The sequence below is a fragment of the Enterococcus sp. 9D6_DIV0238 genome, from assembly GCF_002174455.2.
GTDB classification, from domain to species: domain Bacteria; phylum Bacillota; class Bacilli; order Lactobacillales; family Enterococcaceae; genus Enterococcus_L; species Enterococcus_L dunnyi.
In genome coordinates this window covers 519,045-576,715 of record NZ_CP147246.1, presented here as the reverse complement: position 1 = coordinate 576,715, position 57,671 = coordinate 519,045, and the positions used below count along the sequence as shown (strand labels likewise).

The following is a 57,671-nucleotide window of genomic DNA, read 5'->3' as shown; positions in this document are numbered from 1 at the left end:
AAAGCAAAATGAGCAGGGACAAATGATAGATACGTATGATCTACTGCCAATTTTTGAGAAAATTTCTTTGTTACAGGAAAAACAGATAGAACAAGAGCAGGAGCATTCATCTGAAGAATCGATCAAGCAATTGTATCAAGGATTCGAGAAAGAATTTGGTAGACAGCTGTCTCCGATCGAACTAGAGATGATCGGACAGTGGTTGGAAACTGACCATTATCAACCTGAATTGATCAGGCTAGCTTTAAGAGAAGCAGTCTTGAATCAGGCGTATAGTTTAAAATATATCGATCGTATCTTGCTGGCTTGGGAACGTAAAAATATTACGACAAAAGAGCAAGTGGCTGAAGATCAAAAACGACGAAAACAAGCATTGATCCAAAAAGAAATCGAGCAGCAAGGTGCTGCAAATGAGCCTATACCTAAAGTTACCCTTCATAATTGGCTCAATCCGGAAGATAACGAGTAGGAGGTAGATACATGCTTTCCAAAGAGAAGACAATGGAAGCTATCGAAATTATGTATGACATGTTTCCAGAAGCGGAATGCGAGCTTACACATCAAAATCCATTTCAATTGTTGATTGCGGTCATTTTGAGTGCTCAAGCAACAGATGTTTCCGTAAATAAAGCAACACCCGCATTGTTTGCTGCTTATCCAACACCAGAAGCATTAGCTAATGCGCCGATCGAAGGAATCATTGAAAAAATCAAAACGATTGGTTTGTATCGCAACAAAGCGAAAAATATCAAAGCTTGTGCGGCACAATTATTGGAACAGTTTGACGGGAAAGTACCAGAGACCCGAGAAGAATTGATCACATTGCCTGGTGTCGGTCGAAAAACGGCAAACGTTGTTATGGGAGATGCTTTTGGTGAGCCAGCTATCGCTGTGGACACCCATGTTGAAAGAGTGTCGAAACGCTTACGAATTTGTAAATTAGATGCCAGTGTACGAGAAGTAGAAGACACGTTGATGCGTAAGATCCCTAAAGAGCTATGGGTGAAGACACATCATACGATGATTTTTTTCGGACGCTATCATTGCTTGGCACGTAGCCCTAAATGTGAAGTTTGCCCGCTTTTATATCTGTGTCAAGATGGTAAAAGCCGAATGGGCAAGAAATAGTAAAAAATGCGATGCGAAAGTAAATTTTACTTTTGCATCGCATTTTTATTTTGAATAAATCGTAGGAACCAAGCGGAATTGCTTTGTGATTCACAAAAATGATCTTTCTGATAGTTATCCAATACCTATAACGAAATGAAGTAATTTGTCTGAATAAGTCAATTCATCGACATCTGTTCGAATCGTTTCATTCAGCAATTTAAGTTTATCAGTAATGATACCGTCGACCCCATAAAACATCATGCGAGTCATCGTGTCTTCATCATTTGCTGTCCAGGCATAGACCTTTTTCCCATCGTTGTGTGCAGCATTGACAAAATTTCTGTTCAACGTGGTATATTCCATAGTGAAGAAATCAACATTAGCTACTGGTGGACCAACGACATTGAATGGTAAGATATAACCGACATAAAAGTTAGGCTCTTTTTCTTTGAGCTCTGTTGCTGTATTGAAGGTCAATGTTTGAATAATGTGTTCTTCTTTTAAGATGATATTTCGATATTTTTCAATAAAGCGATCGACTAAATCTGGACTATCTTGTTTGGTTGTTTTGATTTCTATAAGAAGTTTTTGATTTAACTGTTTTGCTTTAGCTAAATAATCATCGAAGGAACAAACAGGTGCCTGCATCCCATTTTCTGTAACTGTTAGTTTTTCTAATTCTGCCAAAGTCAGTTCATTTGGGCGTTTATTGACACCGGTCAAATTTTTTAAATTGAAATCATGAAAAACGACAAACTGTTTGTCTTTTGTTTCTTGAACGTCCATTTCTACATAACTTGGCTTTTCTAAGCTAGTCTTCTCAAGAGCTGTCAATGAATTTTGAACACCGTTTCCATCATCTACCCCTCTATGAGAAAGGGTCAACGGTTCTTTTATAGAAGGATTACTTAAATAATTAGTATTATACGTGCCGACACCAATACCGAAGATTGTAGCAATAAATACGAATGAGCCGATTTTTAGAGCTGTCCATTCTCTATGAGAAGGTTTTTTCTGGGTAAAGAACCATTGAGGGATCTCAGGTAAGAATCCTTCGTCATCCATATAATCGATCGTGATATAAAAGACCCCGACGGTAGAAAAAATAATATTCAGCAGTAACACAAACTGCAATAAGGTCATGGCAACGACAGCACTGACTAAAGCATATTCAGGAAATGCTGCTTCAATGATTGCTTGAGCGCTGAGGATCACCGTATAACTTAAAACAAAAAAGACTAAAATACTACCGCCGATGACAATAAATTGACCAAGTATCCGGAAGAAATGATTTTTGGTCGAATGCCAACTTTCTTTGACTGCCTGACGAAACGGTACGTCTCTTAAAATCATTTCAGGAAGTGCGAAGATCAAACGGATCGAAAGATAAAAAAAGAGTAAGTAACCCAAAAGAACGAGCGCGATGATCGTTACACGATTCGCAAAAATGAAATCCATGATAAACGCGGGTATTTTGATTTTTGCCAATAAATCTGAATTGAATCCTAAACCGCTAAGGGGTAAAACCAAGAAAAAATAAAACAAAAAGAATAAGATCGTACTGAAACGAATTTTTTTTAATTGAAGAAAAGTACCTTTTAATAAATTTGAGAGAGAAATCGGTTGCTTTTTCTTAATAAAAAAGATACTTAAAAGTAAAAATGTAAATTCAAAAAAAACTGCGATCACAATCAAAACTAAGATCAACAATAAAGCGATCAACACACCAGGGTGTTTTTCAAAAATGATCGGAATCGTATCATAAGACAAATAATTGATTTGACCTTGCCTTAAAATAAATCGCGTAGAGCTTGCCAGAAAGGGCAGTAAGATAAACAACATGAACCCATGCATCAATAGAACATCGCGGAAATAAGCTGATGTTCCCGAAAAAAAATCAATCATATTTTTGAAACTGTTTTTTAAATATGTCACATTCCATCCATCCTTACAACACTAAAATAAAAGAAGATAGAACACAAGCTGCATTCTATCTTGATCGTTTCTATTATACATTTTTAGAGCTTAAAAGCCCAACAAACCGTTCAAAAAAGTACCGCCGTAAATCAATGCTAAGCTATATAAGAAGATAGAAACTGGTTTAGCTAAAATAATGATCAAAGTAAATTTTCTTAAAGACATTTTTGTCAAACCAGCCATTAAACACAAAGCATCATCGGGAGCGATCGGTAAGAAGATCGCTAAGGCGAATAGCCGCTCAAAACGTTTTTCATTATCCAACCAGCCGATATACTTGTTATATGTTTTATCACTAACTAGACTTAAAATAAATGGCTTGCCATATTGTCTACCAAGAAGAAAAATGATGACAGATCCAATCGCGATCCCCACATAGTTATATATAAAGCCTGCAAATGGGCCGAAGATCAAAACGCCAGCGGCACAACTGATACCACCTGGAATGATCGGGATCACCACTTGGATGATTTGGATCAACATGAAAACGATCGGTCCCAAGATGACTGAGTCACCGACTAAACCTCTCAATGCGTCAACATCTTTAAAAACACCTAGCCGCATGAAATAAATCGTTACAGCAATTGTCGCGATAATTCCAACGATCGAAATGCAATTTATAATTTTCCGTGAAAGTGCGATGCTCAATTCTATCATCTCCTTAAAAGTAACTATCTATAGTATAAAATTCTTATTAGTAATTTACCATTGTTAATTCCAAATTTTTACGAACAAAGTTGTAAGAACCAACTTACTAAACATATTATACAAATAAAAGGTTAAAAAAGACATCCTACTTAAGTCTTAATTAAAAAAATGAATGATTCTGTTTACATCTATGCATGAGAGGATTATAATAAACTTAAGAATTATGGTGTACCTAAAAATATAATAAAAGGAACCTTAGGATAGATAAATGGAAGAAGGATATAAGTATGAAAAAAGAGCACACAGAAGCAGAAAAAATATTGAATTATGCCAATGGTCCCAGTCTAGAAGAAATCAATAATACAGTGGAAGTCCCAAAAGATGCGAGCTTTTGGCGAACTCTTTTAGCATATAGCGGACCTGGTGCTCTCGTTGCAGTCGGATATATGGACCCAGGGAATTGGATCACATCGATCGCAGGTGGTGCTGAATATAAATATGCATTGCTAAGTGTCATTTTGTTATCTAGTTTGATTGCTATGCTTCTTCAAAGTATGGCGGCAAAATTAGGAATCGTAACAGGCCGTGACTTAGCGCAAGCAACACGAGAACACACAAGTAAAAAGACAGGTTTTATTCTATGGATCATTACAGAGCTTGCGATCATGGCGACAGATATTGCTGAGGTCATTGGTGGAGCTGTAGCATTGCAATTATTATTTGGATTTCCACTGCTGATCGGTGTTTTGATCACAACGTTTGATGTATTATTATTACTATTATTGACGAAATTAGGTTTTAGAAAAATCGAAGCGATCGTAGCCTGTTTGATAGCGGTCATTTTCTTTGTTTTTGCGTATGAAGTAGCGTTAGCTGATCCAATGATTGGTGAGGTTTTACGTGGATTTATCCCAGATCCTAAAATCGCAAGTGATAAATCGATGCTTTTTCTAGCACTGGGAATCGTTGGTGCAACGGTGATGCCGCATAATCTGTATTTGCACTCCTCGATCGCTCAAGCGAGAAAATTCGATCGTAATGATGATGCGGAAAAAGCTAAAGCCATTCGTTTCACTATTTGGGATTCGAATATCCAACTAACGGTCGCTTTCATCGTAAATTGTTTATTGTTGATTTTAGGTGGAGCATTATTTTATGGAACAAATAGTGATTTAGGGAAATTCGTTGATCTATTTGATGCATTAAAAAATCCTGATATCGTAGGGAATATTGCCAGCCCGGTATTGAGTATTTTATTTGCGATCGCCTTACTTGCTTCTGGGCAAAATTCGACTATCACAGGTACACTTTCCGGTCAAATCGTGATGGAAGGATTTATTCATTTGAAGATGCCTTTATGGATGCGTCGAGTCGTGACACGATTGCTTGCGATCGTTCCTGTGATCATTTGTGTGATTCTTTATGGAGGGAGAGAGTCAGCGGTTGAAGACTTACTATTATATACACAAGTCTTTTTAAGTATCGCCTTACCAGTATCGATCATTCCATTGACATTGTACACGAGTGATAAAAAAATCATGGGAAAATTTGCTAACCCGATGTGGGTCAAAGTACTTGCGTGGATCATTGCGATTGTATTGACCGCCTTGAACCTATTCTTGATTTATGGAACACTGACTGGTATTAATGCATAGTTAATAAAAAAAGATTGAATGATAGATGTAGATAGAATTCAGTCACTGGAAATGGTAAAATGGAAAAGACAAAAATTTGAAATGAGGGCTTTTCGTGACTGAATATTTAAATGTTGGAAAAATCGTTAATACCCAAGGATTAAAAGGAGAAGTACGAGTGATTTCTCAAACGGATTTTCCAGAGCTTCGCTATAAAAAAGGGACGACGTTAACACTATTTCAAGAGAAGAAAGAACCAATTGAACTAACGATCAACACACACCGTAAACATAAAAATTTTGATATCGTGACCTTTGAAGGACATTCATCTATCAATGATGTAGAGAAGTATCGTGACGGTATCTTGAAAGTATCAAAAGAGCAATTAACAGATTTGCCCCAAGATGAATTTTATTATCATGAAATCATTGGACTGACTGTGATCGATGAGAATGAAAAAGAGCTTGGCAAAATCAAAGAGATTTTATCACCTGGAGCGAATGATGTGTGGGTAGTACAGCGTCCTAAGAAAAAGGATGTATTGATTCCTTATATCGAATCCGTTGTTAAGTCTGTCGATTTAGAGCAAGGTATTGTCCGTGTGGAGATCCCAGAAGGATTGATCGATGATGAAGATTGATGTATTGACACTGTTCCCAAGAATGTTTGAAGGGCCGATGGGTGAGTCGATCATCGGTAAAGCAGTGGAGAAGAACTTACTTGAGATCAACGTCTCTAATTTTCGAGATTATTCAGATAACAAACATCAATCTGTAGATGACTATCCTTATGGCGGTGGAGCGGGAATGCTGTTAAAAGTTCAGCCTATCTATGATAACTTACAGAGCATCGAAGAATTGTCGCCAGAAACGAAAAAACGTGTGATTCTTTTAGATCCTGCTGGAAAGCCGTTCGATCAAAAAATGGCAGAAGAGTTTTCTAAAGAAGAGCATCTCGTCTTTATTTGCGGTCATTATGAAGGGTATGATGAGCGGATTCGATCCTTAGTGACAGATGAAGTTTCTTTAGGTGACTATGTGTTGACAGGGGGCGAGTTAGGGGCGATGGTGATGATCGATGCAACAGTTCGTCTATTGCCGGATGTTTTAGGAAATAAGTTGTCCGCTCAAACAGATTCTCACTCAACTGGGTTATTGGAACATCCTCAATATACTCGTCCAGCGGAATTCAATGGGATGCAAGTGCCGGAAGTATTGACAAACGGCAATCATAAATTGATCGACGAGTGGCAGCAAAAAGAGTCTTTAAGGCGAACGCTAAATCGTAGACCTGATATGCTTGAGAAAGTTGATTTAACACCTCAACAGGAAAAATGGTTGGAAGAACTTCGTAATGAAATAGAGTAGCTTTACAGGAGGTTACAGAAATGGGCGTAACGGCAACAGTCATCGATCAAAAAACATGGCAACGGAAAGAGCATTTTGACTTTTTTTCAAGAGCTGCAGATTCACCTTTGTATGATGTGACGACACAATTGGATGTGACTCATTTTTATGAGTATGTGAAACAAAACGAGCTATCTTTTTACTACAGCATGATTTATGCAACAACGACTATCATGAACCAAATTGAAAATTTCCGTTATAAAATACGAGGCGAAGAAGTTTTTTTGATCGATCGTTTAATTCCAAGTTTTACAGACTTAAAACCTGACAGTGAATTATTTCATATTGTGACTCTTGATCTAGAAGAAGAGCTGCACGCTTTTGTCAATAAAGCAAAAAAAGTCAGTGCAGAACAGCAGTGTTACTTTCCTGATTCAAAGTATCAGCCAGATGAGATGATCCAGTTTTCTTGCCTGCCGTGGTTTTCTTTCACAAATCTAGGTAATGAATTGAGCTTAGATCGGGATGACTCGATCCCTAAAGTGACATGGGGAAAATTCGAAAAGAGGGATGATTGCTTGCTTTTGCCATATTCTGTTCAAGTCAATCATCGTTTAGTCGATGGTCTACATTTAGGCAAACTGATCAATCAACTGCAAGACTTTTTAGATGAGCTTCCCGTAGTTTAAGTAAGATTATCAAGAAAAATCCCTTTACAGCAACATAGATACTGTGTTAAACTATTTCAGTGAGTGTAAAGCGCTCAACTATTACGATATTCCGCTGTGGCAGTGCCATAAGAATGTTTGGAATGAGGAGAAAAAAGAATGAATCCATTAATTCAAGAATTAACACAAGAACAATTACGTACGGATATCCCTGCGTTTCGTCCTGGGGACACTGTTCGCGTTCACGCGAAAGTTGTCGAAGGTACACGCGAACGTATCCAGTTATTTGAAGGAGTTGTTATCGGCCGTCGTGGTACAGGTATCAGCGAAACTTATACAGTACGTAAAATCTCTAATGGTGTTGGTGTGGAACGTACATTCCCATTACACACACCACGTGTTGCCCAAATCGAAGTAGTTCGTTATGGTAAAGTTCGTCGTGCGAAACTTTATTACTTACGTGCATTACACGGAAAAGCAGCTCGTATCAAAGAAATCAGAAGATAAGAAGGCACGGAGCTGTCTTACAATTTTCGAATATGAAAAGCCCTTGTACATCAAGGGCTTTTTTATTTGTTCATTTTTATTCAAGAAGCAAAAAATAGGAGTAATATTCCTTGTAGTTCTGTTTTTTATAGCTTGGATTATCAATATCTAACTAAAAAGTGTCGTTTTTACAGAGGTTTTACCGCAATCAATTCGATATAGCCTCTTGTACCGATCGGCTCAAGTTGTATTCGGGGATTAGCAGTATCCCATAGATACCCTCTTATCGTCGGATCATATTTTTGAATAGCAAGTTGTAATTCTTCGATTGCTTTTCCGTAAGAGTGTTCATCGAATGGTTCACCTTGAAACATCAGATATTGGGCTGGAGGGAGTTCGATCACGTCAAAATCTTCTGGAATAATGCCATCATAGTCTAAAGAGACTTCAACACCCTGTACATATTCTGAGGTATTTGGTTTCCGATAAATAGTAGGCAACCAAAGGCAAATAGGCTCTCCGCAGATAGAAGGAATGCTTTGAAGCAGCCCCCAGACATCACAACTGATTTCCTCGCAATAAGAGAAATAATCTTTAGCTGCGATTCCGCGTTTTAAGAGTACCTTACGAGCGGGTTTGTCTATTAATTGTATAAAAACATTTTTTAAGTTTTCCATAGTATTATTACTTCTTTCTGTCTGCTTGTAGTTTACACTGTATGGGGTGAATAAATACAAAGGAATTGGTCTAGAAGCATATTCGCTAGGATTACATCCAAATTCCTCAAAAAAAGCCCGTTGATACCCATCAACGCTTCCAAAGCCCATTTCAAATGCAATATCTGCTATTTTAGTAGGATCGTCTCTTAGCTTTAAAGCAGACTTTGATAGGCGTAGTTTACGAATATATTTCGCAGGAGAAATTCCAGTATATTGCTGAAATAGACGATGAGAGTACCATGGAGAAAAGAGTGATACGTTGGATAAATCTGCAAGACTGATTTGCTCAGAGAAATGAATTTTGATATAGTCTTGCATTCGTTGAACCGCTTCAAGCTGCTCTTGCATAGTTTCACCTCTTTCTTATAGGGCTATTATACATACAATAAAATGAACTTTCTCGACTTTTTTGCACAAATATTTTCACTAAAAATTAACGATCATTTATATATTTTTTTAGATTACAAAAGCAAAAAAAGAACATGAAATTTTCCTATTTCCCCTTTAAATTGAATGGGGTTAGAAAAGGTACATGTTCTTTTTATTTTTGCTCGTTTCAATTTGAAATAAGCTGGTTGAGACATTTGTTTCGGACTATTTTATTAAAGTGAATAGATTTATAAACTTTCTGAAGCTTCAGTCAGTAAGCTTTTCAGCAATTCAAAATCAACTGGATCATTTTCTTTGATTTTCAACCATTTTCGTTAGGTCCTCCAAACTCTTTTGGAAACGTAACATTTTCTGTATTCATGATCATAAAAGCTATTGCATCTTTACTTGGTGAGATGACTGCGGCGTATTGGTTGTTTTTCAAAAAATGTGGTTTCTTGTATTGGATTCTTTCCTCTACATTAGGGATGACTTCATGGACCAAATCACGTAATTTTTCTATCTAAGTTTTTAATAAAAAGAACAACTTCATTTTCCACTTAACACGACCTCCTTTGTTTTTTCCCATAAAGATTTTTTCTAAAATCTCAACAAGTAAGCTTAATTTTAACACGATAGATAAATTTGTCATAGTTAATGATCTGATATAGGGTGTTCTATTGGTCAAAGGAGACTTAATGTAAATAGTGGGAAGTTTTAGAGTTAAACTGAATGAGGAAACTAAAATTGGAAAAAATTGATAGAGAAATTTTTTCTGCGATCGAATTCCTATTAGAGTAGAATTTTAATGATTTATGGAGATCCTACTTTTCGTGTATACAACTCCATAAGAGAAGGGGCCAGCATAGTTAAGATTCGTTCTGTAATTTCTTCAGATGTTTGACAGAAACCAGATAAAAACCACTCTTCTGTCAGTGCTTTTACTCCGGTAGTCATATAAGTTGCATAACTTGCGATGATGACTTTATCAAATTTAACGGAAAAGATTTCTGGCAAGGCAATCAGAAAATGATTGTAGTACGTGGCGTAAAGAATATCCATAAAGTCTACAGGACTGTGTTCAGACACAAGAGCAGAGATATATTTTCTATTTTCATAGAAAAAAATCATGATTTCTAGGGTATTAGGAAATAAGATATCTTTTATCGCAGTAGAATCCTCCATGTCGACATTTTTTAAAAATGGGAGATTCTTTTTCTGGATCTCATCAAAATTAGTGAGCAAATTCTCAATAAGTACATCAAGTACATCTTCTTTATTTTGGAAGTAATTATAAAATGTAACGCGGCTAATATCGACAATTTTTGTGATTTCCATTATTGAGATTTTTTCAAAGTGTTTAGACTTTAATAATTCAATTGTGCAATCGGTAATTAGTTGGGCCATTTCAAGATCATTCATCTCTTATCACTCCTTAAAAGAGCACGAAAAACTCATTTATCAGCCTAATACTACAATGGATAAATAAAAATTTCAATAAATAACCTATTTATAGTCGTACATATTCAATTTATTGAAAGTTGATTATAAAGTCTATACTTTACAGATAGAAAGAGACTGTAAATTGAAATTTAAATATAATCTTGTAATATAGAGGTGTAAAGACATGTTATTTAATGTGGGGTTTACTAATGGAATATTATTTCAAACGTTAAGGGGATTGTCTCTTTTTCTGACAAAAATAGCTTACTAATTTATTTGTTTTTATATAGGCATTCCCATGTGAAAAATTGAATTTGTTTTTTTATGATTTATAGGAGGAGATTGAAATGAAAAAAAGAATGTTATCGATGTTTAGTTTAGTTGTATTAGTCGCATCTTATACTTCTGGAATAGTTTCTGTGTACGCTGAATCTATAGAAACGATCAAAGAACCAATGGTTTATGTAAGTGAAGAAGAACAGGTTCAAAACGAAGAAGTTTCAACCGAAACCAGTAGCCAAAGTGCTGAAGAATCTATAGATCAGGTGGAATCATCAGATGATGCCTATGATCTTGAGGGAAATGAGTTGAACAGCAGCATTTCCGAAGAAAGAAATGTTGAAACTCAAAATACTACGGAATTAAATGAGTTAAGTGATGATTTATATTCAGGGACTTTTGGAACGAGCGATTGGCGAATTGATTCTAACGGAATACTGCATATTGGTGCAGGAAATTTTGAAAGTACAAACGGAGAAAGTCCATGGATAACTTATTCTGATCAAATAAATAGAATTGTTTTTGAAGGTAAAGTAGTGGCTCACTCAAATAGCAAATACTTGTTTTCAAAATTTCCTAATCTAGAATCTATAGAAAATTTAGAGTTATTAGATACTTCTCAGGCTACACTTATGAATAATATGTTTTCTATGTGTCCTAAGTTACGTTCTTTAGATGTTTCAACTTTTAATACAAGTAGCGTTACGGATATGGGAGGTATGTTTGCGTATAATCCAGGACTGGTGTCCTTGAATGTATCAGGATTGGATTTGAGCCGTACTTGGTTCTTAAATTTAATGTTTGCCGAGTGTTCTTCGCTAAAAGAATTAGATGTATCTTCATTTCGAACACCCGTCAATGGAATGGGCTCGATGTTCGCTATGTTTCGAGACTGTAGTAGTCTAGAATATTTAGACTTATCTGGATTTGATATGATGAAAATCAATTCTAATATCAATAGAGAGTTTTTAGCAGGAACAACCTCACTAACAAAATTAAAATTGGGAAGCAAAGTGCGTTTTACAAATGTAGAAGCTCTTCCGGATGTACCAACAAATACTCAATATACAGGGAAATGGCAAAATGTTGGGGACGGAACACCAGAAAGTCCAAATGGTAGCTACGTGTTTACTTCAAAGGAGCTTACAGCCTTCAATAATTACCAAGGTTCTGAAATGGCAGGCACTTATGTTTGGCAACCAACACAAGTGGAGCAAACTGGAGATATAATCATAAGCTATGTAGATACGTTTGGAAATAATATTTCAGATCCAGTAACAGGTTTCGAAATCCAACCAGTGACTTTTTCTGGAAAAATTGGTGATGCAGCTGATGACGATCTTTATTATGTGGATGCAAGTGGATGGGTTCTCTTAACAGAGCTTCCTACAGGTATAGTGTATGGAAAGAATCCGCAAAATTATAAAATGGTGTACGACAATGCTGGTACAATATACGTAAATTATGAAGATACTTTAGGGAATAAGCTAAAAGCAGAGGAAAGAAATACTGAGTACATTTCTAAATTCGATTGGTCTTCAGGCAATCTTCCAGAGAGTGTAGCTTATGAAATAGAGACTATTGAGATGGATGGTTACAATTTTATTGGAACTGAAGGGGATCCAAAAACTGGTAATATTGAAGCTTATGAGATAAAAAGAATAACATTTAAGTATGAAAAAATTGATTATTCATCATTGAATGTCCATGATTCAACCATTCAAGTAGGTGAAAGCTGGAATGCAGCAGATAACTTTGACAGTGCAACTGATAAAGATGGAAATTCAGTCGATTTCGAAGATGTGACCGTTAAGGGCTTCGTAGATACAACTAAAGAAGGCGAATACGAAATAAGTTACAGTTATGAAGAAACAACAAGTATAGCGAAAATAACTGTAAAAGCAAAAGAAGCAGCCCCAATCATAAATGTTCAAGACTCAAGTATTCAAGTGGGAGATACTTGGAAAGCAGCAGATAATTTTATCAGTGCATTTGATAAAAATGGAAAGCTGTTAGACTTCAGTGAGATCAAAGTAACAGGAGAAGTGGATACAACTAAAGAAGGCGAATACGAGGTAAGTTACAGCTATGAAGAAACAACAAGCGTAGCAAAAATAGCCGTAAAAGCAAAAGAAGCAGCTCCAATCATAAATATCCAAGACTCAAGTATTCAAGTGGGAGACAATTGGAAAGCCTCAGATAATTTTATCAGTGCATTTGATAAAAATGATGATCCATTAGACTTCAGTGAGATCAAAGTAACAGGAGAAGTAGATACAGCTAAGCCAGGTAAATATGAAGTAAGTTACAGCTATGAAGAAACAACGAGTGTAGCGAAAATAACCGTAAAAGCAAAAGAAGTAGCACCGATCATAAATGTCCATGATTCAAGCATCCAATTGGGGGACAATTGGAAAGCCTCAGATAATTTTACCAGTGCATTTGATCGTTTAGGCAATGCGGTAGAATTTAAAACGATTAGTATAGAAGGTACAGTCGATACAAAAAAAGTTGGGACTTATGAGGTAAAATATAGCTATGATGGAATAAGTGCTGTAGCCAAAATTACAGTGAAGGATAACAAAAAGACGTCGGACAAGCCACACAGCAATCACAAAAATTCAAAAACGAAAGAAAATAAAAAGCAACAACTACCTAAAACAGGAGAAAAAACAAGGAGAATCGGTACATTCGTTGGAAGTGGGCTTATCCTTGTAATAGTACTATTTTTAGTAAAAAAGAGAAAAAATACTTCTTATTAATTCAAAAAAAGCATAAGAAGTAAATTCAAAAAATAAATGTATTTGATGTGTATAGAAGAAAGTAAGGTCAGAACTAGGAAGAATCTTGACTAAAATGATAAGAGGGAAGGGACTATAGACTGTTAAACGTTTAAGTTTGTTCCTTCTTTTTCTGTTGCATAAAGAAATGATGTCGATCAAAGAACGCATTGGAGACTAACTTTAAATAATTTATACTAATTATCTAGTCGAAATAGTTTCATACAAAGATGTTTGAGGAGCGTGTTTATGAATAATGAGAAAAGTATTCTAGAAGAACTTGATTTATTTGTACAGAAGCATCATATTGAAAGGTATTCAAATTTAGAAAAATATTATTTGAATTTGAGAAGTGACCTAAAAAAGCTCTTGATACCTGATACAACGAAGAATGCGATTCAATCTGCATTGTATTGTTTTCATTTAGAATCAAAGCTGCAATTATTTATATTTTATTTAAAACAGTTAGAAAATGGTTCTTTGGATATGAGTGAAGAGGACATTGTAAATAGGATGGAAATGGACTGCGGTCATTATTCTGTTGAAATGATTTGTACTGAATTGATTGGAGAGATATCAATTCTAATGGAACAAATAAATCAAGAAATGGCATACGGTAAGTCTAAAGTGAAATTTAAGAGTTTGAGAGAGTGATCCTTTTGAGTATACATGAAAGAGTAAATCGCACACGTTATCAATTTGAGGATTCATCATTCAATAGTAACAAAATAAGATCGAAAGCTGATTTCAACCCTGAAATTCAAATCACAGGAAAATGAAAGAGGTAGAACTAAATCATTCCCCTCTTGCCTTACCAGATAAAATTATTCCTGAATATAAACAAACGATTATCAAAGAGGACTTACCAAGAACAGATGAAGTTTTTTCATTGCAACTGCTGATGATAGGTTTTCTTATTCTAGTTTTATTTCTCTTGACCAATGTTGGTTTATACAAAAAGAAGGCCGAATGAACAGGCCTTTTTTTGTATAATCTAAGAGAACGGACGTCCTAAGGGTTTTTTAGTTGCGTCCACTTCATCAGAAGATTCGCTAGTTGATGGTGCATCAGTTGGTTTATCTATAGGCAGCGTTTTTTGGGGTACCGTATAAGCACCTAAAATAATGGCACTGAAAATAAGAATCATAGCAGAAAAAACTGAGGTCAGTCGTTTAAGATGTCGATCATTATGAGTATTTATAAGTACATCTAAGCGTTTTTTGATTTCGTTCGTATTCTCATATAATGTGACAGAAGCTACTTTTTCATTGTATTTATTCGGCATCCTGGCCATTTCTATCAATGTTGTACCATAATCGAATTGCTGCTCTTTTGTATAATGATTTGTCGTGCTTTCATCACAAGCGTATTCACATTCTTGATTCAAAGCCCTTGCAATGAAATATACAGCCGGATTAAACCAATGAACACAAAGAATCAATTGCATAAACCATTTATAAATCAAATCCTTATTCTTATAATGAGTAAGTTCATGTGAAAGGATATGATATAACTGCACCTCAGTTAGTGATACACGAGGTAACACGATATAGCTTTTTTTGATCCCTAATAAAAGTGGGGACGAAATAAGTGCTGATGTATAAAGCTCTACAGTGGTATGGATCTTTTTTTCTTCACAGATGGTACTAAGCGTGTCAAGTATCAAGGGATCATCTACAGGGTGCCAGTCTGCTTTGATATACTTCGAAAAACTTTGATACTTCGTGATTTTTTGAATGAGGAATCCAAAGCAGATCACTAGCCAAATGTATAAAATATATGGCGCAATATTTTTGCCTTTACTTCCCATAACAACATTGTCACCAATCACAACATTGTCTCCAACGATGACAGCAGGATTTTTGCGATCCTTTGGTCCAAAAAACGTTGTATAAATATTAGAGGACTCAAAGGTTGAAAAGGATTTTCCAATCACACTTTGTTCTGAAGAGATAGGGAGGATCAAGCGCAATAATACGATCAATAAAAGATAGTAGTATACACGATGTGAGACTTTTTTTGACAAGATTCGTCTGAAGAGTGTCCAAATACCAAATAAAATAGTACCTGAAAGACTAAGGGAAACAAGTAACATCAATAATTTTACACTAGTCATTCTTTATTTTTTTCCCAATATTCTTTTAGATCCTCAATTTCTCTATCAGAAATCAATTCATTTTCTACCAAAGTTGCAATCAATCCTTTTACTTCACCCTCATATACTTTCCCCACAAAATCTTTTGTTTCTTGTTCTAAATATCCCTTCTCAGTTAATAAAGCGATATATTCGTTTCGTCTCCCTTTTTTTTGAACAGCTAAAACTTGTTTTTCTGTCAAGCGAGCTAAAAAAGTCAGAATCGTATTGTTTTTCCATTTAAATTCTTTTTTATGCAGTTCGTCAACGATGTCAGAAAACATCATTTGTCCGTCATGAGCCCAGATAATTCTTAGAATCTCTAATTCTGAATCTGATATCTTAGGTGCCATACAAGCTCTCCTTTTCATTTTGTTTATCCTATTTTGGTTTTAAATAAGACGAATAACTCAATTATAACACGACTATTGACAAATTAGAAAAGTGCATGATAATATAACTACATGATGTAGGTTTAAAAAGTACTTTTATAAAATTCTAGAATTGACAGATCTATATCAAAATTGAAAAAGGAGACAATTATGTGAAAAATAAGTGGTTGCTCACTGTCTTTGTCTTATTGGAACTACTTAGTATGACTGCATGTTCAAAACCGATCAATCATGTACAAGATGACGGAAAAACAAAAGTCATAAAAGATTCATCTATAGCTCAGGAGCAACTTTATGGAGAATTATCAAGTTTAGTGAGTTTTCCAAAACAGATCAAGATGTCCGACCTCTTTAATAAGAAGATATCATTTGTTGTAAAAGCACAAGGAGAACCTTACCAAATAGAGTCGAAAGATAAAACGCTAAATGGGGTTTGGTATATCCCAGTGTTTATGATGAGAAATCCAAAAAAACCGATCTATTTAGATGTATCTAATATAAAAAAAGAGCAATGGCCAAAAGACGGGGAGATCCTAAAAGTAGATGGGGTACCAATCGGCTACCTATATACAAGCTACCAAAATGAACGACTAGATTTACTTGATATCAAAGCACAAAAAATCAAAAAAGTGGTGGACTCAGAAAAAGAAGTAGCAACAAAACAAATCATCGAGACGCAAACCTATAGGATAGAATTTAATGGAGTGGATAGTCTTTTAGATTCATTTAATGAAGCTAGTATGATCGTCTATTATCATTTCAAAAATAAAAAACAACATGCAGCGATCTCGCCACTCAAAACATATTTTCAATTTAGCCAAAATAATGAAGTATTAGAACCGACCTTTATTTCGTTGGATAATGAGTTATTAGATCCAAAAGCAATCAATAGAGATAGCTTGGAATCAGGGGAAGAAATGCTCTATTATGAAGTTTACAAACTTAAAAATGAAGAAATACCAGTAATTGTTCGTACATTTGATGATGAATATACGTTATTGAATGAGTTAGAAATGCCTATCAAAAAAATGAAATAAGAATCAAAGATAATAAGGGGATATTACATGAAATATATTGTGAAACAAAAGTTGGTTGCGTTAAAGCCTACGTATGAGATTTTAGATGCCTCAGGCAATCCATTATATAAAGTAATAGGAAGTTTTTTAGGACGAGAAAGTTTTGAAATTACTGATTTGGATGGAGAGACTTTGGCTATGTGTAAAACAAATGTCAATGTTTTGAGTATGATCGGTTCATTTTTAAGATACAATTTCAAAAAGTATCACATTTCAGTCGAGGGTGAATCCGTTTTATCTATTGCTCGCTCACTAAATATTTTTAGCTATAAATTTGCGATTGATTCAGTGCTTGGTGATGTAAGCTTAGGTTATGGGATGACAGGAAGTCATCAGTTCAAATTACAAGAAAAAGTTATTTGTGATATAGATAAAAGAAAATTGACTTTAGGTGGAGATGAATATCATATTGAAGTAGATGACACTCAGGATCACAAAACGTTTTTATTAACAGCGATTGCTCTAGATCGTATTTTCTATACCAAAAGATAAGCAACAAATAATTATCTTATTCATTTACACATTGATATGAGTTGTAAACGCTATTATTTAAACCTTTTTTCTATGTTGGGTGTATGGCAAAATAAAAGAGAGTCTGTTTTTATACTTTCAGAAGATAAATAAAGGAGAAAAGCTATGTGGTTTAAAAAGAAAATAGAAGTACCTTCAGAAATTATTGATTTCAATGTTTTTCCACCGGAAAAAGAAAAATTTCTTTGTATTGGAGCCGCTGTTACTCGATTTGCCGAAGCGAAAAGGGCGGTTCAACCAAATTATTTGAAACTATATTTTCCAGAAAAATACAAGAAGAATATTGTTAAATATTGGTTGCCGATGTTTGGGATTTCAACGGGGGAGAATGCCAAAGCGTTGATCGAAAGCTGGATTAGTGAAAATAGTTATGCAGCAGTAGTATCTGAGGATACGAAAGGCAAAGTGCAAAAAGAAATTCAAAAAGCAGCTCGTAAACAGGAGACTGACGTACAAGTATTAATGAGTGCTTCTGAAAAAATCAGTGATTCAGGTGCATTTGATATGGAGCGATTAGGGTATATCATTCGTGTGTGCTTTACACTTGATCTTATCAAGGAGCAGGATGCCTGGATGTATTTAGAGATGCTTTATAAATTAGCTCAGGAGCATTATGAAAATTGGGAAGAATACATTGTTAGTTATAGCAATGAAAATGAAGCAATGAATACTAGCTGGTATAAAGACATCATTATAGATTATTTAGCGATAAAACAAGGAAAAGAAAATATTTTTGATAAATATCCTTTAAAGTGATTGATTATTTTAAGGGAAAACCTACTTTTATTGACGATAAAAAAAGCATTCTCTTATATACATATTTGAAGAGGATGCTATTTTTTTATTATTTATTGTAAGCTCGAAACACGCATAGACATAAGTTTTAGCGATCATTTTATAAAAAATAAAAACAAATAAGGGTTATTAGTTGCAAAAAAAGAAACAGGCGAGTAATATACAAATATACCAACAACAACCCTTTTTATTTTTTCATTTTACTCGCAAGAGTAAAACTCCTTTTTCCCATCTTCTTAGAAGGTGGGATTTTTTATTTAAATGATAGAATAACAACTTATCATTTAAATAAAATATTGTTTATCATTGATATTTTTTGAAATTAAAAATAAATTATCATTTGAGGGTTATTAGTTGCTATTAATAAGAAAAGATAGTAATATACAAATATACCAACAACAACCCTTTTTATTTTTTCATTTTACTCGCAAGAGTAAAACTCCTTTTCCCATCTTCTTAGAAGGTGGGATTTTTTTGACTAAAAAAATAGTTTAAATTAAAAAAGAAAACATAAAATATTTGAATTTTATGTTTTCTTTTTATTATCCGATCATCACGCTCTCATCAGGATACTTGTATTTAGCTTGTTGCTTTTGTCCTCTTGTCAATAAAGAAAAGCCAACCGTGTAGATGCCTACCCGTCCAATGTACATCAACAGCATGATGATGATCTTGCCGATAAAAGTCAGTTCTGGGGTAAGACCCATTGTTAAGCCAACCGTTCCGAATGCCGAAAATACTTCAAAGGCAATATACTCAATACCGGAGGATTCAGGGATATTTTCCGTAATAGATAAAAGCATGATAGATAATACGCACAAGGTCAATGTAATAAAAAATAGCGTCAGAGCACGGAAAACAGTACTATTTCGAATCGTCCGTCCCATAAATTCGGCTCTCGTTCGTCCTTTGAAGATGGAAACTATTTGAATCACTAAAACAGCGAACGTCGTTGTCTTCAATCCGCCTGCAGTCGATCCTGAGGTTCCCCCAATATACATTAAAAAAATAGTTGTGATCAGACCGGCATTTGTCATCTGCATATAATCGATCGAATAATAGCCAGCAGTCCTAGGAGTAACTGACATGAAAAAAGTATTGATCAACCGATCGAAAAAAGTTGTTCCTTCTGTTAATTGACCAGCATTTTTTTCAGTTAAGAAAAAGATGATAAAACCGCCAATAAGTAAAGAAAAAGTAGTGATCAAAGCAATTTTAGTATGCAGAGAAAACTTTTGCTTTTTTTTGACTCTTAATAGATCTTGCCAAACAATAAATCCCAAGCCACCAGAAATGATCAACGCACCAACAACTAATAAAACAAACGGGTTACTTTGATAAGGGGTCAAGCTATCTCCAAGCAAATCAAATCCAGCATTACAAAAACTTGAAATAGAATGGAAAAGACCGAAAAATAGCCCTTTGCGCCAGCCAAATTCAGGAACAAATTGAATGGAAAGTAGTATAGCTCCCGTCAGTTGAATAATAGCTGCCAATTTGACGACATAAATCATCAAACGAAAAGCACCAGACATATCATCTAAATTAAGCGCTTCACGCAATAAAATACGCGTACTTAGCGTAATTTTTTTTCGAAGAATAAAGTATAGAAGAACAGGCATCGTCATAAATCCGAGCCCGCCGATTTCAATCAACAGCATGATGATCAACTGTCCGTAAGCATTCCAATGAAGTGCGGTATTCAAAGTTGTCAATCCAGTCACACAAACAGCAGAAACAGAAGTAAATAAAGCATCGATAAACGGTGTAGACGTACCACTTCGAGAAAAGACCGGTAAGGTAAGTAGCGCGCCTCCTAAAAAAATCAGAAGAATGAACCCTAAAGCAAGAACTTGTACAGCAGATAAACGTTTTTTTAGTTTGATAGCAATAGATTTTTTTTTCATTTTTCCCTCGATCAAACCGCTGACACCAGCAGTCTCTTTTGTATTTGATAAATCCAAGTGTATCATTTTCTGAAATAAATTCCAGTGATTTGAGAAATACAAATGAAGTGCTTCGAAATTGTAATAATGCGTATAAATAAGTAGAACGAAATTTTTTTATTCTTTAAAAAGAAAACGCTTGTAAAAAATGAAATAATGCAGTATTATACAAATACAGGGAACTTGTACATACAAGTTAACGGAAAGGAGCAAAGAAATGGGTAAATTTCAAGAAGATGCAAAAAAACTGTTAGAAGATGTTGGAGGCAAAGAAAATATTGCAGCGGTTTCACATTGTGCAACTCGGATGCGCTTTGTACTGAATGATGCGGCTAAAGCTGATACCGCGGCAATCGAGAAAATCCCTTCAGTTAAAGGAACATTTACGAACGCTGGACAATTTCAAGTCATTATTGGTAATGAGGTAGCGCAATTTTATAATGATTTTTCTTCTGTTTCAGGACTTGAAGGCGTTTCCAAAGAGCAAGGGAAAGCAGCGGCAAAACAAAATCTAAATCCGGTACAGCGGGCAATTTCTGTATTGGCAGAAATCTTTACACCATTGATTCCAGCTTTGGTAATCGGTGGACTGATCTTAGGCTTCCGTAATGTTTTAGAAGGAATTCCATTTGGTTTTTTAGATGGACAAAAAATTGTTGAAGTTTCACAATTTTGGAGCGGTGTGAACTCATTCCTATGGCTGATCGGTGAAGCGATTTTCCAATTTTTACCTGTTGGTATTACTTGGAGTATTACGAAAAAAATGGGGACTACTCAAATTCTTGGTATTGTACTAGGGATAACATTAGTTTCTCCACAATTATTAAATGCTTATGCAGTTGCAACGACAGCAGCAGCGGACATTCCATTTTGGGATTTTGGCTTTGCTCACGTGAACATGATCGGTTATCAAGCACAGGTGATTCCTGCAATGCTGGCAGGTTTCCTATTAGCCTATTTGGAAATCTTCTTTAGAAAAGTTATCCCTCAGGCCGTATCGATGATTTTTGTTCCATTGTTTGCTTTGGTACCAACAGTCTTAGCTGCTCATTTAGTTTTGGGTCCAGTAGGTTGGGCAATCGGTAGCTGGGTTTCTGATGTTGTAAATGCAGGATTGACTTCTTCAGTAAACTGGTTGTTTGGTGCGTTGTTTGGATTCTTGTATGCGCCTTTAGTTATCACTGGTCTACATCATATGACGAATGCGATCGATCTACAATTGATTGCTGATTTCCATGCTACGAACTTATGGCCGATGATCGCGCTTTCCAATATTGCTCAAGGTTCAGCTGTACTTGCTGTCATTTTCATGCACAAAGGAAACAAGGAAGAAGAACAAGTATCGATTCCAGCGATGATCTCATGTTATTTAGGTGTCACTGAACCAGCGATGTTTGGGATCAACTTGAAGTATGTGTATCCTTTTGTCGCAGGCATGATCGGTTCAGCTTGTGCAGGATTATTCTCTACATTATTTGATGTAAAAGCGATTAGTATTGGTGTTGGCGGACTTCCAGGGATTTTATCGATCGTTCCACAATACTATTTAGTCTTCTTTGGTGCGATGGTGATCGCAGTCGTTGTACCATTCATTTTGACATATATCTTCAGAACAAAAGGAATTTTCAATAAGCTTGATCCTGTAGATGAAGCGACTGGCAAGTTATATGTTGAAGAAAACGCATAAAAAATAATTTTTAGCAAAACTATATTCTATCAAGTCGCGAGCCACTGGTTCGTGACTTTTTTACTTTAATATGGTTATAGAAGATATTTCCTAGAAAATAGTTGGCTTTTTCCATTCTTTCAGGTAGACTAAATAAGGTTTAAGAAAAGGGAGAAGGATAGATGGATATTTATTTAAAAAGTGCGATCCTGCATATTATTGATCGTGAGACAGGAACGCCGGTTTTTTCACAAAAGGAATTGGATTTAACAACGGAATATATTCGTGTTTATTTAACGAGTAAGATCACAAAACTTTCGACTGCTCAAACAAAAACAGGGATTTTGGCACAAGAGAGTACGTTTGTTGAAAAGATGCGCGGGATACCCAATGATTTTATTCAAAAGAGTCAGGATCTAGCTCAGCATTGGTACGATGTTTATTCAGGCAGTGAAGATGCACCAAGTGCGGATGTTTTGTTTGTTCTATATGAGTTGGATACAATCATGCACTTGGCTATGATCAAATTGAATTATAAAGAGAGCTACACTCACTATGTAGATTATGAAGAGGATGCGGTTTACAATAAGCTGATCATCAATCGGGCGATCTTACCTTCAAAATCACAAAAGCCAGATGAAGGAATGACCGTTAATCTTGATTCATTAGCCTATGAATTGCTTGAAAAACGTTATGAATTTTCAGGAGAAAAAGTTTGGTACTTCTCTGAAAAAGTCATTGAATCAGAACCAGCTCCTTCAATAGAAGAAAACATGAAGGAAATCAAAAAAGCAGTCAAACGTATCGGAAAAAAATTCAATGAAGATGAGTTCGAATTGATTGCTTCTGTTAAAGAAGCTGTATATGAAAGTATCGAAGAAACAGGCACGATCGATAACGAACAAGTCGCTGAGTTAGTCTTTAAAGAAAATATTTCAGCTCGTATGGCATATCAAGAAGAAGTCAATGAATCAAAATTTGTTGATAAAACGCCTCCGGTAAGAGAAGCGAGAGAAATTTCCGAGAAAAAATTTGGGAAGCAAAAGCTAAAAATGAGTAACGGGATCGAATTGATCGTCCCGATCGATGTATATCGTAATGGAGACTTGATCGAATTTGTAAATAATCCTGACGGTACCGTATCTATTGTGTTAAAAAATATTGAAAAAATCAGTAATCAATTATAGGAGCATTGAATATGAAAAAAGCGCACAGCGATTTTGCTTGTGCGCTTTTTAAACATGTTCTTTCTTTATTCACTCATGTGAGCTAAAGCTTTCGGAGGAACTTCGTTTTCTTTGACTTCTTCCCAGCTTATCACGCCTTTTCTGGCATTGACTTTCAATTTTAAATAAGCGTTGATACGTAAGGGCTTGTCTCTGATTTCACTCATCTTTTGGACGCTTTTTTCACCATTTTTATCGTAGGCATCTTGCGTATAGTCATATTGAGTATATGTTTCGCCAGTTGAAAACTTTCCGTCTTTTATTTCTGTGGGTGTTCCAACTTGGGTATAATAGGCTTTTCCGCCATAATAGTAATTGTATCCAAACCAAGCTGCACCTGTTAATAGTAAGAATGGCAGGATAAAAAGTAATAGTTTTTTCATTCTCTTCACCTCTTAATGGTAGTATGCCTGTTTTTGACAAAGGAATCCATTGAAATGACTTAAAAAAAAGTGACAGTTTTGTTAGAGGAATCTAGTTCAGCCTTCATAAAATCGTCAAGTTCTGGATACACTTTTTTAAGAAAGACATGATACAATGGAGAAAAGAATAGGGGGAATAAAAAATGGTACCATTTTATGCAATTTTTGATCCGACATATATTTTGGTTATCGTAGGCCTTTTGATTTCAATGGCTGCGTCCGCATATGTAAATAGCACATTTCGAAAATACGACAAAATTCAGAGTCGAAATAATATTACAGGAACCAAAGCGGCTCAATATATTTTACAAGAAGAACATATCAATGATGTCGGAGTACAACAAATCTCAGGAAATTTGACTGATAACTATAATTCAGGTAATAAGATGCTTAGTTTATCAGAAGCAACAGCACAATCGATGTCTGTTGCGGCAATTGGTGTTGCTGCACATGAATGCGGTCATGCGGTTCAGGATCATACAGGATATAGTCCTTTAAAAATTCGGGCGGCAATCGTTCCAGTAGCGAATATCGGTTCATCATTGTCATTTCCGATCATATTGATCGGTGTGCTTTTTAGCTGGAATCAAACATTGATCAATATTGGTATACTGGCATTTTCTTTGGCTTTGCTTTTTCAATTGGTAACACTTCCTGTTGAATTCAATGCATCAAGACGAGCATTAAAAATTTTGTCTGACGGCAATATTCTAACAGCAGAAGAAGTTCCAATGGCCAGAAAAGTTTTGTTTGCAGCTGCTTTAACATATGTAGCAGCCGCACTAGCAACATTTTTACAATTACTTCGCCTGATCATTTTATTTGGTGGAAACAATCGACGGAATTGATCCTGCTTTTTTATTACCTCAATTTTTAAGAGTGTGTTATCATGATAATAGAGAGTAAGAAGGAGCTGAATGAGATGAAAACATCAACAAAAATCAGTATTGGATTAAGTATTGCAGCTGTGGCTAGTGTATCTGTAGCAGTGATCGCTTCAGAAAAAATCGCAAAAAAAGTTTACCATGTAACCAATCGCTGCAAAGCTAAAAAATTTGTGAATGATAAATTTGGCGGTAATGAAAAATTATTAAGTATCGTTGATAAACTATCTGATGATGAATTGGATTCTATGATGGATGTCTTAGGAAAAGTAAAGGACAGTGGAAAAAAGATTTCTTCATATGGAGAGTCTCTAAAGGATAGTACTGAGAATGTAAAAGATCGTTTATTTAGTTTTATTGATGAATTAATGTAATTTGACCAAAATAGTTATAAAAATGGTGTTGAGACAAAAGTCGGTCAGGTTCGAGGACTTACAAAAGACCTGACTTTTGACCACCGTTTATTACGATTTGGAGTGCGTCACAAAACGGATGTTTAGTTTTGCGACGCACTCCTTTCATTTTGTAATAAGTAAATAGCAAAAGACTAGATCGTCCATTTTTTTTAAGGATAGACCAGTTTGCTCATAAAATTTTTCGATACGATAGTGTAACGTGTTTCGATGCATATATAAGTCTTTAGCAGTAGAGCTAATATTTCCCTGATGATGCCAAAGGGTCAAAATAATTTGTTTGAATTCAGGAGAAAAAACAAGCTGTTTTGAATAGGCATGGATTATTCGGCTTTCTTTCATACTCTTTTTAGTATAATGATGGATCGCTACATCACTTAAAGAAAAAACAGACTGCGCTTTTAAGTGACTGGATTCCTCTAAGAAAATTTGCTGTTCCTCATGAAATAGAGCTGATAGATGGTCGTCAGCTGGGTAAAAATTTCCCACGAATGCATTGGTAGAAGAGTCAAAATCAGCATCAAGCGTTAAGAAAATGCTCTGAATATCCGTCAAATGATAGTGATTTTTTGTATATTGTTCAATCAAAAGCCCGTTATTTTCATCGGTGAAAAAGAAATCTACAAAGGCAGGAAAAATCTCTTTCATGCTTTGCTCCCATTCTTTCTGTAAAAAAGCTTTCGGCTTTTTGAGTTGAAATTGTATGATACGAAACGATCCGCTCGCTTCAACATTTGCCTGATTAAAGAGATAATCAAACCAAGGATGCTTTTTTAGATCCACAGAAAAATTGTTGGATAAAAATAATTTTTGTAGTAAATATAACTCTTTTTCACTTAATATGTCTTTAGCAATGACAAAATAATCGCCATTGATCGGTAATGAAAGCTTGCTGTCGTTTGCTTTTTCTTTTTGAAGTTTTCCTTCAGGGTATAATTTCATTAATTCTTCGATAGTCATAGACACACCTCACTTGTTTATTGTACCATGAATAGGATTGAATCGTTTAATTATTCTAGTTTGTGAAAGGCGGAAATTACTTGAATGAAAAGACAAGTCATCTAACACAAGAAGCAAAAAAACAATTTATGCTTGAAGCCATCAAAGAAGCGAAGAAGGCAGAAACGCTGAATGAAGTGCCGATCGGTGCGGTTGTTGTGATCGATGGTGAAATCGTTGGGCGGGGGCATAATCTTCGAGAAGATAGTTTAGATGCAACAGCTCATGCAGAAATGTTTGCGATCAAAGAAGCTTGTAAGAATATCCAGAACTGGCGCTTGGAGCGCGCACAGCTTTTTGTTACATTAGAACCTTGTCCGATGTGCAGCGGTGCAATGCTTCTTTCGCGTGTGGAGGAAGTCTATTATGGCGCTAAAGATCCAAAAGGGGGGACTGCTGGAACATTGATGAATTTATTGGACGATGATCGTTTCAATCATGTTGCATACGTAGAGTCCGGTATTTTAGAAGAAGAATGCGGCATGTTATTGACTACTTTTTTTCGGAAGTTACGTGAGAAAAAGAAACTTTTAAAAAAACAAAAGAAAGACTAGCCAAGCAATCGAAAATGCGGTATACTAAATCTTGCCGAAAGGCTAGGACAATGGTGGGCTTACGAAGCGTGTCAGATCCGGAAGGAAGCAGCACTAAGTGAGTGCCGCCATGTGTCTGATTGAATTGTTGATTGATCAAAGCCGAGAAGGCTTTTTTTGTTTATATAAAAAGACTGGTACTTCTAACTAGAATTCAACTGAATCTAAATTAGATGCGCCAGTCTTTTTTTAGCAGAATGATCTCGATCGGTGCGCTTTTAACGACTGAAATATGAGAAATAATGTTAAGGTGATTTGAGCGATTGTCAGACGAGATTTTATTATTATATAATTAAGTTGTTGTAAGGAAAGGGGAGTAAAACATGAGAAAAAGTTTTGTTATAATTATTGTTCTTTTTGCCGTGTTGTCAGGTTGTACAAGCAAAGAAGAGAAGGCAGAATCGGCTTATAAAGAAGGGAATTATCAAGAAGTTGTCGCGTTGTTAGAGGAAAACAAGGAGAAGTCTGAACAAAGTGAAAGTATCTATTTATTTTCAAAAGCTCAGTTGGCTTTTGAAAAAGAACATTATCAAGAGGTAGTTGACTTGCTTGCTGACAAAAAAAACTGGATAATAAAGTAAAAGATGCTTATCAAATTTCAAGCGCTTAAGTGAATCTAAAGAAAAAAGAGTATAAAGCGGCAATTGATTCACTTCAAGGATCAGAGACAAAAGAAGCTGAGGAATTCAGGCAAATAAGTTATTATGAGTTATATTTGTCGGAAATTTCAACTCGTCTAATGAACAATGATGCAGAAGGAACATACGAGCAGTTATTAGCGGCTCAAAACGTATTAAACGAAGAAAATATGGATAAATTAAATAAAGTGATCGAAGAACAAATCAATGATAAGGTCAAGGAGTCTGATATCAATAATTTTTATAGTTTGGAGAAATTAGCGACTCTCCTGAATAAGGAAGAAAAAAATAGTTTGAAAAAGCTCTCAGACTTTATTGGAGAGACCCTTTCTGCAAATGAAAAAAACAAGTTTGATGCATTCATGAATCGCATTTGGGTGAGAGAAGACGACTCATTGAAGGGACTTAAATTAGCGATTCAGATCTCACAGGAAAATAGCTTTGCCACCATTTTAGAAACATCACCAGAAGCACCGGAATTTAAAGTCAATGATATTAAATGGAGAAATATTCAGTACATCAATAGTACAACTTTTCGTTTTGAGGATTTATCGACCAGTAAAAACTACTCTGAAGCAGTCGGAACGATCGATTATTCTGGGGAGAGTATCGAGGTTCATGTGACTGCCCAAGCCAATGCCACTGGAACGAGTCAACTACTGGTACCTGTGAAAGAATAGACGATCAGAAGCATTGGTTTTTGTTAGATAGTGACTTTTTTGAATGAACTAACAAAAAGAGCAGTGAGCCAAATATCCGGCAAACTGCTCTTTTCTTTTATTTTAAGTCAATTTTCTTCTCACCAAGCTCTTTTCCAGCCATTCCCTGTGTTGCCTTTAAAACAACCGGTGTTTCAGTATCGTCTAAATCATAAGAAATAATTGCTTTGACTTTACCGCCTGGTTTGATATCATCTGATTGATGTTCTGTGTATTCTGCAAAGCGTTCATCTTGTGGTGTCATACCAACATTCAGCCGATTGATCGTATTTTCACCCTCCTGTGTTAATTCCATACAAGCAATCCAGACAGTAGAAGCAGACAGAGGTTCTTTACTGTCATTTGTCACTTCATAAGTCAGTGCTAATTGTGGTTTTTCTCTATAAAGAGCTGTATCAGCAGGTAACACTTCTGTAGAAAGAATTTTCACTGTAGCCATATCGATTTTTAAAGTATCATCTTTAAAATACGCATTGCCTTCTTTTTTTTGAGATGTCGAAGAGTCTGCACTACTTTTTTTTGTTGTATTGTCGTTGCTGCTGCATGCAACCAAAGTCAATCCGCACAATGTCAATATGCCGAAACCCAGAATTTTTTTCACTACTTATATCCTCACTTTTCTCATTTTTAGACTAGCTGTCAATGATTATCCAGCATGAATCGATTAACTCTATACTACCTTGAAACAGAAGAAATAACAAGATAACTTTGAGATAAAAAAAAGAAAATGATCCTTCTGAAAATGAAAGAAGGACCACTTAAAATGCTAAAAAAATGATAAAAACATAAGTATTTATTTAATTAAAATCCTCGACTGCTACCGCCAAAAGTCCCTCCGCCTGTAGAGTGTGTGCTGCTGCCGCCACCACCACCAGAGCCTCCGCCATTTGAATTGTTTCTAGGGATCCGCCGCGTGGTAACGAAAGAATTGATCAGCCGATCATTTTTACTTGTTAAATGCAGCGTTGCTTTTTCTCTGAAAGGATAAGAATAAGTACCAAATTTCAACTGGTATTTTGAAACGCTGATTGCAAAAAAGATGCCGCTTAAAATAACGGAGGCAATCAAAGCAATCAAAATTTCAGTGGTCGTTAGCACCTTATAACGTGTGATTTTACCTGTTTCTGTATCTACACGATAATGACCTCCAGGAACGCCTTGATCGAAGAATCTGCTAGTATCCTCAAGAAATGTTTGTGCAGCTTGAAAATAATTTTTATTTGTCAAACTAGGACCTATATTATCCTGCATTTGGTCGTTTCGTTTATCCGTCAGATAATCGATCATATTGCCTGAGGTAGAAATCACTGATTTTCGTTGATTCATGTCAATATAAAAAGTGACACCATTTTGATCCTTGCCAATTCGGTCAAGCATATAGTAATCTGCAAATCGAGTAGAATCGATCTCATTGTCGGTATTGGTAACAATAAAAATGCGTGCTTTCGTTTTTGCTTCGATCGGAGCAATCATTTCTTTTAATCGATCAACTTGTTCACTGGTAAAAAGCCCAGCTTGATCATCGATCGAATCTTCTGCAGCATAACTTTGTACGCTAAAACCAAAGAGAAGAACAAAGCATGTAAGAAACCATAAAGGCATTTTTTTTATCATATGAACCAGCCTCCGATCAAAAAAAGAGCTAATAAGAGAGAGAATAGACCGAAAGTGAAAAGACCTAAACGTTTATAGCTGACAGGAAGGATCCCGCTCACTTTTCCTGTTTGACCATTCATTGCGAAGTAGTAGACTTTCTTTGATTGTTCATTGCTTCTATAGGTCACTAACCAAATAGGTAAAAGCATATAATGATTTTTTTCATCTGCTAGAGAAATATCCGTTCGCAATTTTGTTAAGGAAGTATAGCCAGCAGCTGTATCCCGTAGTAAGGATTCAGAATAATCTTTGAGTTCGTTTTGAATAGCCTGTTGAATTGCTTCATATTCTATATCTCGTTTCTCTGCTTGAAAGCCAGCTAAATACTGGCTTTTAAACGAGCGAGCTTTATCGATAGGAAAAGGTTGGACTGTTTCGACCATTTTTTGCTGAGTATTTTTAGATAACGCATTTTTGATCAGTTCTTTGAATGAAATTTTTCCTTGTCGTGTAACCTCGAATTGTTTTGTTTCTGTATATTCCAGATCTCCGACTCGCCAAACCCGTAAAGTGGTCCCCATAGCATTCAGTTGACCATCGATATCGGCATCAACTACCCAATAAGGAAAATAGACCCCAGTCAATTTATCGATTTGCTCTTTATTGAAAAAATCTTTAGGAATAAACCATTTTTTCTTGGTCCAGGCTAAAAACGTTTCGACAGCTTCTTCTTTTTCGATCGCAAAAGGTAAGACTTTCTCCGGCAAAAAGGTCCCGCTTAAACGACCAGATAAAACAACTGGGTTATGACAATAATAGCAATAGGTAGCGGCTGTCGTTGCTTCTGTGACGATTTGGGCACCGCAGCTCGGACAGTTGAATAATTCCATATCGTCTTTGTTACTATCGGAAGTATCGTCAAACGCAGCTGCTTCATCAGAATTCATTCGATCAGCCTTTGCGTCTGCGGTATAAGTCAAATCCTCTTCAATGGCGGGATCTTCTAAATGAGCGTCGCGCTGAGACTGTTCATATGCTGTGACTTCTGACTCAGTATAAACATTTAAGCAGTATTCACAATGAAACTTTTGATCTTTAGGATCAAACAATAAAGGACCGTCGCAATTGGGGCATTTGTGTGTAAAAGTGTCCGTCATAATGTTTCCTTTCTTATTTGGCAATCTGATTCAGTTTGGACTGCTAAATAGGCTTGTTTAGTTTTAGAGTGCGAAACAAAACCGTTTTTTAGCTTTGTTCCGCACTCAGATTTTCTGTGTTGCTATTTATAATGGAATTCCTTGAAAAGGTTTGCCGCAATGCGGGCAGAATTTAGGAATACCGTTAGATAGGTCAACGACTTCACTACATTCACTGCATTTCATTTCTAATTTTGGTTTCTCATTGGTTGGCTTCGGTGTGCCGCAGTTAGAGCAGAATTTCCCTGAATTTTCTGTCCCACATTGAGGACAAGTCCAAGTATCAGCTGAGCCTTGGGCATTTTGCTGATTTTGTTTTTCCTGCATTTGCTGCTGATTGGTTTGAGAAGCTTGAGCAAAATAATTTCCGCTAGTATTCATGCCCATACCAACGCCCATAAATCCGTTCATTGCGCCTCCTTCATTGCTTCCAGCGGCTTCCATTCCACGGGCCAATGATCCTTGAACATAGCCTTCGCGGACACTTGGATCACTCAACATCGCTCCTTGATTACGCATATTGATCAATTTCGTTGAATCATCCGTGTATGAAATGCTAGCAACTGCAACAGAAACGATCTCCATCCCACGAAGTTCACGCCATTCGTCATCTAAGGCTTGTGCCATATATTTGCTTAATTCTAAACTTTTTGATGGTACATAAGAAATGCGCTCACCGTCTGCAGACATTTTATTGATTGCAGATTGAAGAGCTGTTAAGAATTCTGCTAAATATTGTTCGTTGATATCATTAATATCTACTTGGCTTTTATTTCGAGGAATCGCATTTGAGAAAAATAGTAATGGGTCTGTGATCTTGATCGAATAATTCCCATGCGCTCGTAAAAACAATTCTGCATTATAAAAATTATCAAAGTAATTAAGGGGAGAAGAAGTCCCAAATTTGATTCCTTTGATTTCTTGTAAATTGATATAGAAGACTTGTTGTTTTTGAGGAGTCACACCGCCAAATTTAAAACGGTCAAAACTTTCTGAAATTGCTGCTTTTAATGAACCATTGAACGCCGAAGGAGCGGAGTCATTTTTCACTGTGTAATAACCTTCTTCAGCAGTGTAATCAATGATTTTACCACCATCGACTAAAATCATCATCGTATTTGGGTACACATGTATAACAGAACCATCCGTCAAAACATCCTCTGTTCCTTTACGGTTAGAGCCGCGCTTATCATTTTTACGAACAAAAATTCCCTTGGTCATAACGGTCGTATCACCCATATCAGCAGGTTCAATGACTTCGATCCATTGATCCGCTAAGCCTCCGCCAATCGCACTTGTTGCTGCTTTGATAATTCCCATTCCAAATTCCTCCTTGATAAAAGTTGTACGTGAAAATAGTATACCATAAACGAAGAAGGTAAAAATACAGCTAAGGTATAATAAGCTTATTGATTTTTTGCTAAGCTTCCTCTTTTTATAACGAATAAATGACAAGATTGAGGTATAATAAAGAAGACATTTTAAAATGGAAGAGATGGGGGAATCGCTAGTGGAAAGAAGAACACAAAAGAAGTCAAAAAAACCGATAATTTTAGTAATTAGCGGGATAATAGTTGTTGCTGCTTTAGGTGGTGGTGTTTTTGCTTATAGTGCATGGCAAACTAAGCAAGAAATAAAGCAAGCGGAGAAAACAGCGCAAACTTTTTTAAAACATTTATCTAAGCAAGAGTTTGATCAGCTTCCTACTGTGTTGAGTGAAGAGTCGATCAAAGACAATGGATATGATAAGAATCAATTAGTCGAAAAATATGAAGCGATCTTCACTGGGATACAAGCACAAGGAATCAAGAGTAAACAGGTAAAAGTTGAAAAAGAAGCTAGTGACAAGTTCACATTTAGCTATCAACTAGAGATGACGACGCCGTTAGGTAACTTAAAGGGTTTATCCTATAAAACGACGATCGATAAAGAAAAAGACAACTACAAAATCAACTGGCAACCTAGCTTGATTTTTCCGAAGATGTCTGGTCAGGATAAAGTCTCTATTGGCGTAGATACTGCGGCGCGTGGAGAAATCGTTGATCGTAACGGAAAGGGGCTTGCTGTAAATCAAGCTTTTGATCAGGTTGGTATTGTTCCAGGAAAACTTGGAGAAGGAGACGCAAAAACGGCAAACATCAAAGCTTTCAGTGATCAGTTCAATGTTCCTGTAGATGAAATTGAACAACATTTGAAGCAAGCTTGGGTCCAAGATGATTCATTCGTGCCGATCAAAATATCCTTTGATCCGATCACTGATTTGCCACAAGGTGCGGCTTCACAAGATAAAATTGTCCGATACTATCCACTAAAAGAAGCAGCTGCACAATTGATCGGCTACGTTGGAACAGTGACAGCAGAAGATATTGAAAAAGATCCTTCTTTAAGCAGCACTGGTGTCGTTGGGAAAGTTGGGCTGGAACAAGCCTTTGATAAAGAATTACGTGGACAAGACGGTGGAAGTATCACTATTACTGATGAAAATGGACAGGAAAAAAGTGTTCTTCAAAAAGTAGAGAAAAAAGATGGTCAGAAAATTCAATTGACGATCGATAAAAATGCACAGTCACAAGGCTATGCTATTTTTGCAAATCGTCCAGGCAGTGCTGTTGTGATGGATCCTCGGCAAGGGGATTTATTAGCGACTGTCAGTTCACCATCTTTTGATCCGAATAAGCTTGCAAATGGTATTTCTCAAACAGAATATGATGCGTATGCTAATAATGAAAATTTACCATTTACAGCAAGGTTTGCTACAGGTTACGCACCAGGCTCGACCTTTAAGACGATCACAGGTGGTATTGGTTTAGATGCTGGGACACTTAAGCCGGAAGAAGAGCTTGCGATCAATGGATTGAAATGGCAGAAGGATGCTTCTTGGGGCGACTATTTTGTGACGCGGGTAAAAGAAGCAAGTCCTGTCAACTTACGAACAGCATTGGTCAACTCTGACAATATCTATTTTGCAGAACAGACGCTGCGTATGGGGGAAGAAACTTTTAGAAAAGGGCTGGATAAATTTATTTTTGGTGAAAAACTAGACTTGGCCATTCCGATGAATCCAGCTCAAATTTCAAATGAAGACTCGTTCAAATCAGAGATTCTATTGGCAGATACAGGTTATGGTCAAGGTCAGCTTTTGATCACACCGATCCAGCAAGCGGCGATGTATACAGTTTTCCAAAATGAAGGTAAGCTGGTCTACCCGAAAATCGAGTTGTCTAAAGAGACAAAGACGAAAGAAAATGTAATTAGTTCAAATGCGGCTAATACGATCGTGACGGATCTTCTTGGCAGTGTGGAAGATGCAGATGGTTACGTGCATAATATGTACAATCCTGAATTCTCATTGGCTGCTAAAACAGGAACAGCTGAAATCAAAGAGAAACAAGATACCGTTGGCAAGGAAAATAGCTTCCTTCTGGCTATGGATCGCAGCAATAATAAGTTCTCTGCGATGATCATGGTAGAAGACTCTAGAAAAAATGATACAGCGACAGATATCAGTAAACCGTTGATTGATTATTTAGAAGCAACCTATAAATAAATGTAGAGATAAAACAAGCTATTTTTGAGTTAGCTGTCAATTTATTAAAATTTAGGAAACCTTAAGAGAGCGAGACAAAACTAAAAATCAGTTTTGTTTCGCTCTCTAAACGTGAATAAACGGCGAAAAAAAAGCAGCTCCTTCGGAAATAAGCAGAAATTCACTAAAATTTGAAAAGCAATTTTCGTAAATTCTTTCTTATTTCTCGGAGCTAAACGCTTTTGTCTCAGCCTCATTAATTTCGAATAAACGGAAAAAAAAGCAACTTCTTCTTAATTTTTTTGGAGCTAAATGTTTTTGCCTCAGTCTACGTTTTCTTGTGCTTTTTATATTTATTTAGAAGAACACTTGGACTTTTTTACTGCTTCGAAAAAATATGCTACAATGAAACAACTACCTAATGAAAGAAAGGGATTTTTTTGTGCGTATTTTAGCAATAGATACCTCGAATCAGACATTATCTATCGCAGTTTGTGATGAGGAAAAAATTTTAGGACAATATACTATAACCGTGAAACGCAATCATAGTTTGACATTGATGCCAGCGATCACACAATTGATGAAAGATATTGGTTTGAAACCCAAAGAGCTTGATCGAATTGTCGTTGCGCAAGGTCCGGGTTCATATACGGGGTTGAGAATAGGTGTAACAACTGCCAAAACATTAGCATACACGCTGAATAAAGAATTAGTTGGAATTTCTAGTTTGAAAACGGTAGCGGCGAACTGTATTTCGGTCAAAGGTGTGATCGTTCCGTTGTTCGATGCTAGAAGAAATAATGTTTATACAGGAGCCTATGAATACATAAATGGTGAATTACAGACGATCATTGCAGATCAACATATTTCTTTAGAAGAGTGGTTGAAGCAATTGAAGGAGTTTGAACATATCTATTTTGTCGGTGAGGATGCTGTGAAATTTCAAGAACAAATAAAAGAAATCTTGCCGGATGCTGTGATCAATACGATTCCTCAATGGCAGACCCCAAACGCTTCCGTACTTGCTGGACTTGGAAGAACAGCAGAACCTTCAATGGATATTCATCATTTTTTACCGGATTATCTGAAACGAGTAGAAGCGGAAGAAAATTGGCTAAAAGAACATAAACCTGAAGGAGAAACATATGTTGAAAAGATTTAATCCTTTCAATAAGCTTGCAGGCTTACTTTTTAAAACTCGGCCTTATGAAGCAAAAACGATTCAGCTTTCTAATGAAGATTATTTCGTGCGGGCAATCAAATTTGAGGATATCAAGGATTTATTATCTATCGAAAGGGAAGTCTATGCCGGTGAAATGCCATGGACGAAAACCGCCTTTTTAATGGAGCTGCAGGCAACAGACCCTCATTTGTATTTGTTGATTCAAAAAGAAGGAAAAACGATCGGTTTTATTGGTTGTCGATTGTTTGGGAAAGATGCGCACATTACAAATGTCGCAGTTTCTACTGCCTATCAAGGAAAAGGGATCGGTAGTTTTTTGATCAAAGAAATTCAGCAGTTTTCTGTTTTGAATAAATGCGAAACGATTTCATTAGAAGTGAGGATCAGTAATAAGAATGCTCAAAGAGTCTATAGAAAATTAGGGTTTACATCAAGTACGATCAAGCAGGAGTACTATACTGAAAACAAAGAAGACGCCCTTGAAATGGTGTTGTCTTTAAAAGAAGAGTGATCAAATGTATTGTTTAAAAGAAGAGCTGCCGATCGAGTCTGCTGCTGAAAAGTTATGGCAATTATGTGAAAACGCGTATGAGCATGGTTCTCCGTGGTCATTGGAGCAATTCAGTGTTGATCTGCAGCAAGAAGTAATGGATTACCTTGTAAAGATCGAAGAAGACGAATGGCAGGGATTTATCAGTTACCAGCAAATTTTAGATGAGGTCGATATATCTCATATCGTTGTCCAAAAGAAGTTACAGGGAATGGGCGTAGGCAGTCAATTGTTGGATCAGGCTATTCAGCTTTTTAAAGAGCAGGGAATCAAGACTGTTTTTTTAGAAGTCCGAGCATCCAATTATGCGGCTCAGCAGTTATATCTGAAAAAAAAATTCGAGACGCTTAGTCGCCGAAAAAAATATTACACACGTCCAGTAGAAGATGGAATTGTAATGTGTTTAAAAATTAAGGAAGTGGAACAATGACTTTTTTTTATAAAGAAAGAAAACTGATCTTGGCAATCGAAAGCAGCTGTGATGAAACGAGTGTCGCAGTAATTGAGAATGGCGATCAAATTTTATCCAACATAGTTGCTTCTCAAGTGAAAAGTCATCGTCGATTTGGCGGTGTCGTGCCGGAAGTCGCGAGTCGTCATCATGTGGAGGAAATCACGCTGTGTATCGAAGACGCATTGATGGAAGCTGAGGTAGGACCGGCTGATTTAAGTGGAGTGGCAGTGACTTACGGACCTGGCCTTGTAGGCGCATTATTGATTGGAATTTCCGCTGCAAAGGCTTTTGCATGGGCTCATGATCTGCCGTTGATTCCAGTCAACCACATGTCTGGCCATATTTATGCGGCTCACTTTGTAGAGCCGTTACAATTTCCTTTGATGGCGTTACTCGTCAGCGGAGGGCACACAGAGCTAGTGTATATGAAAGAAACTGGCTCCTTTGAAATCATCGGTGAAACAAGAGATGATGCTGCTGGTGAAGCGTATGATAAAGTTGGACGGGTGTTAGGATTAAGTTATCCGAGCGGTAAGGAAATTGATACACTGGCTCATTTAGGGCAAGATACGTATCATTTTCCACGAGCGATGATGAAAGAGGATAATTATGACTTTAGTTTTAGCGGGTTAAAAAGCTCGTTTATCAACACTGTTCATAATGCACAACAACGGGAGGAAGCACTTAGTATCGAAAATCTGGCGGCTAGCTTTCAAGCGAGTGTGATCGACGTATTAGTTGACAAAACAATACGTGCTTGTAAAGAATATCCTGTGAAACAATTAGTTATGGCCGGCGGAGTTGCTGCAAATCAAGGATTAAGAGAACGATTAAGTCAGGAGATCGCTGATCAATTGCCAGAAACAACTTTTATTGTTCCTCCATTAAGACTATGTGGGGATAATGCTGCGATGATTGGTGCGGCAGCATTCGTCGAAGCAGAAAAAGGCCATTTAGCTGATGCTCATCTAAATGCAGAACCTAGTTTGAGCTTTAAAACGATCGGTCAATAATTAAGGACTAGGCATATTCGTAAAATTTTGCTATAATAAATCCAGTTTCATATTGATTCGTTGAAAAAGAGAGTACTTTATCTAAGGTCATCACAAGCGATTTCGGGACGGTGTAAGCCGAAAATGACAAGTAAAGGAAGCGCACTTTAGAGGATCTGCACAAGCAGACGGCTATCTACCGTTATTAGATTAAGTGGGTCTATCGTAGAATGGACAATTAGAGTGGTACCGCGGGAAATTCTCGTCTCTGGTGTTTTTAAACACCAGGGACTTTTTGTTTTGAAACACTGCGATTGGCAAAGCCAGAGCAGATGTTGAAAAGTAGTTGGCGATGAATGGAGCGAAGTATCAAAGCGAAGGAAACACCGCAATTGATGAAACTTGCATATCTGTTGAGAAGTTTTCAGTAGTCAAAGAAAGCCATATTCTTAAGTAAAAAGTAACGATGAGTAAGAATAAAGGAAACATTAACTGTGCGAGCGCAAATGAACTAAAAATGAATAACCTAATATATAGGAGGAGAAAGATGAATAACAAAGAAATCGTAGCAAAAGCTATTTATGCAGTAGTGAAAGATGATCTATCTTTAGAGACAGTCACACAATTATTAGAAAATCCTAAGTCAGTTGACCATGGCGATGTGGCTTTTCCAGCTTTTTCATTAGCAAAAGTCTACCGTAAAGCACCACAACAAATTGCTGCAGATTTAGCCGAAAAAATCGAAGGTTCAGATTTTGAAAAAATTGAAGTGGTTGGCCCTTATTTAAACTTTTTCATGAATAAAAAGATGGTCAGTCATGCAGTGATCACTCAGATTGCCAAAGAAAAAGGTCATTATGGGGATAGTTCTATTGGGGGAAAGGGCAGTGTACCGATCGATATGTCATCGCCGAACATTGCAAAACCAATTTCAATGGGGCATTTACGTTCAACAGTCATTGGTAATTCAATTGCCTTTATTCTCGAAAAAATCGGTTATTCGCCTGTTCGTATCAATCATTTGGGCGATTGGGGCACTCAATTTGGAAAGCTGATCGTTGCTTATAAAAAATGGGGCTCAGAAGAAGGCGTCAAAAATGCGCCAATTACAGAATTACTACGTCTATATGTGCAATTTCATGAAGAGGCGGAAACACAACCTGAATTGGAAGAAGAAGCACGTGCGTGGTTCAAAAAACTTGAAGAAGGGGACCAAGAAGCTACTGATTTATGGCAATGGTTCCGTACAGAGTCACTAAAAGAGTTTGATAAAATCTATGGTATGCTTGAAGTGTCGTTTGATTCTTATAATGGGGAAGCCTTTTATAATGATAAGATGGCTGAAATCGTTACAATGCTGGAAGAAAAGCATCTACTGCAAGAAAATCAAGGTGCTGAAATCGTTGACCTATCTGCGTATGACTTAAACCCTGCGTTGATCAAAAAATCAGACGGGGCAACACTATATATCACCCGTGATTTAGCTGCAGCAGTTTATCGTAAACGGACGTATGATTTTGCTAAAGCAATTTATGTCGTTGGTAACGAGCAGTCAAATCACTTCAAACAGCTAAAAGCTGTGTTGAAAGAATTAGGTTTTGAGTGGTCGGATGATATGCATCACGTACCATTTGGATTGATTACACAAGGCGGTAAGAAGTTATCTACGCGTAAAGGGAAAATCGTTCTTCTAGAAGAAGTCTTGAATGAAGCAGTTTCGCTAGCGAATAAGCAAATCATGGAAAAAAATCCTGACTTGCCAAATCGCGAAGAGGTAGCAAGACAAGTAGGGATCGGTTCAGTGATTTTCCATGATTTGAAAAATGATCGTTTGAACAATTTTGATTTCGTACTAGAGGAAGTTGTGCGTTTCGAAGGTGAAACAGGACCATATGTTCAATACACTCACGCTCGCGCAATGAGTATTTTAAGAAAAGCGGATTTCACGATCGATGAAACAAAAGAATACGCTTTGAACGATAAAGAAAGCTGGGAAGTAGTAAAATTACTTCAAAAATTCCCAGATGTCGTTTTGCAAGCTGCTGACAAATATGAGCCTTCAGTGATTGCAAAACATGCGATCCAAGTTGCTCAAGCGTTCAATAAGTATTATGCCCATGTGAAAATTTTAGCTGATGATGCTGAGAGAGAATCACGTTTGGCTTTAGTTTATGCAATGGCTACGATCATCAAGGAAGATTTACGTTTATTAGGTCTTCATGCACCAAATGAAATGTAATAATTAAAAAGAAAAAAGCAGTTAGTCCCTGTTTATTTAGGGTCAACTGCTTTTTTGATTTTTACACTATTTTTGATTACTTTTGCCATTCTTGCTGCATTTGATCTAATAGATCGATCACGTCTTTTGTCAAGAATAGAGAACGATTTGACAAGGTTCCTTCGATCATTTGGATCATATTGTCGATTTCATAATTCAGTGCTTGAAAACTATCACCAGAGACGACCGTTTCAACTGTGCCGTCGTTGAAGAAAATTTTTGCTTCATCTGCTCGAGGATAGTCGTTGATCACCAAATAGGCATTTTCAAAAGCCACAACTCCTTGTTTGGGCATCTTTGCCTGAAAACTTAGTGAAACAGTGGCTATTTCTTGTGCATCATTTTGTAAAATAGTAGCCGATTGTTCATCTACTCCTGTAGAGAAAGGCTGCATCACAGAAGCGACTACTTTAGGCTGTGCACTCAAGAACCAACGGGCGAAAGAAACAGCATACGTTCCAATATCCAAAAGAGCACCGCCAGCTAATTCGGGATTAAAAAAGCGGTTGGTTGGATCGGGCTCTTTGTAACTGCCAAAAGGCGCCTGAATCATTTTTAGCTTGCCGAAACGACCAGAATCGATTTGGCTTTTTAGCTCATGATATAAAGGCATATTAAAAATCGTCATAGCTTCAGCTAAAATTAGATTCTTTTCTTCAGCTAGTTTCATCGCTTTAGTTAGTTCAGCGCTATTCATAGTGATCGCTTTTTCGCAAAGAACATGCTTCCCTGCGTGCAGAGCTTTCAAGATGTGGTCGATATGTTGTCTGTTTGGTACTGCAACGTAGATGATATCGATAGAATCATCTGACAATAGTTCCTCGTATGAGCCATATGCAGTAGGGATATTATGCTGTTTAGCAAATTCCTCTGCCTTACTCAATGTACGTGAAGCAACTGCATGTATGCTGCTGTGTTTATGCTGAAATGTTTCTGTAAAGCTTGTTGCAATATCACCAAGTCCGATGATGCCCCAATTATAATTTGCCATTGTTTGTTCCTCCTAATTAAAAGATCATTTCTATTATACATGAGAAGTATGAAATCGTGGTTAAATTTAAGCAAATGGAAGTTAACGTAAAAATTATTAGAGAAAAAGGTGAATGTTTCTTAAAAAAACGAAAATAAGTGGAGCAAAGAGATGCTTTTTTTTGATATTTTCAGTAAAATAAAGAAAGGAGGCGAAAGTCATGCACCAAATGTATATAGATATTCTTATCGATGCAATTATAGAAGAGTTTGAAACAGAAGAGACGTTTTATACCGACTATCTCCAAACGTCGAAAGAAAACTGGGAGAACTGGAAAAAAGGTCATACCAGCTTGACTAATGAAGAAATGCAAAAGGTGAAAAATCTTTTTACTGATTACGAGTGGATGCTGACACAAAAAGTGCTGCGCCAAACCATTCTTTTTCCAGAAAAAAGGAATATCGCTGTGTCTGAATATAAGCGATTAAAAACCTTGATCGCCAAAAAATGGCTGCAGTCTGGAGCAGGAGTGGCTGAATTGATCCCTTCAAAAAACAAGGCCGAACATGTAGAGCAAGCATATATCGATTTGAAAGTTACAGTTTCGTATGGTGAATGGGGCTTTGATGATATCGTTACGTTTCGCTTGCCGGCCACTTTACAAGGTCAGCTGGAAGGATCGAAAGTAGAGCTATTAGATTGGGTAAATGAAAATTTAATGGGAACTTACGTTGGTGAATAAGTAAGTGAGGAGTTTTTTTGTGAAACAAATTTTAGGCATATTATCCGTCATTATAATGTTAGGTGCTGTGATCTATGTATTTTTTGGACATGATACAGCAAAAGACAAGACAAAAAACACAACTGAAACAACAACAGAAGTAAGCCAAACGACCATGACGACAACATCTAAGGAACCAACGAAAACTTCGACAACCATGACTACGACAGCTGTAGATTGATTGTAATGAAAAAAACTGATATAATCAGTCAGCCATTGTCCGTTTTTTTTACGGAATGAATACACGATAAAGTAGGGAATGTATGAATAGTCAAAGGTATAAAAAGAAAAGAAGACAATCAAACTTACCGGCATTATTTGCGGGACTATTGATTGTTGGGGTTGCATTTATCTTTTCCATCAATGTGTTATCAGATAGTTCTAAAACTGAAGAAAATACGGCACAGAAAAATGAACAGGTGTCAAAAGAAGAGTTTATCGATAGAATCAGCCCGCACGCACAAGAGTTGCAGTCTTCTTATGGCGTTTTACCTAGTATTATTATTGGACAAGGAATCTTAGAGTCAAACTGGGGGCAAAGCACGCTTGCCTCTAAATATAATAATTTATTTGGAATCAAAGCGTATGGTGATCAGAAAAAAGTGAATCTTGAAACGAAGGAATACATCAATGAAGAGTGGATCGTGATTCAAGGTGATTTCAGAGTTTATGATACTTGGGAAGAATCAATGGATGACCATACTCGATTGTTTGTCAATGGTGTCACTTGGAATCCTCGTCTATATGAAAATGTGTTGTTGGCGAAAAATTATAAAGAGGCTGCACAAGCTTTACAGGATGCAGGCTATGCAACAGATCCAACCTATGCTGAAAAAGTTATTCATGTGATCGAAAGCTATGATTTAAACAAATACGATCATTAAGAAAAAGGAGGAGTTAGATGGAAGAGAAATGGGTACCGGAAATCGTCACACCGCTGAAGCAGGATATTGTACAAGTGCCGAAGGTGATTGCACAGGCAAGCGGGATCAGAATTTTTGGAAAGAAAATCAAGTCGATTATTTTTACTACGGATATTGCGATCATTCGGAATACGGATGCAAATGCAGTCATTGCTGTTTATCCATTTACCCCGCATCCGGCGATCACTAAAAGCATTATAGAAGCAGCAGATATTCCTGTATTCTCAGGAGTGGGCGGAGGTTTGACGCAAGGACAACGTTCTGCGTATATGAGCCTTTTTGCAGAAGCTCAGGGATCGATTGGGGTTGTATTAAATGGGCCGACACCAGTTGAAACAGTTGAGATGGTTTGTGAGGTTGTCGATATTCCTGTCGTTAGTACGGTGACGTCAATCCATACGCCAATCGATGAAAAAATAGCTGCTGGAGTGACGATGATCAACATTAGCGCTGGAAAAAATACAGCAGAAACCGTTCGCTATTTCAGAAAGAAATACCCTACGTTGCCGATCATTGCAACAGGAGGACCGACAGATGAATCAATCACTGAAACGATCGCAGCTGGTGCAAATGCCATTACCTATACTCCGCCTAGCAATGGTGAACTTTTTAGTCATAAAATGGATAAGTATAGGAATTTAGAAAAAGAAAACGATCAGTAGGATTGGTGAACAACATACTAAGTGATAAATGAGGATAAAAATTTCCTTATGATCACTTTTTTTGATGATTACAAAAATCAGGTTATATTACAAAACGATGAAAAATTAAATAAGCTAGCTTTACTAGTCTATAATTATTTTATTTTTATGTTATCATTAATTTAAATCGAATGAGAGAGTAGGAGTTGGGAAAATAATGAAAAAGTATTGTTACATAGTTGGGGCTGCTTTGTTGCTCTTTGCGCTTGGATCGACCCAGTCGGCGGAAGCGACAGAGGTGTTTGGAGACGAAAGCTATCAGGAAGCGCTTGACGCTGGTTATACAGCTGAACAAATCCAGAAAATTCAGGAGATGCCTGATTTTTCGTTAGAAACGATCGAAGAACAACCAGCAGCCAGAAGTGCGGTTACATTTGCAGCAGCTTCACAGAAAACACAAATTGTAAACGAAGCCAGAAGACATCTAGGTAAACCTTATGCTTGGGGTGGAAAAGGTCCGAATGTGTTTGACTGTTCTGGATTGACTCGTTATGTATACTTACAAGTGACGGGAAAAAACATTGGTGATTACACAGTGCCGCAAGAAAAATCTGGTGATCAAATCAGTGTTGCTCAAGCAGAACCTGGGGATCTTTATTTTTGGGGTGCTAAAGGAAACACGTATCATGTAGCGATTGCAATAGGAAATCACCAATATATCCACGCACCAAATGTGAATGAAGTGGTCAAAATCAATTCAACCACCTATTTTAAACCGGATTTCGCTGTACGAGTGATTAAAAATAGTGCACCTGCGATTCCTAATCTAGTGAGCTATCGTACGCATGTCCAAGATTTTGGCTGGGGCGGTTATGTAGCAGCAGGTCAATCAAGTGGAAGTACTGGACAAAAGAAACGATTAGAAGGTATTCAAATCAAGCTTGACTCATCTGTTAACGGAGGAATCCAATACAAAACACATATTCAAGATATTGGGTGGCAAGGTTGGAAAGCAAATAATGCGTTGAGTGGAACCACAGGACAAAAGAAACGGTTAGAAGCGATTCAAATCCAATTGACCGGAACTGCAGCCACACAATATGATGTGCAATACCGAGTCCACTCCCAAGATTATGGCTGGCAAGCGTGGACTAAAAATGGACAATCTTCGGGAACACAAGGATTGTCTAAACGTCTGGAAGCAATCGAAATCAGAGTGGTACCTAAAAATACTGCATTACCTACAGGCGGAAAAGCCGCATTCATCAAAAAATGAGGAACAAATAAATAATAGTTGTAAATAAAGCTCTGTAAGATTTCAATGAAAATTTATTCTTTTCATTGAAATTTTCAGAGTTTTGTACTATTGTATAGTAATACAAGAGCTTATATATGGTCATAATATGGATGACTGTCTCTACCCGACACCGTAAATGTCGGTCTATAAGCGAAAAAGAGTCTGAGGGCCTTTTTTGCTTTTTGCAGGAGAAGGCTTTTTTTGTTTTTATAAAAAATAGAATGAAGGAGTCGGAAGTAATGGAAGAACTAGTAAACCGAATCAAAGAAGACGGGAGAGTTTTGGGGGATGGCGTATTAAAAGTTGACAGCTTTGTTACCCATCAGGTCGATCCTATCTTGATGGAAGCAATCGGTTATCGTTTTGCAGAGGTATTTGCAAATGCGGGAATTACAAAAGTTGTTACGATCGAGGCTTCGGGGATTGCTCCAGCTCTTTTTGCAGCCAAAAAATTGAACGTACCAATGATTTTTGCTCGTAAAGCAAAAAGCTTAACAATGGACGAAGAGTTATTGACCTCTTCTGTATACTCTTTTACGAAACAAGTAACGAGTCAGATTTCAATTTCTAGAAAATTTTTATCCAGTGAAGATAAAGTATTGATCATTGATGACTTCTTAGCAAATGGTCAAGCAGCAAAAGGACTGATCGAATTATGTCAACAGGCTGGTGCTGACGTGGATGGCATTGGCATCGTGATCGAAAAGTCGTTTCAAGATGGTCGCTCGCTGTTAGAGGAAATGGGGATGAAAGTCGTATCTTTAGCTCGAATTGCGTCTCTACAAAATGGTGAAGTCGAATTTCTTGAGGGGGATGCGTAAAGTTGGCAAATGAAGAAAATCAAAACAAAGAATTGAATCAACAAAATCCTGAAAACGGCAAAGCAGCTGTTTTAGGGTTGCAGCATTTATTAGCAATGTATGCTGGCGCGGTAGCTGTTCCATTATTGATCGGTACAGGACTGAATTTTAATTCAGAACAGATGACTTATTTGATTTCCATTGATATTTTTATGTGCGGAATAGCTACTTTACTACAATTGACGGTCAATCGATTTTTCGGCATAGGGTTGCCTGTTGTATTAGGATGTGCGATTCAAGCCGTTGCTCCATTGATTATGATTGGGAACGATAAGGGGATCGGCGCGATCTATGGTTCGATCATTGCTTCTGGGATTTTTGTAGTGTTAGTTTCAGGAATATTCTCGAAAATCAAAAAATTGTTTCCTCCATTGGTCACAGGAACGGTGATCACGGTGATCGGATTGACCTTGATTCCAGTAGCTGTTGAAAAAATGGGCGGAGGAATGGCTTCTGCAAAAGATTTCGGTAATGGCACGAATTTATTATTAGCATTTATAACGATCGCTTTGATTATTGTTGTTCAAGTTTGGGGTCGAGGCTTTATCAAATCGATTGCGGTTCTTGTTGGGTTAGTCGGTGGCACGATTTTAGCGGCAGTCTTAGGTCAAGTCGATCTAGCTCCCGTCGGTGAGGCTACTTGGTTCCATTTCCCGCAACCTTTTTATTTTGGCGCACCGACATTTGATCTTTCATCTATCGTCTTGATGGTGATCATTTCAATTGTCAGTATGGTCGAATCGACAGGTGTCTATTTTGCTTTAGGGGATATTACAGGAAAACATATCGGAGAAGAAGAGCTTAAAAAAGGATATAGGGCAGAAGGATTAGCAGTTATTCTTGGTGGAATCTTCAATACGTTTCCTTATACCGGCTTTTCTCAAAATGTCGGTTTGGTCCAGCTTTCAGGAATCAAAACTCGCCGCCCGATTTACTACTCAGCATTTTTCTTGATCGCTTTAGGACTATTGCCGAAAGTTGGTGCTATAGCTCAAATTATTCCAGAACCTGTTTTAGGTGGAGGAATGCTGGTTATGTTTGGCATGGTAGCTGTTCAAGGAATGCGGATGTTATCTAAAGTTGATTATACGAACGATAAGAATTTGCTGATCATTGCGATATCAATTGGTTTTGGCCTTGGATTCAATATGATGCCGACTTTATTCCAGCAAATGCCTGAGACTTTACGTATGTTTACTGGAAACGGAATTGTAATGAGCAGTCTGACTGCTATCATTTTGAATCTACTTTTCAACGGTTTGAAATCAGAGGAATAATTGAATAAACAAAATAAAGAAAAACCGAATGTTCGTTTGGTTTTTCTTTATTTTATCTGTATATACGAACGATAAGGTTAAAAATCACTATAATATTCGATTTTATTTTGACACCTTGCTTGAGCCTTGCTAAAATGAAGGGGAATAGAGAAAGGGGAATCTTATGTCTGTCGTGGTTTCAGTAGTAATGGGAAGTACATCGGATTGGCCGACAATGAAAGAAGCGTGTGATCGTTTAGAAGCATTTGGAGTTCCTTATGAAAAAAAAGTCGTATCTGCTCATCGAACGCCGGACTATATGTTTAGTTTTGCTGAAGAGGCAAGAGCCCGTGGCATTAAAGTGATTATCGCAGGAGCTGGCGGTGCTGCCCACTTACCAGGGATGATAGCTGCTAAAACTACATTACCGGTGATAGGAGTGCCTGTTCAGTCGAAGGCATTAAATGGATTGGATTCATTGTTATCGATCGTTCAAATGCCAGGAGGTGTCCCTGTAGCAACGACTGCGATCGGTCGTGCAGGAGCAGTCAATGCAGGATTGCTTGCAGTTCAGATGCTTTCCATGTATGATGTAGAGTTAGCAGGGAAATTAGACGCTGAGCGTAAATTTCTTGAACAAACAGTGATGGAAAGTAGTGATGAACTTGAATAAACCATTATTGCCGGGTCAAATGATCGGGATCATTGGTGGCGGACAATTAGGCAGAATGATGGCGCTTAGCGCTAGGGAGATGGGCTTTCGTATAGGCGTTTTAGATCCGACTGTTGACTGTCCGGCAGCACAGGTGGCTGATTGGCATTTACTGGCTGAATATGATGATGTTGAAGCGCTAAAAGAATTAGCTAGTCGTTCCCAAGTGTTGACTTACGAATTTGAAAATGTCGATGTTGAGGCGTTGATGCAGGTGCAAGATTTGACAGAGATCCCTCAAGGTTCCGATCTTTTAGCGATTACTCAAGACCGCTTATTAGAGAAGTCGTTCCTTGAAGAAAATAATATCGTGATTGCACCATATGCAACGATCGTTAGCCCAACAGATATTCAAGATGCGATCGACGGTATCGGTTACCCATGTGTGCTGAAGACAACTAGAGGCGGTTATGATGGCAAAGGGCAATTTGTCTTATACAGTACTTCCGATGTTTCTTCTGCGATGCATCTATTAAGAGAGGGAACCTGCGTCTTAGAAGCTTGGATTCCTTATGAAAAAGAGATATCCGTCCTAGTGAGCGGAAATGGGCAGGGACAATATACTGTTTTCCCTGTCGTAGAAAATATTCATCGTAACAATATTTTGCATGAAACGATTGCGCCAGCTAGAGTCAATGATGACGTTGTTGCTGAGGCACAACGCATCGCTCGTGTCATTGCCGAATCGGTCGATTTAGCTGGAACACTAGCTGTTGAAATGTTTTTGACCAATGATGGTGGTATTTATGTAAATGAGTTGGCACCAAGACCGCACAATTCTGGACATTATTCGATCGAAGCGTGCTCGATGAGTCAATTTGATGCCCACATTCGAGGGATTTGCGGCTGGCCGTTGGCTGAAGTTGAACTATTATCAGAAGCAGTGATGGTCAATATTTTAGGTGATGAAATGTATGAAACGATGGATGTGATTGCTGAAAAACCAGAGTGGCATTTTCATTATTATGGTAAAGCAGAAGCAAAGAAAGGCCGCAAGATGGGGCATATCACGATTTTGACAGAGGATATATACGAAACCCTAGAAGAAATTTATCAAACAACTATTTGGGATTAAAAAGGAGCAGATAAACGAATGATTGATCGTTATACACGACCAGAGATGGGTGCTATTTGGACAGATGAGAACCGCTATAAAGCTTGGTTGGAAGTTGAGATTTTAGCTGATGAAGCTTGGGCAGAACTAGGTGAAATACCAAAAGAAGATGTGCAGAAAATTCGTGACAATGCTTCATTTGATGTTGCTCGAATTTTAGAGATTGAAGAAGAAACGCGTCATGATGTTGTGGCATTTACTAGAGCTGTATCCGAAACGTTAGGTGAAGAACGTAAATGGGTACATTATGGTTTGACGAGTACAGATGTCGTTGATACAGCTTATGGCTATCAATTGAAGCAGGCCAATGATATTTTAAGAGCAGATCTCGCACGTTTTACAGAAATCGTTGGTGAAAAAGCTAAAGAACATAAAGATACAGTCATGATGGGTCGTACACACGGTGTTCATGCTGAACCAACTACTTTTGGATTGAAGCTAGCTTTATGGTATTCAGAAATGAAACGAAATATTGAGCGTTTTGATCATGCAGCTAGAGGCGTAGAGGCTGGGAAGATCAGTGGTGCGGTTGGAACGTTTGCGAATATTCCTCCTTTTGTTGAAGAATATGTTTGTGAACATTTAGGCATCAGAGCGCAGGAAATTTCTACTCAAGTTTTACCGCGAGATCTGCATGCTGAATACGTTTCTGCAATGGCGCTGATTGCAACAAGTATCGAAAAATTTGCAACAGAGATCCGCGGCCTGCAAAAATCTGAAACACGAGAAGTGGAAGAGTTTTTTGCAAAAGGTCAAAAAGGTTCATCTGCGATGCCGCATAAACGAAACCCGATCGGTTCAGAAAATATGACAGGGCTTGCTCGTGTGATTCGCGGACATATGGTGACAGCCTATGAAAACGTTACTTTATGGCATGAAAGAGATATTTCCCACTCATCGGCGGAACGAATCATTATTCCAGATACAACGATCTTACTGAATTATATGTTGAATCGCTTCTCGACGATCGTGAAAAATCTAACTGTTTTTCCAGAGAATATGAAACGCAACATGGAGGCGACCTTTGGGCTGATATATAGCCAGCGAGTATTATTAAAATTGATCGATCACGGTATGACAAGAGAGGCAGCTTACGATTTAGTTCAGCCGAAAACGGCTTATGCTTGGGATCATCAAACGGCGTTCAGACCATTACTTGAAGCTGACGAAAAGATCACCTCGGTGTTATCTAAAGAAGAGCTTGATGATGCATTTGATTATAATTATCATTTAAAAAATGTTGACATTATTTTTGAGCGTGTCGGACTAGCGTAATAGAAAAAAGAGAGTATCAACCAAAAGAAATCGTTACTTTTGGTTGATACTCTTTTCTTATCTAAAGAAGTTCAATATGACTATCAAAGTGTTGTTCAATAAAATAAGTTTGTTTTGTGATTTCATCTACTGAGATCGTTGAACCTTCTGGTATAACGATCCACTTTGTTTCGATATCGTCATTTCGATGGATCACGGCTGTGACGATGCCAATAAATGTATCTAGCTTTTTTGCTGGTACATTTAAAATATATGCATCTTGTTCTTCGCCGTCTCCGCCTCTCACTCCTTCAATGTAACCATAATTTACTGGGTAACGATTATTAAAGGAATCTAGATAACCAATAGGTCGATCGACTGTTACTTTAACTTTTAGTTTTTCCATAATCTCTCCTCAAGTGGTCAAAAAAACTCTTAGCTGTATCTCTAAGAGTTTCTGTCTTTTAAATGGCTATTTCTCTTAAGTTTCTTAATGGTGAAGTAGAAGGCGCTTTTAGCGCAGTAAGTAGTTGATCGATAAACAAATAATTGCACTCTTTTGAATTAAAGTAAATCTGAATACAATATTTATTTTTACAGAAATGTTGTTCGTGAATCTGGTGGATCAACAGTTCGTTGTTATGGCTATTTATATAACGAAACGTACGCTTTCTTCGTTCAGAATGTCGTTGAAAAATACGCTTCAAATTTCTAAATGTGTAGTAAGAGCTGTGCTGATTCAACTTATGAACTTCTTCTAAGGCTAATAAGTCATTATACAATTTCGTTCGTTCTTCAAGCACTAATCCTGCCAAAAATTCCTGAGTCAAATGGTCATAATCGCTAGTCATTCTTGAGGTCCCTCCTAAAAATCATCACTAAAGAATAGTGAACACGTTAAGCAAGTTATTTTTTATTAGCATACCATTTTTACTATCTATTGTAAATGCTTACAGCTGTTTTTCTGTTGTTTGAGGAATGAAGAAAAAGTATCATTTTGATAAACACGAACGATTATGATAAATGTTTTATTATCGTTAATGATTTTGTTGACGCCCTGAATAATGCTTGTTAAAATGTAAACAAAGATATTATACGAATGATATTCGTTTTTATAATAAAAAACGTACGGAAAGAGAGTGCTGAACTGCGATGGAAGATATGTTGTTATATGAAGGTAAAGCAAAAAAACTATTTAAAACAGATGATCCTGAGCAATTACGAGTGGAATACTTAGATCAGGCAACTGCTTTGAATGGAGCTAGGAAAGATATTGTTCAGGGGAAAGGAATGCTCAACAATCAAATAACCGCATTGATTTTTGAGCAACTCGCACAAAAAGGAATGTCGAGCCATTTTATCAAAAAAATATCAAAACACGAACAATTGGTGCGTCCTTTAGCGATCATACCTTTAGAAGTTGTGATCAGAAACATTTCTGCTGGCAGTTTTGCTAAGCGATTAGCTTTTGAAGAAGGAGTAGAATTAGCACAGCCGATTTTGGAATTTTACTTTAAAGAAGATTCATTGGATGATCCATTGATCAATGATGACCATGTCAAAATTCTTGAAATTGCAAATGAAGAGGAAATCAAAACAATCAAAGACGAAGCGCATAAAATAAATCAACTGTTGATTGAGATTTTCAGAGAAATCGATCTACGATTAGTTGATTTTAAAATCGAATTTGGCAGATGCTCTGACGGAACGATTTTATTAGCTGATGAAATTACCCCTGATACGTGCCGTTTATGGGATTTTAAAACGAATCAACCTCTAGATAAAGATGTCTATCGTAAAAATTTAGGTGAAATTGTACCTGTGTATCAAGAAGTATTAACTCGTTTGGAAAAAAGATTCAATTAACGATAAAAAAGGAGAATAGTCAATGAATTACTTAGCAAAAGTCTATGTTACGTACAAAGATTCTGTATTAGATCCTCAAGGAGAAGCGGTCAAAGGAGCGGTTCATCGCTTAGGATTCAATGAAATCGAAGAAATTCGGATAGGAAAATACTTTGAAATCAAAGTGGCACAAAGTGATCGGACTGTTGAAACTGTGATCGAAGAAATTTGTGATAAATTACTAGCAAATGTCAATATGGAAACCTATCGTTATGAAATCACGGAGGAGCTCTAAAATGAAATTTGCGGTCATTGTTTTTCCCGGATCGAATTGTGATATGGATCTTTTATGGGCTGTTAGAGACATTTTAGGTGAAGAGGCAGAATATGTTCGTCATGATGCAGAGAGTTTAGAAGGATTTGATGGGGTATTGATACCTGGCGGCTTTTCATATGGTGATTACCTTAGATGCGGGGCGATTGCCCGTTTTTCTAAAATCATTGATGAAGTTGTTCGGTTTGCGGATGAAGGAAAACCAGTTTTTGGCACCTGTAATGGCTTTCAGATTTTGACAGAAGCTGGGTTGTTGCCGGGAGCGTTGATTCGCAATGAATCGCTTCATTTTGTTTGTAAAACTGTGTCGCTGAAAGTGGTGAATAATCAAACGAATTTCACCTCCGAGTACAAAGCTGGAGAATGCATTCGAATACCGGTAGCACACGGCGAGGGAAATTATTATTGTGATGAAGAAACGCTCGAAACACTGAAAAAAAAACAGCAAATCGTTTTTACGTATGCAGATGAAAACCCTAATGGAAGTATTGAAAATATTGCTGGGATCATCAATGAAAAAGGCAATGTTTTGGGTATGATGCCGCATCCGGAACGAGCTGTAGAAAGTCTTTTAGGCTCTGATGATGGTCTGCGCTTTTTTAAATCGATTGTTAAAAACTATGAAAAGGAACGGATAAACGTATGATGAAAGTAACGGAACCAACGCCAGAAGACATCAAAAACCAACGAATCTATTCTGACTGGGGCTTAACAGATGAAGAGTATCGAATGATCGAAGAGGATATTTTAGGCCGGATGCCGAATTACACAGAAACAGGTTTATTCTCAGTGATGTGGAGCGAGCATTGTTCGTATAAAAATTCAAAGCCCGTTTTACGAAAGTTTCCTACCACAGGACCGCAAGTATTACAAGGACCAGGTGAAGGTGCGGGGATCGTCGATATCGGTGATGGTCAAGCAGTGGTATTCAAAGCGGAAAGTCATAATCATCCCTCAGCGGTTGAACCATATGAAGGTGCAGCAACCGGTGTTGGTGGGATCATTAGAGATATTTTCAGTATGGGCGCAAGACCAATTGCATTGTTGGATTCTTTACGGTTTGGTGAACTGACAAATGATCGGACAAAATATCTTTTAGAAGAAGTGGTTGCTGGTATTAGCGGCTACGGAAATTGTATTGGAATCCCAACTGTCGGCGGTGAAGTTGCTTTTGATCCTTGCTACGAAGGCAATCCTTTAGTAAATGCGATGTGTGTCGGTTTGATCGATCATAAAGATATTCAAAAAGGACAAGCCAAAGGAGTCGGGAATGCCATCATGTATGTCGGAGCGAAAACAGGACGCGACGGCATTCATGGTGCGACATTTGCTTCTGAAGAATTTGTTGAGGGTGAAGAGCAGCAGCGTTCTGCTGTTCAGGTTGGTGATCCTTTTATGGAAAAACTTTTACTGGAAGCTTGTTTAGAATTGATCTTGAACCACTCAGATATTTTGGTGGGCATTCAAGATATGGGAGCAGCTGGTTTGGTTTCTTCTAGTGCTGAAATGGCTTCAAAAGCTGGTTCTGGTTTGATTTTAGATCTAGATGATGTACCACAGCGTGAAATAGGCATGACACCTTATGAGATGATGTTATCTGAATCGCAGGAACGTATGTTGATCTGTGTTGAAAAAGGACGTGAACAAACAGTTATTGACTTGTTTCAAAAATATGATTTGGACGCTGTGACGATTGGGAAAGTGACAGATGATGGGCTTTATCGTTTGAATCATAACGGCATAGAAGTTGCTAATTTACCTGTGGATGCATTGGCAGAAGATGCACCAGTGTATCAAAAGGAAAAACAAGAACCAGCTAGAATCAGTGCTTTTGCTTCAATGGATGATTTCTATCCGGAAGTAATCGACGGAACTCAAACATTACTTGCTTTGCTGCAACAGCCGACTATCGCTTCTAAGAAAGTCATTTATGAAACCTATGACTCCCAAGTGCGAACGAATACGGTCGTATTACCTGGTAGTGATGCAGCTGTTTTACGCGTTCGCGGAACGAATAAAGCGCTAGCGATGACGACAGATTGTAATGCGCGTTATCTTTATTTGGATCCGGAAGTTGGCGGACAAATAGCAGTGGCAGAAGCTGCAAGAAATATTGTTGCTAGCGGCGGTCAGCCTTTAGCGATCACTGACTGCTTAAATTATGGCTCACCGGATAAACCGGAAGGGTTTTGGGAGCTGTGGACATCTGCTGATGGAATAGCAAGAGCATGTGAAGTTTTAGAGACGCCAGTAATTTCCGGAAATGTTTCTTTATATAACGAGACTGATGGTAAAGCAATTTATCCCACACCTGTTATTGGTATGGTTGGATTGATCAGTGATTTGAAGAATATAACGACACAAGACTTTAAAGCAGCAAACGATTTGATTTATGTGATAGGGGAAACAAATGCAGATTTTAATGGTACTGAAATCCAAAAAATGCACTTAGGTCGAATCGAAGGAAAATTGATGGACTTTGATTTAATGATTGAAAAAGAACATCAACAGTTAGTTTCAAAAGCGATTGAAGCAGGCTTGGTTGCAAGTGCTCATGATTGTTCAGAAGGCGGTTTAGCAATCGCCTTAGCAGAATCTGCATTTAAAAAGAATGTTGGTATAGATGTGGATGCAGCAATGGATACTGCGCTGTTGTTTTCTGAAACACAATCTCGTTTTGTTGTCTCAGTGAAACCTGAAAATCAAGTTGCTTTTGAACAACTAGTAAAAGACTCGGCTCGAAAAATCGGTGTAGTTACTAATAATGGATTGCTCAAGATTAAAACTGCTGATCAAAAAATCGAATTGATGACACAAAAGGCGAGAGAAGTCTGGGAGGAAGCTATTCCATGTCTTATGAAGTAAAAAGTCTAAATGAGGAATGCGGAGTTTTTGGGATTTGGGGACATCCAGATGCTGCTCGAGTAACGTATTTTGGTCTTCATAGTTTGCAGCATCGCGGACAAGAAGGTGCAGGCATCGTTTCTAATCATGAGGGGAAATTAAATGGTTATCGCGGGTTGGGGCTATTATCTGAAGTGTTCAAAGATGACCGCTCGCTAACTGCACTGAATGGCGAATCTGCTATTGGTCATGTCCGCTATGCAACTGCTGGAAATGGCAGTGTAGATAATATTCAGCCATTTTTATTCAAATTTTATGATAGCTCATGTGGTCTTGCTCATAATGGAAATCTAACCAACGCCAAGAGTTTGCGAAAAGAATTGGAAAAAGATGGTGCAATTTTTCATTCTAACTCAGATACTGAAATTTTGATGCATCTGATTCGTCGTAGTAAAAAAGAAACGTTTATCGAACAGCTAAAAGAAGGTCTGAGAACAGTCAAGGGTGGTTTTGCATACTTACTGATGACTGAAACGGCAATGATTGCAGCACTTGATCCAAATGCGTTTCGACCATTATCGATCGGTCAAATGAAAAACGGTGCGTATGTGATCGCCAGTGAGACCTGTGCATTAGAAGTGATTGGTGCTTCCTTTATCAGAGATGTTGGTCCAGGAGAAGTGATCATCATTGATGACAACGGGTATAAAGTTGAGACATATACAGATGACACTCAATATTCGATTTGTTCAATGGAGTATATTTACTTTGCCCGACCGGATTCTAATATTGCCGGTGTGAACGTTCATACAGCGAGAAAAAATATGGGAAAACGTTTAGCAATCGAAGCACCAGTTGAAGCAGATATGGTCGTCGGTGTTCCTAATTCATCGCTTTCTGCAGCAAGCGGCTATGCAGAAGCCAGCGGGATTCCTTATGAAATGGGTTTAGTCAAAAATCAATATATTGCACGAACATTTATTCAACCGACTCAGGAATTAAGAGAACAAGGTGTTCGGATGAAGCTTTCGGCTGTAAGAGGCGTGGTTGAAGGAAAGCGGGTAGTGATGGTCGATGATTCGATCGTGAGAGGAACGACGAGCCGTCGTATCGTTCAACTATTAAAAGATGCAGGGGCAAAAGAAGTTCATGTTCGAATTGCATCACCGCCGTTAAAATTCCCTTGTTTTTATGGGATAGATATACAAACAAGAAAAGAATTGATTGCAGCTAATCATTCAGTCTCTGAAATCGAACAATTGATCACTGCAGATTCTTTGAGTTTTTTGAGTGAACAAGGCTTGATCGATGCGATCGGTTTAAACTATGATGCACCGTATTCAGGACTGTGCATGGCTTATTTCAATGGTGATTATCCAACGCCTTTATATGATTATGAAACGACTTATCGAAAATCTTTAAAGGACAAAATTAGTTTTGTTTAAAGCAACTGTAACTCAAATGACAGGAGGAACACAGATGGCAAATGCCTATGCAAAAGCTGGTGTAGATGTTGAGGCTGGTTATGAAGTAGTTGAAAGAATAAAAAAACATGTGAAACGAACCGAACGCGCTGGTGTGATGGGTGCTCTTGGAGGCTTTGGCGGATGTTTTGACTTGAGTATGGTGGATGTGAAGGAGCCTGTCTTGATTTCGGGAACAGACGGGGTAGGAACAAAGTTGATGGTCGCACTTGAGGCGGATCGACATGATACGATCGGGATCGATTGTGTGGCAATGTGTGTGAATGATATTGTCGCACAGGGAGCGGAACCACTATATTTTCTTGACTATATAGCGACTGGAAAAAATGTTCCGGAACGTTTAGAAAAGGTTGTTGCTGGAGTTGCCGACGGGTGTCTTCAAGCAGGAGCTGCGTTGATTGGCGGTGAAACTGCTGAGATGCCGGGGATGTACGACGAGTCAGAATATGATTTAGCAGGTTTTGCAGTCGGTGTTGCAGAAAAAAGTCAAGTAATAACCGGCGATTCAGTAAAGACAGGAGATATTTTGATTGGTTTACCGGCAAGCGGTATCCATTCGAATGGCTATTCCCTTGTTCGTAAAATCTTTTTTGAAAAACACGCGCTTACAGGCATGTCGATCATTCCGGAGTTGAATGAAACGCAATTGTCAGATGAGTTACTGAAACCAACTAAAATCTATGTCAAAGCTATGCTGCCTTTAATTAAACAAGGCTTGCTAAATGGTGCAGCGCATATTACAGGAGGCGGCTTTGTGGAGAATATCCCACGTATGCTGTCAAAAGAGCTGTGTGCAGAGATTCATTTAGGTTCATGGCCCAAGCTACCAATATTTACAGTGCTTGGAAAGTATGGACAAATTCCTGAATTGGAAATGTTCGAGATCTTCAATATGGGGATTGGGATGGTTTTAGCTGTTTCGCCGCAAAAAGTTGACGATGTTCAAACCATTTTAAGTGAGGTAGGCGAAACGGGCTATGTCATTGGAAAAGTGGTGCGAAGAGAAAACCAGCCGATTCTATTTAAAGAGGTGTGAAAATGAAATTAGCTGTATTTGCTTCAGGAAATGGCAGTAATTTTCAAGTGATTGCAGAAGCAGTTGAAGCAGGAACGATCCCAGGAGAAATCAGTTTGTTATTTTGTGATAAAAAGGATGCCTATGTGATTCAGCGGGCACGAACTTTATCGATTCCTGTTATTTCTTTTTCACCTAAGGATTTTGAATCAAAAGAGATTTATGAGGCGGAGTTGCTTCATCTACTTGAAGAAGAACAAATCGATTTGATTATTTTGGCAGGTTATATGAGAATTATTGGAGCGACATTATTGGAAGTTTTTGCAAATAGAATCATCAATATTCATCCGTCGCTGCTGCCTGATTTTCCCGGTTTAACAGGCATCAAAGATGCTTTTGAAAGTGGCGTGAAAAAAACGGGAGTGACTATTCATTTTGTTGATGCTGGCGTGGATACAGGTCCGATCATTGCTCAAGAATCTGTGGCTATTGAAGCTGATGATACATTGAGCGATTTAGAGAAAAAAATCCATGCTATTGAGCATCGTTTGTATCCAACTGTTTTAGCACAAGTAATTAAATCACAGCAAGGAGAGAGTTTTTAATGATGAAAAGAAGAGCATTGGTCAGTGTTTCAGATAAAACAGGGATCGTTTCTTTTGTAGAGGGATTG

General features: G+C 37.4%; 61 protein-coding genes, 1 other RNA gene, 1 riboswitch and 1 other annotated feature (2 of these 64 cut by a window edge). Of the genes, 45 read left to right on the top strand and 17 right to left on the bottom strand.

Features of this window, described 5'->3' with window-relative positions:
* A protein-coding gene (locus tag A5889_RS02690; RefSeq protein WP_087640323.1) for a DnaD domain protein crosses the window boundary here: on the top strand, nt 1-469 show its 3' portion. Its footprint begins 248 nt before the window's first position; 469 of the gene's 717 nt are visible here — the last part of the coding sequence; its start codon lies beyond the left edge, outside the window; the stop codon is at nt 467-469.
* Between the two features lie 11 nt (nt 470-480).
* Complete coding sequence (nth, locus tag A5889_RS02685) at nt 481-1,128, top strand: endonuclease III (RefSeq protein WP_087640322.1); 648 nt, start codon at nt 481-483, stop codon at nt 1,126-1,128.
* 114 nt (nt 1,129-1,242) lie between these two features.
* Here the strand turns inward: nth and A5889_RS02680 are convergent, their stop codons facing one another.
* Together A5889_RS02680 and A5889_RS02675 are read right to left on the bottom strand one after the other, a co-directional pair.
* On the bottom strand, nt 1,243-3,045 hold the full coding sequence (locus A5889_RS02680; RefSeq protein ID WP_087640321.1) for a glycerophosphoryl diester phosphodiesterase membrane domain-containing protein: 1,803 nt from the start codon (nt 3,043-3,045) through the stop codon (nt 1,243-1,245).
* 90 nt (nt 3,046-3,135) lie between these two features.
* Nucleotides 3,136-3,735, bottom strand: a complete 600-nt coding sequence (locus tag A5889_RS02675) for a TVP38/TMEM64 family protein (protein WP_162288323.1) — start codon at nt 3,733-3,735, stop codon at nt 3,136-3,138.
* A gap of 287 nt (nt 3,736-4,022) precedes the next feature.
* Between A5889_RS02675 and A5889_RS02670 the strand changes: the two genes are divergently transcribed.
* The 5 genes from A5889_RS02670 (at nt 4,023) to rplS (ending at nt 7,890) form a co-directional block, all read left to right on the top strand.
* Nucleotides 4,023-5,390: an Nramp family divalent metal transporter gene (locus A5889_RS02670; RefSeq protein ID WP_087640319.1), complete on the top strand. Its 1,368-nt coding sequence runs from the start codon at nt 4,023-4,025 to the stop codon at nt 5,388-5,390.
* 94 nt (nt 5,391-5,484) lie between these two features.
* Nucleotides 5,485-6,009, top strand: a complete 525-nt coding sequence (gene rimM / locus A5889_RS02665) for a ribosome maturation factor RimM (RefSeq protein ID WP_087640318.1) — start codon at nt 5,485-5,487, stop codon at nt 6,007-6,009.
* Nucleotides 5,999-6,736, top strand: a complete 738-nt coding sequence (gene trmD / locus A5889_RS02660) for a tRNA (guanosine(37)-N1)-methyltransferase TrmD (protein WP_176372805.1) — start codon at nt 5,999-6,001, stop codon at nt 6,734-6,736. The genes rimM and trmD overlap by 11 nt, the downstream gene beginning before the upstream one ends.
* Nucleotides 6,737-6,756: 20 nt before the next feature.
* Complete coding sequence (locus A5889_RS02655) at nt 6,757-7,404, top strand: chloramphenicol acetyltransferase (protein ID WP_087640316.1); 648 nt, start codon at nt 6,757-6,759, stop codon at nt 7,402-7,404.
* Between the two features lie 138 nt (nt 7,405-7,542).
* On the top strand, nt 7,543-7,890 hold the full coding sequence (gene rplS, locus A5889_RS02650; protein WP_010772344.1) for a 50S ribosomal protein L19: 348 nt from the start codon (nt 7,543-7,545) through the stop codon (nt 7,888-7,890).
* 167 nt (nt 7,891-8,057) lie between these two features.
* Here the strand turns inward: rplS and A5889_RS02645 are convergent, their stop codons facing one another.
* The 3 genes from A5889_RS02645 to A5889_RS02635 form a co-directional block, all read right to left on the bottom strand.
* Entirely contained in the window at nt 8,058-8,936 is an 879-nt protein-coding gene (locus tag A5889_RS02645) for a helix-turn-helix domain-containing protein (RefSeq protein ID WP_087640315.1), read from the bottom strand.
* 343 nt (nt 8,937-9,279) lie between these two features.
* Nucleotides 9,280-9,462 carry a DUF1801 domain-containing protein gene (locus A5889_RS02640; RefSeq protein ID WP_242585266.1) on the bottom strand — a complete coding sequence of 61 codons (183 nt, stop codon included), beginning with the start codon at nt 9,460-9,462 and terminating at the stop codon, nt 9,280-9,282.
* 308 nt (nt 9,463-9,770) lie between these two features.
* Nucleotides 9,771-10,379, bottom strand: a complete 609-nt coding sequence (locus A5889_RS02635) for a TetR/AcrR family transcriptional regulator (protein ID WP_087640314.1) — start codon at nt 10,377-10,379, stop codon at nt 9,771-9,773.
* 368 nt (nt 10,380-10,747) lie between these two features.
* Here A5889_RS02635 and A5889_RS02630 point away from each other — a divergent pair, with 368 nt between their 5' ends.
* The 3 genes from A5889_RS02630 to A5889_RS02620 all read left to right on the top strand — a co-directional run bounded on the left by A5889_RS02630 (nt 10,748) and on the right by A5889_RS02620 (nt 14,432).
* Nucleotides 10,748-13,441, top strand: a complete 2,694-nt coding sequence (locus A5889_RS02630) for a bacterial Ig-like domain-containing protein (RefSeq protein ID WP_087640313.1) — start codon at nt 10,748-10,750, stop codon at nt 13,439-13,441.
* Between the two features lie 267 nt (nt 13,442-13,708).
* Nucleotides 13,709-14,113, top strand: a complete 405-nt coding sequence (locus tag A5889_RS02625; protein ID WP_087640312.1) for a DUF7006 family protein — start codon at nt 13,709-13,711, stop codon at nt 14,111-14,113.
* Between the two features lie 121 nt (nt 14,114-14,234).
* Nucleotides 14,235-14,432, top strand: coding sequence for a hypothetical protein (locus A5889_RS02620; RefSeq protein ID WP_087640311.1), 198 nt, complete (start codon nt 14,235-14,237; stop codon nt 14,430-14,432).
* Nucleotides 14,433-14,453: 21 nt separating this feature from the next.
* On the opposite strand, the gene A5889_RS02615 is transcribed toward A5889_RS02620, so the two are convergent.
* Together A5889_RS02615 and A5889_RS02610 are read right to left on the bottom strand one after the other, a co-directional pair.
* Complete coding sequence (locus A5889_RS02615) at nt 14,454-15,575, bottom strand: M56 family metallopeptidase (protein ID WP_087640310.1); 1,122 nt, start codon at nt 15,573-15,575, stop codon at nt 14,454-14,456.
* On the bottom strand, nt 15,572-15,946 hold the full coding sequence (locus A5889_RS02610) for a BlaI/MecI/CopY family transcriptional regulator (protein ID WP_087640309.1): 375 nt from the start codon (nt 15,944-15,946) through the stop codon (nt 15,572-15,574). Before A5889_RS02610 ends, A5889_RS02615 begins: the two co-directional genes overlap by 4 nt.
* Nucleotides 15,947-16,137: 191 nt before the next feature.
* Here A5889_RS02610 and A5889_RS02605 point away from each other — a divergent pair, with 191 nt between their 5' ends.
* The 3 genes from A5889_RS02605 (at nt 16,138) to A5889_RS02595 (ending at nt 18,348) form a co-directional block, all read left to right on the top strand.
* The gene (locus A5889_RS02605) at nt 16,138-17,022 is read left to right on the top strand and encodes a DUF5067 domain-containing protein (RefSeq protein ID WP_087640308.1); all 885 of its coding nucleotides are present in this window, start codon (nt 16,138-16,140) and stop codon (nt 17,020-17,022) included.
* A 9-nt stretch (nt 17,023-17,031) separates the two neighbouring features.
* Nucleotides 17,032-17,553, top strand: a complete 522-nt coding sequence (locus A5889_RS02600; protein WP_339088434.1) for an LURP-one-related/scramblase family protein — start codon at nt 17,032-17,034, stop codon at nt 17,551-17,553.
* A gap of 144 nt (nt 17,554-17,697) precedes the next feature.
* A complete protein-coding gene (locus tag A5889_RS02595; protein WP_087640307.1) occupies nt 17,698-18,348 on the top strand; it encodes a DUF1266 domain-containing protein in 651 nt (216 codons plus the stop codon).
* A gap of 581 nt (nt 18,349-18,929) precedes the next feature.
* Here the strand turns inward: A5889_RS02595 and A5889_RS02590 are convergent.
* Nucleotides 18,930-20,294: a TrkH family potassium uptake protein gene (locus tag A5889_RS02590; protein ID WP_087640443.1), complete on the bottom strand. Its 1,365-nt coding sequence runs from the start codon at nt 20,292-20,294 to the stop codon at nt 18,930-18,932.
* A 256-nt stretch (nt 20,295-20,550) separates the two neighbouring features.
* Here A5889_RS02590 and treP point away from each other — a divergent pair, with 256 nt between their 5' ends.
* A complete protein-coding gene (gene treP, locus A5889_RS02585; RefSeq protein WP_087640306.1) occupies nt 20,551-22,020 on the top strand; it encodes a PTS system trehalose-specific EIIBC component in 1,470 nt (489 codons plus the stop codon).
* A gap of 161 nt (nt 22,021-22,181) precedes the next feature.
* The gene (locus A5889_RS02580; RefSeq protein WP_087640305.1) at nt 22,182-23,186 is read left to right on the top strand and encodes a nucleoid-associated protein; all 1,005 of its coding nucleotides are present in this window, start codon (nt 22,182-22,184) and stop codon (nt 23,184-23,186) included.
* A 65-nt stretch (nt 23,187-23,251) separates the two neighbouring features.
* On the opposite strand, the gene A5889_RS02575 is transcribed toward A5889_RS02580, so the two are convergent.
* Entirely contained in the window at nt 23,252-23,608 is a 357-nt protein-coding gene (locus tag A5889_RS02575) for a YxeA family protein (RefSeq protein WP_087640304.1), read from the bottom strand.
* A gap of 182 nt (nt 23,609-23,790) precedes the next feature.
* Between A5889_RS02575 and A5889_RS02570 the strand changes: the two genes are divergently transcribed.
* The gene (locus A5889_RS02570; protein ID WP_087640303.1) at nt 23,791-24,495 is read left to right on the top strand and encodes a zinc metallopeptidase; all 705 of its coding nucleotides are present in this window, start codon (nt 23,791-23,793) and stop codon (nt 24,493-24,495) included.
* Nucleotides 24,496-24,569: 74 nt separating this feature from the next.
* A complete protein-coding gene (locus A5889_RS02565; protein ID WP_087640302.1) occupies nt 24,570-24,905 on the top strand; it encodes a hypothetical protein in 336 nt (111 codons plus the stop codon).
* Between the two features lie 144 nt (nt 24,906-25,049).
* Here the strand turns inward: A5889_RS02565 and A5889_RS02560 are convergent, their stop codons facing one another.
* Nucleotides 25,050-25,904 (bottom strand): helix-turn-helix domain-containing protein, encoded by an 855-nt coding sequence (locus tag A5889_RS02560; protein ID WP_087640301.1) that lies wholly within the window; start codon nt 25,902-25,904, stop codon nt 25,050-25,052.
* 80 nt (nt 25,905-25,984) lie between these two features.
* Here A5889_RS02560 and tadA point away from each other — a divergent pair, with 80 nt between their 5' ends.
* The 4 genes from tadA to A5889_RS02540 all read left to right on the top strand — a co-directional run bounded on the left by tadA (nt 25,985) and on the right by A5889_RS02540 (nt 27,854).
* The gene (gene tadA, locus A5889_RS02555; RefSeq protein ID WP_176372782.1) at nt 25,985-26,497 is read left to right on the top strand and encodes a tRNA adenosine(34) deaminase TadA; all 513 of its coding nucleotides are present in this window, start codon (nt 25,985-25,987) and stop codon (nt 26,495-26,497) included.
* A 39-nt stretch (nt 26,498-26,536) separates the two neighbouring features.
* An RNA gene (ffs, locus tag A5889_RS02550) (signal recognition particle sRNA small type) lies at nt 26,537-26,623 on the top strand.
* A gap of 236 nt (nt 26,624-26,859) precedes the next feature.
* Nucleotides 26,860-27,117 carry a hypothetical protein gene (locus A5889_RS02545; RefSeq protein ID WP_087640300.1) on the top strand — a complete coding sequence of 86 codons (258 nt, stop codon included), beginning with the start codon at nt 26,860-26,862 and terminating at the stop codon, nt 27,115-27,117.
* A 29-nt stretch (nt 27,118-27,146) separates the two neighbouring features.
* On the top strand, nt 27,147-27,854 hold the full coding sequence (locus A5889_RS02540; RefSeq protein WP_087640299.1) for a hypothetical protein: 708 nt from the start codon (nt 27,147-27,149) through the stop codon (nt 27,852-27,854).
* 97 nt (nt 27,855-27,951) lie between these two features.
* Here the strand turns inward: A5889_RS02540 and A5889_RS02535 are convergent, their stop codons facing one another.
* From A5889_RS02535 to A5889_RS02520, 4 genes are all read right to left on the bottom strand, one after another.
* Nucleotides 27,952-28,494: a DUF5067 domain-containing protein gene (locus A5889_RS02535; RefSeq protein WP_087640298.1), complete on the bottom strand. Its 543-nt coding sequence runs from the start codon at nt 28,492-28,494 to the stop codon at nt 27,952-27,954.
* A gap of 200 nt (nt 28,495-28,694) precedes the next feature.
* Entirely contained in the window at nt 28,695-29,504 is an 810-nt protein-coding gene (locus tag A5889_RS02530) for a TPM domain-containing protein (RefSeq protein WP_176372804.1), read from the bottom strand.
* Complete coding sequence (locus tag A5889_RS02525) at nt 29,504-30,646, bottom strand: ATP-binding protein (RefSeq protein WP_087640296.1); 1,143 nt, start codon at nt 30,644-30,646, stop codon at nt 29,504-29,506. The genes A5889_RS02530 and A5889_RS02525 overlap by 1 nt, the downstream gene beginning before the upstream one ends.
* A 126-nt stretch (nt 30,647-30,772) precedes the next feature.
* Entirely contained in the window at nt 30,773-32,005 is a 1,233-nt protein-coding gene (locus A5889_RS02520; RefSeq protein WP_087640295.1) for an SPFH domain-containing protein, read from the bottom strand.
* 190 nt (nt 32,006-32,195) lie between these two features.
* Here A5889_RS02520 and A5889_RS02515 point away from each other — a divergent pair, with 190 nt between their 5' ends.
* The 6 genes from A5889_RS02515 to argS all read left to right on the top strand — a co-directional run bounded on the left by A5889_RS02515 (nt 32,196) and on the right by argS (nt 39,629).
* On the top strand, nt 32,196-34,232 hold the full coding sequence (locus A5889_RS02515; RefSeq protein WP_087640441.1) for a penicillin-binding transpeptidase domain-containing protein: 2,037 nt from the start codon (nt 32,196-32,198) through the stop codon (nt 34,230-34,232).
* Nucleotides 34,233-34,653: 421 nt separating this feature from the next.
* Complete coding sequence (gene tsaB / locus A5889_RS02510; RefSeq protein ID WP_087640440.1) at nt 34,654-35,373, top strand: tRNA (adenosine(37)-N6)-threonylcarbamoyltransferase complex dimerization subunit type 1 TsaB; 720 nt, start codon at nt 34,654-34,656, stop codon at nt 35,371-35,373.
* Entirely contained in the window at nt 35,357-35,905 is a 549-nt protein-coding gene (gene rimI / locus A5889_RS02505) for a ribosomal protein S18-alanine N-acetyltransferase (protein ID WP_087640294.1), read from the top strand. Before tsaB ends, rimI (A5889_RS02505) begins: the two co-directional genes overlap by 17 nt.
* A 4-nt stretch (nt 35,906-35,909) precedes the next feature.
* Nucleotides 35,910-36,374, top strand: a complete 465-nt coding sequence (rimI, locus tag A5889_RS02500; protein ID WP_087640293.1) for a ribosomal protein S18-alanine N-acetyltransferase — start codon at nt 35,910-35,912, stop codon at nt 36,372-36,374.
* Complete coding sequence (gene tsaD / locus A5889_RS02495; RefSeq protein ID WP_087640292.1) at nt 36,371-37,411, top strand: tRNA (adenosine(37)-N6)-threonylcarbamoyltransferase complex transferase subunit TsaD; 1,041 nt, start codon at nt 36,371-36,373, stop codon at nt 37,409-37,411. The genes rimI (A5889_RS02500) and tsaD overlap by 4 nt, the downstream gene beginning before the upstream one ends.
* A gap of 51 nt (nt 37,412-37,462) precedes the next feature.
* Nucleotides 37,463-37,663, top strand: a binding site (T-box leader).
* A 274-nt stretch (nt 37,664-37,937) separates the two neighbouring features.
* A complete protein-coding gene (gene argS, locus A5889_RS02490) occupies nt 37,938-39,629 on the top strand; it encodes an arginine--tRNA ligase (RefSeq protein ID WP_087640291.1) in 1,692 nt (563 codons plus the stop codon).
* Nucleotides 39,630-39,705: 76 nt separating this feature from the next.
* Here the strand turns inward: argS and A5889_RS02485 are convergent, their stop codons facing one another.
* Complete coding sequence (locus tag A5889_RS02485) at nt 39,706-40,659, bottom strand: Gfo/Idh/MocA family protein (protein WP_087640290.1); 954 nt, start codon at nt 40,657-40,659, stop codon at nt 39,706-39,708.
* 199 nt (nt 40,660-40,858) lie between these two features.
* On the opposite strand from A5889_RS02485, the gene A5889_RS02480 reads away from it, so the two are divergent.
* The 10 genes from A5889_RS02480 to purB all read left to right on the top strand — a co-directional run bounded on the left by A5889_RS02480 (nt 40,859) and on the right by purB (nt 49,497).
* A complete protein-coding gene (locus A5889_RS02480) occupies nt 40,859-41,380 on the top strand; it encodes a hypothetical protein (RefSeq protein ID WP_087640289.1) in 522 nt (173 codons plus the stop codon).
* 19 nt (nt 41,381-41,399) lie between these two features.
* Nucleotides 41,400-41,600 carry a hypothetical protein gene (locus A5889_RS02475; protein WP_087640288.1) on the top strand — a complete coding sequence of 67 codons (201 nt, stop codon included), beginning with the start codon at nt 41,400-41,402 and terminating at the stop codon, nt 41,598-41,600.
* Between the two features lie 82 nt (nt 41,601-41,682).
* Nucleotides 41,683-42,303 carry a glycoside hydrolase family 73 protein gene (locus tag A5889_RS02470; RefSeq protein ID WP_087640287.1) on the top strand — a complete coding sequence of 207 codons (621 nt, stop codon included), beginning with the start codon at nt 41,683-41,685 and terminating at the stop codon, nt 42,301-42,303.
* Nucleotides 42,304-42,320: 17 nt separating this feature from the next.
* Complete coding sequence (locus tag A5889_RS02465; RefSeq protein ID WP_087640286.1) at nt 42,321-43,004, top strand: hydrolase; 684 nt, start codon at nt 42,321-42,323, stop codon at nt 43,002-43,004.
* Between the two features lie 196 nt (nt 43,005-43,200).
* On the top strand, nt 43,201-44,259 hold the full coding sequence (locus A5889_RS16470; protein WP_087640285.1) for an NlpC/P60 family protein: 1,059 nt from the start codon (nt 43,201-43,203) through the stop codon (nt 44,257-44,259).
* 90 nt (nt 44,260-44,349) lie between these two features.
* A riboswitch (purine riboswitch) is annotated at nt 44,350-44,447 on the top strand.
* 72 nt (nt 44,448-44,519) lie between these two features.
* Nucleotides 44,520-45,101, top strand: a complete 582-nt coding sequence (locus A5889_RS02450; protein ID WP_087640284.1) for a xanthine phosphoribosyltransferase — start codon at nt 44,520-44,522, stop codon at nt 45,099-45,101.
* Nucleotides 45,102-45,103: 2 nt separating this feature from the next.
* Complete coding sequence (locus A5889_RS02445; RefSeq protein ID WP_422389709.1) at nt 45,104-46,417, top strand: nucleobase:cation symporter-2 family protein; 1,314 nt, start codon at nt 45,104-45,106, stop codon at nt 46,415-46,417.
* Between the two features lie 163 nt (nt 46,418-46,580).
* Nucleotides 46,581-47,069: a 5-(carboxyamino)imidazole ribonucleotide mutase gene (gene purE / locus A5889_RS02440; RefSeq protein ID WP_087640283.1), complete on the top strand. Its 489-nt coding sequence runs from the start codon at nt 46,581-46,583 to the stop codon at nt 47,067-47,069.
* Nucleotides 47,062-48,183 carry a 5-(carboxyamino)imidazole ribonucleotide synthase gene (purK, locus tag A5889_RS02435; RefSeq protein ID WP_176372803.1) on the top strand — a complete coding sequence of 374 codons (1,122 nt, stop codon included), beginning with the start codon at nt 47,062-47,064 and terminating at the stop codon, nt 48,181-48,183. Before purE ends, purK begins: the two co-directional genes overlap by 8 nt.
* Nucleotides 48,184-48,201: 18 nt before the next feature.
* Nucleotides 48,202-49,497 (top strand): adenylosuccinate lyase, encoded by a 1,296-nt coding sequence (gene purB / locus A5889_RS02430; protein ID WP_087640281.1) that lies wholly within the window; start codon nt 48,202-48,204, stop codon nt 49,495-49,497.
* Nucleotides 49,498-49,558: 61 nt separating this feature from the next.
* On the opposite strand, the gene A5889_RS02425 is transcribed toward purB, so the two are convergent.
* Together A5889_RS02425 and A5889_RS02420 are read right to left on the bottom strand one after the other, a co-directional pair.
* On the bottom strand, nt 49,559-49,882 hold the full coding sequence (locus tag A5889_RS02425) for an inorganic pyrophosphatase (protein WP_087640280.1): 324 nt from the start codon (nt 49,880-49,882) through the stop codon (nt 49,559-49,561).
* A gap of 58 nt (nt 49,883-49,940) precedes the next feature.
* Entirely contained in the window at nt 49,941-50,327 is a 387-nt protein-coding gene (locus A5889_RS02420; protein ID WP_087640279.1) for a hypothetical protein, read from the bottom strand.
* Nucleotides 50,328-50,628: 301 nt separating this feature from the next.
* On the opposite strand from A5889_RS02420, the gene purC reads away from it, so the two are divergent.
* The 8 genes in view from purC to purH are tightly spaced (at most 34 nt apart) and all read left to right on the top strand, a layout consistent with a single transcriptional unit that may run on beyond the window.
* On the top strand, nt 50,629-51,342 hold the full coding sequence (purC, locus tag A5889_RS02415) for a phosphoribosylaminoimidazolesuccinocarboxamide synthase (protein WP_087640278.1): 714 nt from the start codon (nt 50,629-50,631) through the stop codon (nt 51,340-51,342).
* 22 nt (nt 51,343-51,364) lie between these two features.
* Complete coding sequence (gene purS, locus A5889_RS02410; RefSeq protein WP_087640277.1) at nt 51,365-51,616, top strand: phosphoribosylformylglycinamidine synthase subunit PurS; 252 nt, start codon at nt 51,365-51,367, stop codon at nt 51,614-51,616.
* Entirely contained in the window at nt 51,594-52,301 is a 708-nt protein-coding gene (gene purQ, locus A5889_RS02405) for a phosphoribosylformylglycinamidine synthase subunit PurQ (protein WP_277989281.1), read from the top strand. The genes purS and purQ overlap by 23 nt, the downstream gene beginning before the upstream one ends.
* Nucleotides 52,298-54,520, top strand: a complete 2,223-nt coding sequence (gene purL / locus A5889_RS02400; RefSeq protein ID WP_087640275.1) for a phosphoribosylformylglycinamidine synthase subunit PurL — start codon at nt 52,298-52,300, stop codon at nt 54,518-54,520. Before purQ ends, purL begins: the two co-directional genes overlap by 4 nt.
* The gene (purF, locus tag A5889_RS02395) at nt 54,505-55,944 is read left to right on the top strand and encodes an amidophosphoribosyltransferase (protein ID WP_087640274.1); all 1,440 of its coding nucleotides are present in this window, start codon (nt 54,505-54,507) and stop codon (nt 55,942-55,944) included. The genes purL and purF overlap by 16 nt, the downstream gene beginning before the upstream one ends.
* A 34-nt stretch (nt 55,945-55,978) precedes the next feature.
* Nucleotides 55,979-57,019 carry a phosphoribosylformylglycinamidine cyclo-ligase gene (gene purM, locus A5889_RS02390; protein ID WP_087640273.1) on the top strand — a complete coding sequence of 347 codons (1,041 nt, stop codon included), beginning with the start codon at nt 55,979-55,981 and terminating at the stop codon, nt 57,017-57,019.
* 2 nt (nt 57,020-57,021) lie between these two features.
* Nucleotides 57,022-57,603, top strand: coding sequence for a phosphoribosylglycinamide formyltransferase (purN, locus tag A5889_RS02385; protein WP_087640272.1), 582 nt, complete (start codon nt 57,022-57,024; stop codon nt 57,601-57,603).
* A protein-coding gene (gene purH / locus A5889_RS02380; RefSeq protein WP_176372780.1) for a bifunctional phosphoribosylaminoimidazolecarboxamide formyltransferase/IMP cyclohydrolase crosses the window boundary here: on the top strand, nt 57,603-57,671 show its 5' portion. The gene runs 1,473 nt beyond the window's last position; the window shows 69 of its 1,542 coding nt (coding positions 1-69); it begins with the start codon at nt 57,603-57,605; its stop codon lies off the right edge, out of view. The genes purN and purH overlap by 1 nt, the downstream gene beginning before the upstream one ends.

Excerpts from the sequence above, each read along its gene's own strand:
- purS (WP_087640277.1), top strand. The coding sequence starts at position 51,365 with ATGAATTACTTAGCAAAAGTCTATGTTACGTACAAAGATTCTGTATTA.
- purN (WP_087640272.1), top strand. The coding sequence starts at position 57,022 with ATGAAATTAGCTGTATTTGCTTCAGGAAATGGCAGTAATTTTCAAGTG.
- A5889_RS02470 (WP_087640287.1), top strand. The coding sequence starts at position 41,683 with ATGAATAGTCAAAGGTATAAAAAGAAAAGAAGACAATCAAACTTACCG.
- rimI (WP_087640293.1), top strand. The coding sequence starts at position 35,910 with ATGTATTGTTTAAAAGAAGAGCTGCCGATCGAGTCTGCTGCTGAAAAG.
- A5889_RS02575 (WP_087640304.1), bottom strand. The coding sequence starts at position 23,608 with ATGAAAAAACTATTACTTTTTATCCTGCCATTCTTACTATTAACAGGT.
- A5889_RS02615 (WP_087640310.1), bottom strand. The coding sequence starts at position 15,575 with ATGACTAGTGTAAAATTATTGATGTTACTTGTTTCCCTTAGTCTTTCA.
- A5889_RS02560 (WP_087640301.1), bottom strand. The coding sequence starts at position 25,904 with ATGACTATCGAAGAATTAATGAAATTATACCCTGAAGGAAAACTTCAA.
- A5889_RS02565 (WP_087640302.1), top strand. The coding sequence starts at position 24,570 with ATGAAAACATCAACAAAAATCAGTATTGGATTAAGTATTGCAGCTGTG.
- purC (WP_087640278.1), top strand. The coding sequence starts at position 50,629 with ATGGAAGATATGTTGTTATATGAAGGTAAAGCAAAAAAACTATTTAAA.
- purL (WP_087640275.1), top strand. The coding sequence starts at position 52,298 with ATGATGAAAGTAACGGAACCAACGCCAGAAGACATCAAAAACCAACGA.
- A5889_RS02610 (WP_087640309.1), bottom strand. The coding sequence starts at position 15,946 with ATGGCACCTAAGATATCAGATTCAGAATTAGAGATTCTAAGAATTATC.
- nth (WP_087640322.1), top strand. The coding sequence starts at position 481 with ATGCTTTCCAAAGAGAAGACAATGGAAGCTATCGAAATTATGTATGAC.
- A5889_RS02645 (WP_087640315.1), bottom strand. The coding sequence starts at position 8,936 with ATGCAAGAGCAGCTTGAAGCGGTTCAACGAATGCAAGACTATATCAAA.
- A5889_RS02580 (WP_087640305.1), top strand. The coding sequence starts at position 22,182 with ATGGATATTTATTTAAAAAGTGCGATCCTGCATATTATTGATCGTGAG.
- A5889_RS02670 (WP_087640319.1), top strand. The coding sequence starts at position 4,023 with ATGAAAAAAGAGCACACAGAAGCAGAAAAAATATTGAATTATGCCAAT.
- A5889_RS02545 (WP_087640300.1), top strand. The coding sequence starts at position 26,860 with ATGAGAAAAAGTTTTGTTATAATTATTGTTCTTTTTGCCGTGTTGTCA.
- rplS (WP_010772344.1), top strand. The coding sequence starts at position 7,543 with ATGAATCCATTAATTCAAGAATTAACACAAGAACAATTACGTACGGAT.
- A5889_RS02655 (WP_087640316.1), top strand. The coding sequence starts at position 6,757 with ATGGGCGTAACGGCAACAGTCATCGATCAAAAAACATGGCAACGGAAA.
- A5889_RS02465 (WP_087640286.1), top strand. The coding sequence starts at position 42,321 with ATGGAAGAGAAATGGGTACCGGAAATCGTCACACCGCTGAAGCAGGAT.
- A5889_RS02630 (WP_087640313.1), top strand. The coding sequence starts at position 10,748 with ATGAAAAAAAGAATGTTATCGATGTTTAGTTTAGTTGTATTAGTCGCA.
- purQ (WP_277989281.1), top strand. The coding sequence starts at position 51,594 with ATGAAATCACGGAGGAGCTCTAAAATGAAATTTGCGGTCATTGTTTTT.
- purB (WP_087640281.1), top strand. The coding sequence starts at position 48,202 with ATGATTGATCGTTATACACGACCAGAGATGGGTGCTATTTGGACAGAT.
- trmD (WP_176372805.1), top strand. The coding sequence starts at position 5,999 with ATGAAGATTGATGTATTGACACTGTTCCCAAGAATGTTTGAAGGGCCG.
- A5889_RS02480 (WP_087640289.1), top strand. The coding sequence starts at position 40,859 with ATGCACCAAATGTATATAGATATTCTTATCGATGCAATTATAGAAGAG.
- tsaD (WP_087640292.1), top strand. The coding sequence starts at position 36,371 with ATGACTTTTTTTTATAAAGAAAGAAAACTGATCTTGGCAATCGAAAGC.
- A5889_RS02450 (WP_087640284.1), top strand. The coding sequence starts at position 44,520 with ATGGAAGAACTAGTAAACCGAATCAAAGAAGACGGGAGAGTTTTGGGG.
- A5889_RS16470 (WP_087640285.1), top strand. The coding sequence starts at position 43,201 with ATGAAAAAGTATTGTTACATAGTTGGGGCTGCTTTGTTGCTCTTTGCG.
- purF (WP_087640274.1), top strand. The coding sequence starts at position 54,505 with ATGTCTTATGAAGTAAAAAGTCTAAATGAGGAATGCGGAGTTTTTGGG.
- A5889_RS02485 (WP_087640290.1), bottom strand. The coding sequence starts at position 40,659 with ATGGCAAATTATAATTGGGGCATCATCGGACTTGGTGATATTGCAACA.
- A5889_RS02420 (WP_087640279.1), bottom strand. The coding sequence starts at position 50,327 with ATGACTAGCGATTATGACCATTTGACTCAGGAATTTTTGGCAGGATTA.
- A5889_RS02525 (WP_087640296.1), bottom strand. The coding sequence starts at position 30,646 with ATGACGGACACTTTTACACACAAATGCCCCAATTGCGACGGTCCTTTA.
- A5889_RS02620 (WP_087640311.1), top strand. The coding sequence starts at position 14,235 with ATGAAAGAGGTAGAACTAAATCATTCCCCTCTTGCCTTACCAGATAAA.
- rimI (WP_087640294.1), top strand. The coding sequence starts at position 35,357 with ATGTTGAAAAGATTTAATCCTTTCAATAAGCTTGCAGGCTTACTTTTT.
- treP (WP_087640306.1), top strand. The coding sequence starts at position 20,551 with ATGGGTAAATTTCAAGAAGATGCAAAAAAACTGTTAGAAGATGTTGGA.
- purM (WP_087640273.1), top strand. The coding sequence starts at position 55,979 with ATGGCAAATGCCTATGCAAAAGCTGGTGTAGATGTTGAGGCTGGTTAT.
- A5889_RS02570 (WP_087640303.1), top strand. The coding sequence starts at position 23,791 with ATGGTACCATTTTATGCAATTTTTGATCCGACATATATTTTGGTTATC.
- A5889_RS02625 (WP_087640312.1), top strand. The coding sequence starts at position 13,709 with ATGAATAATGAGAAAAGTATTCTAGAAGAACTTGATTTATTTGTACAG.
- A5889_RS02520 (WP_087640295.1), bottom strand. The coding sequence starts at position 32,005 with ATGGGAATTATCAAAGCAGCAACAAGTGCGATTGGCGGAGGCTTAGCG.
- A5889_RS02425 (WP_087640280.1), bottom strand. The coding sequence starts at position 49,882 with ATGGAAAAACTAAAAGTTAAAGTAACAGTCGATCGACCTATTGGTTAT.
- argS (WP_087640291.1), top strand. The coding sequence starts at position 37,938 with ATGAATAACAAAGAAATCGTAGCAAAAGCTATTTATGCAGTAGTGAAA.
- purE (WP_087640283.1), top strand. The coding sequence starts at position 46,581 with ATGTCTGTCGTGGTTTCAGTAGTAATGGGAAGTACATCGGATTGGCCG.
- A5889_RS02590 (WP_087640443.1), bottom strand. The coding sequence starts at position 20,294 with ATGAAAAAAAAATCTATTGCTATCAAACTAAAAAAACGTTTATCTGCT.
- A5889_RS02635 (WP_087640314.1), bottom strand. The coding sequence starts at position 10,379 with ATGAATGATCTTGAAATGGCCCAACTAATTACCGATTGCACAATTGAA.
- A5889_RS02595 (WP_087640307.1), top strand. The coding sequence starts at position 17,698 with ATGTGGTTTAAAAAGAAAATAGAAGTACCTTCAGAAATTATTGATTTC.